Source organism: Aeromonas sp. 159 (assembly GCF_963862045.1).
Classification (GTDB): domain Bacteria; phylum Pseudomonadota; class Gammaproteobacteria; order Enterobacterales; family Aeromonadaceae; genus Aeromonas; species Aeromonas veronii.
In genome coordinates this window covers 57,672-112,503 of the sequence record NZ_CAWLMI010000006.1, presented here as the reverse complement: position 1 = coordinate 112,503, position 54,832 = coordinate 57,672, and the positions used below count along the sequence as shown (strand labels likewise).

Below are 54,832 nucleotides of genomic sequence, written 5' to 3'. Positions count from 1 at the left end.
TGGAGCTGGATCTGGTGACACAGGATGTGCGCAGCAACCGGGAAGTGAACATTCTGGGTCGGGATTTCCAGACCCAAGGGGTTGGCCTCAAGGGCCATCTGGACCGCAAATATTTTGAGTTACTGGATCAAGGCCATGCCATCTATTTCAATGAAAAACGCTAATCTGGCCCTCGCAACCCTGTTGTTGTGTGGTGCGGTGACCGCCAAAGAGTCCGACTTTGCCGAGAAGGTCTACGTCGATGCCGTCAAACAGGTGGCCGAGATGCAGGACAACCGCATCACCTTCGAAGAGGATGTGACCATCAATCAGGGCACCATCCGGATCAAGGCTGACAAGGTGGTTGTGACCCGTTCCGGCGAGAAAGGGGCCGAGGTGATGACTGCCTACGGCAAGCCCGCCACCTTCTTCCAGATCCTGGATAACGGCAAGCCGGTCAATGCCCACGGCAACACTATCCGCTACGAGCTGAAGAACCGGCTGGTGACCATCACCGGCAACGGTCAGCTCAAGCAGGAAGATAGCCAGGTCAATGGCGATCTGATCCGCTACGACATCGTCAAACAGAAGATGATCGCCGAGAGCAAGAGCCCGAGCCAGCGGGTCAAAACCGTGTTCCTGCCGGATCAGGTAGAGAATTTCGACAAGCCCGCCGACCAGAAGAAGCAGGGAAAATAAGCCATGGCAGTGTTAAAAGCAGTGGGCCTGCAGAAGAGCTACAAGCGCCGCATGGTGGTGAGTGACGTCAGCCTTGAAGTGGGCGCTGGCCAGATTGTCGGCCTGCTCGGTCCCAACGGGGCGGGCAAGACCACCTCCTTCTACATGATCGTGGGGCTGGTGCAGCGCGATGACGGTCTCATCACCATCGACGATCAGGACATCAGCCTGCAGCCCATGCATGTGCGGGCGCGCAACGGCATCGGTTACCTGCCGCAGGAGGCCTCCATCTTCCGTCGCCTGTCGGTGTTCGACAACCTGATGGGAGTGATGCAGACCCGCAAGGGGTTGAGCCGTGAGGAGCGTGAGGACAAGGTTCAGCAACTGCTGGAAGAGTTCAATATCACCCACATTCGCGACAACCTGGGTCAGAGCCTCTCCGGCGGTGAGCGCCGTCGGGTCGAGATCGCCCGTGCGCTGGCGGCCGAGCCGCGTTTTATTCTGCTGGATGAACCCTTTGCAGGGGTTGACCCGATTTCTGTGATAGACATCAAGAAGATCATTCAGCATCTGAAAGATAGAGGTCTTGGCGTCTTGATTACCGACCACAACGTCAGAGAGACTCTGGACGTATGTGAGAAGGCCTATATCGTCAGCCACGGCAAGATGATTGCCGAAGGTGCACCGGCTGACATCCTTGCCGATGAGCAGGTCAAGCGCGTCTATTTGGGCGATCAATTCAGTCTATAGTAAGGGGGCATGCCTTCATTTCCTTTGACGAGTGCCTCGCTGAACATAAGGATATCCCGACGTAGATGAAGCCGACATTACAGTTGCGTCTCGGTCAGTCCCTGACCATGACGCCGCAATTACAACAAGCGATTCGTCTGCTCCAGCTCTCCACTCTGGAACTTCAGCAGGAAATTCAGCAAGCGCTCGAAAACAACCCTCTGCTGGAGCAGGAAGAGAGCGAGGCGCAAGAGACCAGTCCGGAAGCGCCGGTCGATGCCAGCCAGCTGGATTCCAGCGATGCCATGGCTCAGGAGCAGATGCCGGACGAGTTACCGGTGGATACCACCTGGGACGAGGTTTACTCTGCCGGCACCGCCCAGAGCGCGGGCCCCATCCACGATGGGGAAGATAGCGTCTATCAGGGAGAGACCACCGAAAACCTGCAGGATTATCTGCTGTGGCAGATGCGGCTCACACCGTTCAGCGATGTGGATGCCGCCATCGCGCTCGCCATCATCGATGCCATCGACGAATCTGGTTATCTGACCGTTGCGCTGGAGGATATCCAGGCTGCCGTTACCAGCGATGACGTAGAGGTGGAGCTCGATGAGGTCGAGGCGGTACTCAAGCGGGTTCAGCACTTCGATCCGGTCGGCATTGCTGCCCGTTCTGTGCAGGAGTGTTTGCTCATCCAGCTGGATCAGTATGACCCGCAGACCCCCTGGCTCAACGAGGCCAAAGAGGTGATCCTCGAGCACATGGAGCTGCTCGGCAACCGGGATTACCGCACCCTCGCCCGCAAGACAAAACTCAAGGAGAGCGACCTCAAGGAGGTGCTGGATTTGATCCAGCTGCTGGAGCCGCGTCCCGGCAATGGCATCATCCAGAGCGACTCCCAGTACGTGATTCCCGACGTCTCCGTGGTCAAGAAGGGCAGCAAGTGGGTGGTCGAGCTCAATCCCGACTCCGCCCCCCGCATCCGGGTCAACGAGACCTATGCCGCCATGGCCCGCAACGCCCGCAGCAGCACCGACACCCAGTTTATCCGCTCCCATTTGCAGGAAGCCAAGTGGTTCATCAAGAGCCTGGAAAGTCGCAATGACACCCTGCTGAAAGTGGCCAGTTGCATTGTCGAGCAGCAACAGGGCTTTTTCGAGTATGGTGAAGAGGCGATGAAGCCGATGGTGCTCAATGACATCGCCGAAGCGGTAGAGATGCATGAGTCGACCATCTCCCGGGTGACGACCCAGAAGTACATGCATACCCCCCGTGGTATCTTCGAATTGAAGTTTTTTTTCTCCAGCCATGTGAACACCGAAGGAGGAGGAGAGTGCTCATCGACCGCAATTCGCGCGCTCATCAAGAAGCTGGTCACGGCAGAGAATCCTGCCAAGCCGTTAAGTGATAGCAAGATCGCGGATTTGCTGGCCGAACAGGGTATTATGGTGGCGAGACGCACGATCGCTAAGTATCGCGAATCCTTGTTTATCCCACCTTCCAATCAGCGCAAACGCCTGGTTTAGGCAAACAAAAGGATGATGTTATGCAAATTAACCTGACCGGACACCATGTCGAGATCACCGAAGCTCTGCGTGATTATGTGAATAACAAATTTGCCAAACTCGAGCGTCACTTCGACCACATCAACAATGTTCATGTGGTGCTTAGCGTGGAAAAACTGAACCAGATAGCGGAAGCCAAATTGCATGTCAGCGGTGGCGAAGTGTTTGCCAACTCTGAACATGCCGATATGTATGCTGCGATAGACACCTTGCTCGACAAGCTGGACAGGCAGATCATCAAGCACAAAGATAAGTTAAATAAAAAATAACCATGCAACTTGAACACATACTGAGTCGGGACTGCACCAAGAGTGCAGTCCCTTGTACCAGCAAGAAACGCGCCCTCGAGATCATCAGCGAGCTGGCCGCCGAACGCCTTGGCACCTCCCGTCAGGCGCTGTTTGAATGCTTGCTGGCCCGCGAAAAAATGGGTAGTACCGGGATCGGTGCCGGTATTGCGATCCCCCACGGTCGCATTGACGATGAGTTCCCGCCAACCGCGATCCTGATGACCTTTGCCGACCCTATTCCTTTCGACTCCATCGACAATCAACCGGTTGACCTGCTGTTTGCCTTGCTGGTGCCGGAAAGCGAGTGCAAGCAGCATCTCAAGACCCTTTCTCTGATGGCTTCCAAGCTGGGTGACAAGGCGGTTTGCCGCCAGTTGCGTCAGGCAACCAGCGACGAAGAGCTCTATCAGATCATGACCTCGGCCTGACAGCAGGCCAAGGATGAGACACCCGTTTTGGCGTGAGGGAACAAGATGCAGTTAATCGTGGTAAGTGGACGTTCGGGCTCCGGTAAAACGGTAGCCCTGCGAGTGCTGGAAGATCTGGGTTACTACTGTGTGGACAACCTGCCGGTCAATCTGCTGCCCCAGCTGATTGTCTCGGTGGAGAGCCAGTATGACAAGCTGGCGGTCAGCATCGATGTGCGCAACCTGCCGAGCGATCCGGAGAAACTGGAAAATCTGCTGGCACAGGTGCGCAATGAGGGGCGGGTAGAGTTCTCCAGCTTCTTCTTCGATGCCGACAACGGCACCCTGCTCAAGCGCTATGGCGAGAGCCGCCGTTTGCACCCCCTCTCACGCAACAAGCTGTCGCTGGATGAGGCGATTCGGGAGGAGACCCACCTGCTGGCGCCCATCTCCTCGACCGCTGACCTGCGCATCGACACCACTACCCTCAGCATTCACGACCTGAGCGAGCTCATCAAGACCAGGGTGCTTGGGAAGAAAGAGAACGAGCTGGTGCTGGTGTTCGAGTCGTTCGGCTTCAAGTACGGCATTCCCAAGGATGCCGACTTCGTGTTCGATGCCCGCTTCCTGCCTAACCCGCACTGGATCCCCGAGCTCAAGCCGTTCACCGGCAAGGATGAGCCGGTCGCCAACTACCTCTCGGCGCAGGCTGACGTGATGCTGTTTACCCAGCAGATCGAAAATATGCTGGCGACCTGGTTGCCCCATCTGGAGCGCAACAATCGCAGCTACCTCACGGTCGGCATCGGTTGCACCGGCGGTCAGCACCGCTCGGTCTTTATTGCAGAACGGCTGGCCAGTGCATTTCGTTTGCTCGGCAAGAACGTGCAGATCCGCCACCGCACTCTCGACAAGAGTGCTCCCCAATCCTGACGGACCAATAGGACGACCCGATGACTGTTTCCGCCTCGGTTGAAGTGAAAAACAAGCTGGGTATTCATGCCAGACCAGCCATGATGCTGTTCGAGCTGGTGCAGGGTTTCGATGCCCACGTGCTGCTGCGCAATGAAGATGGTGTGGAGGCTGATGCTGACAGCATCATCGGCCTGCTGATGCTGGATTCCGCGCAAGGGCGGCAGGTGGAAGTACAGGTTGAGGGCCCCGAAGAGGTCGAGGCCCTGGCCGCCGTGGTGGAGCTGTTCACCTCCGGCTTTAACGAGGAGTAGTCACTCCTCGTTTTATGTTATGAACCGGTGCGCGCCAGCGCTTTGAAGCTGGCAAAATCGCGACAAGCCAGCAGATTCCTGCTGGCTTTTTCGTTCATCAGTGCCAGAAACAGGTCGTAGAGACCCATCGCCTCCTCGTAATCGGCCTTGCTGATCGCCAGCACGAAGATGAGCGTCGCGATTTCCCCGTTGCCCCAGTCGATCCCCTGCGGTGCCAGCACGGTGTAAACCAGAGTGCGGCGCGCCAGCAGACCGAGGGAGTGGGGCAGGGCGATCCCTTCTCCCAACATGGTGGAGACGATCCGCTCCCGCTCCTGCAGTGAGGCTCTGAAGCCGCTCTCCACCAGGTCTTCCGCCTCCAGCTGATCACAGATACGGGCAAACAGTTCGGCCTGGGTAAGGGGTTCTTTGACCACCATGAAGTGGTCGGCATCGAAATATTTGTCGAGCATGTAGGGGCGGGTGCGGTCGATCAGCACCAGCTTGCCAAGCTGCTCCAGTTGGTATTGGGTCGGGAAGGGGGCAACGAGTACCACGGGGGCGTTTTTTTCGTTCACCTTGACGGTACTGATGACAAAGTCCTGCGCGATCTGCGCCAGTCCTTCGTAATCCCGCACCGATTCAAGCGTGGTCAGCTGCAACTGGGGATACTCCCGCTTGATACGTGCTTCCAGCACCCGGAAGGTGGCGTTGCCCGCATCGCAAAGCAATAGCGCCTGCGGGCGGCGGGTATAGCCGATATCGTAATGGCGCTCCAGACCGACCCCGATATGGATCACCAGATAGCCGATCTCGTGGTGGGTCAGTCGGTAGGGGGTCTGCTTGATCCACTCCGAGATGGCTGCCAACGTGATGTCGTAGGCGAGGGGGTAGTACTGCTTGATGTGATCGGCCAGCGGGTTGTGGTTGCCAATCTGGTATTTAACCCGTAGCAGCATGGCGCTGATATGGGTTTGCAGGTCGGCTCGCAGCTGTTGGTCGCCTCGCAGGTCGTAAGGGTAGTGTTGATGAATGTAGGTCAGCAGATGCTCCACCAACTGCTCGCTCTCGGCGGCCATTGCCGGGCTGAGCTGGGGAGTATCGGCCATCAGGCGCGCCTGGATCTGGATAGCGAGACCGGCGATCTCGTCCTCTACGGGGGGCATCAAGGTTGGCAATACCGCATAAATATCGCGAGATACTGCAAGCAGCGGCAGAGTCAGATCCTCGCTGGCGAAGTGGCGCAACTCGTGACCGGATGCCTGACGCAGCAGGGCAACGGCGCAGTAGATGGTGAGCTGCTGCAAGCTCTCGTCAGCGAGACGCAGCTGATGTCGGGCAAGCTGGGCATGGATGTGATTGCCCACTACCTCCATCGTCTTGCTGGGGCAAAGGTTGGGCAACAGGGTTTGCAACTGGTTGTTGTGCAGCAACTCCTGATAGAGCAGTTGGGTCAAACAGGCACGGATCGCCGTCTCCTCCCCCTGAATGCGCATCCCCAGGCGGGGTTTGCTCTCGACGCTGAGCCTGAAGTGGCTGAGTTGCTCACGGACTTCCGCCATATCCCCCTGCAGTGCCGCCCGGCTCAGATACCAGGTATCAGCCAGCTCATCGAGCTTGATCCCCTGCTCTGCCGTCAATAGCAGGATCTGCAGGTGCAGCACCCGCTCCCGGCTGGTGCGTGGCAGGCCGCTATCCTGACCCTGGGCCGCCAGCAGAGCCTCGAACAGTCCCTGATTGTAGATCTTGAGCTGGTAGCCACTGCCACGCTGGTGGATCAGGTGAGCGCCGTGCGTGGCAATCAGTTCGTTGAGGGTCGCCACATCGGTGCGCACCGTGCGGGTGGAGACATTGAGGCGACGAGCCAGCTCCTCCTGTGGCAGTGGTTCGGCATGGAGCTGGATCAGCAGTTGATGGAGCCTGGGGTGTGGCAGCTTGATCATAGGGGGTATGCAAGACTCCTGTTGCGAGATAAAGGGCCGATGTTAACAAGTGGGTCATCAACAAGCCAGGCACCGGTCAGTGATTGAACCGACGCCCGTGACTGCCATCAGGCCAACAGTCGTTTCACTATGGTCAGCAGAGTGCGAACATCCTCGGGGCGAGTGTGCCCGCTCGCGCTGTCGATGATGGAGCTGTAGACGTGAGGGATCACCTTCTCGACCCCGGCGTCCAGCGCAATCCGCACAATCTCTTCAAAGTTGTCCAGATCGATGCCGCCGGTGGGCTCCAGCCAGAAGTTGTTGCGGGCACAGGCCTCGGCCACTGCCTGATACTCGTCGCGACAGGCCAGCCCCCCCATGGGGAAGAATTTGACCGAGCTGCCGCCCATGTCCTTGAGCAAGGCAATGGCGGTATCGATGGGGACGATGCCATCCGGCTGTCCGGCGCTGAGTGGACCGGTGGAGATCTTCACCATGCCCGGCATGCCGGTAGGGGAGATCAGGCCGTTGACCAGTGTCTCTGACTGACCGAGCAGCGCCCTGCTGGCGCCAACACCGGTGAACACCTGATTGACGTGCTGGGGCTGCAGCTGGCAGGCCAGCTCGGCCACCATGGCGGATTGGCGTGGATCGCCGGCGCCCAGCCCGATGGAGAGGGCGTTGTCGATAAGCTTGGCGTACTCCTTCATATCGGCAACTGCGGAGGGAATATCCGGGTAGTTTTTGGAGAGCACACCGACCAGCACGTGGCCTTCGGCTGCGTCGTATACCTCGACGGCATTCTCTTTGGAACCGGCCAGCACGTTGAGGCAGACCCGATCGCGGTAGTAATTGGGAGTCAAAGACATCAGTTGTTCTCCTGAACGAGGTGGGCAATGGCGGCATGGATCTGGTCGAGCTGGGGCACGGTGACGCTGCGCACGTCTATCTCGATATGCCCCTCGTTGGCCTTGTAGCCACGACAGTAGATGGCAGGTGTGCCCTGTTGCAGACGGGTGACGACCTGCACTGTGGTCATGCCGATCTGCTGGTGGTCGAAGGCGATATCGGTGCGGGCAATGTCGCGTCCTGCGCTGTCCCACACCACCTTGGCGGTGACGCCGGGCAGCAGGTTGAGGCGCTCTATGAAGGGGCTCATTTTGGCGACCATGGCGGCGCCGCTCTCTTTCTCTTTGGCCAGATAGCGCTCGATAGCGTGGGTCAGGCCGAGGATCCCCTCCTTGCCCACCTTCATGGCGCGACCGATGCCGTTGGCCTGTTGTTTGACCCACTCCACATACTGGCGCTTGCCAACTACCAGCCCGCTGGTGGGCCCTTCGATGGCTTTGGCTCCGCTGTAGATGACCAGATCCGCCCCTTGGTTGTAGTAGAGGCGCAAATCCTCTTCGGCAGCCGCATCGACGATGAGCGGGAGCCCGTGGTTCTTGGCGACCTCGGCGGCCTCTGCCACCGACAGAATGCTCTTCTGCACGCAGTGGTGGGATTTGATGTAGAGGATGGCTGCTGTGTTGGCATTGATGGCAGCGGCCAGCTGGGAAGGGGAGCACTCGTTGGCGTACCCGGCTTCCACTACTTTGCCGCCACCCAGATTGACCATGGTACCGACCGGGGCGCCGAAGTTGACGTTATGCCCCTTGGGCAGCACGATTTCACTCGGCACGTCATGGGGATGGGCGAGCAGGTGCTCGAGGCGGTAGGGATCGCCGCGTACTATCATGGCGGCGACTGACTGGGCGATGCCGGCGCTGGCACAGGAGACCACCACCGCATCTTCCACATCCAGTAAACCAGCCAGATAGGCGCCGGTCTTGTTGACCAGATCCTTGACCTCGAAGTAGTGGCCCAGGCCAAAATTGACCGCATCGACCACCTCCTGCTCGGGGGTGGAGACGCCGAGTATGGTCATGCGCCCGGAGGCGTTGATCACCGGTTTGAGCTGATATTTCTCATAAACAGAAGGCATGGTGTGATTTCCCATAGTGAGTCAGAACCAGTTCGCCACCGACCAGGGCGGCGAGAGGCTGCAGTTGTTGGTCACCGCTGCGGGACTGGGCTTCGGTATCCATAAACAGGGTCGGGCCGCTGGCGACCTCGAACAGGGTCAGATCGGCATCGGCGTCTACCTCGAGCCGCCCCTTGCCGGACAGGCGCAGGGCATCGGCCGCTTGATGGGTGACACAGGCGAGCACCTGCTCCAGCGTCATGCCGATGGCGAGAAACTTCGACATCACGTGAGCCAGACTGTAGACCGGCCCCTTGATGCGGTTCTTGCAGTAGATGTCGGAGCTGATGGTGCGGGGCAGGATCCCCTGTCGGATAGCCAGCTCCGCCACCTCGAAGCTGAAGCTGGCGCCGCCGTGGCCGATGTCGAGCAACAGGCCCCGTTTCATCGCCTCGCGCACCGCGACCCGCAGCTCGCCAGCCGGAGTCAGGATGCGGTTCGGTTTGCCGTTGAAGCAGTGGGTCAGCAGGTCGCCATCCCCCAGCAGGGTCACGATCTCGTCCAGATCCGGCGGCGTGTTGCCCACGTGTACCATCAGCGGCAGCTGGCCGTGGGCCTGTTGCAACGCCTTGGCCATGCGCAGCGGTTGCAGGCCGTTCTCGCCTACCACGCTACCGCTCATCCGCGCCTTGATGCCGACAATAAAGTCGGGGTGGCGGCGAATGGCTGCCGAGGCGAGATCCATATCCAGATCCCGGCTATCAGCCAGTTCGTTCTGGCGTAGCAGACCGATGCGGGAGATGTTGAGCAGGGCATGCACCCGGGTCTTGCAGCCCGCAGCGATCTGCTGGAAGTCATCCACATTGTCGGCTCCGGTGCTGCCGGCGTCGATGACGGTGGTGACGCCGGACTCTACGCCTACCTTGTCCGGCTCATCGTGATAGATGGGGGAGGCGGGGTAGCAGTGGGTGTGGCCGTCGATCCAGCCTGCGCTCACATGCACCCGGCCGCCGAGATCCAGGATCTGCCGCGCCGTTGCCGTCCCCGGCAGGGAGCCGATGGCGGCGATTTTGCCCTCCCTGATGGCGATATCGACGAGCTGGCCATCTCCCTGGCGCCCCGCTTTGATGATGATGTCGTACATGCTGAGAACCTCTGGCGAGCCGCCCCGCAGGGCGGCTGTTACTTACACAAGGGCGACCGGGAAGAAGGTGCCCAGCAGCATGGCTCCCAGGATGGCACCTCCGGTGATGGGCTTGCCCCACACGTAGAACAGCAGGGCACCCAGCAGGGAACCGATACCGATGGGGATCGAGGCGCCCATGGCGGAGAGGATGATGAGGGGGCCGAGGAAGCGGCCAGAGCTGTTGCCTGCGCCCATCATCACGTCAGCACCGTAGGTGGAGTTGCTCTGGTTGATGGTGAACTTGCGCGCCAGAATGATGACGTAGCCGATGGCCAGACCAATCCCCATGCCGGTTGCCAGCGAGGCGCCGAAGTTCTCCACCGGATAGACGATGCCGGCCCCCAGCAGAAGTGCTGGCACACCGAGGCCAACCCCGGTCTGGATGGCGCCGCCGATATCCAGGATCCCCACCAGGGATCCCTCTATGATGCGGGCGAACAGGAAGCTGGCACCGAACGCGGCTACCGCGCCGTAGGCACCCGTATCCATTCCCGCTTTCAGCATGGCGACGAAGGCTACCTCGTTGAAGGCACCGACCCCGTACAGATAGAACATGTGGGTTCCGGCAAAGACCCCGGCCGAGAGCAGGCCAACGAAGATGGGGAATGACCAGTCGGCATACCAGAAGTTGTTTTTCAGTTTCTCATCCATGGTGTGACCCCTTATTTGCCGCTCAGCAGGTTATGGGCGTTTTCCAGCCACAGGGGGACACCCATATGGAAGGATTCAATCAGTTTCATATCGAAGCCGCGGAAGAAGCCGCTCAGCACGAACAGCAGGACGATGGCCGTCATCATCACCTTGGTGACGTGGTTCCAGCCGCTCTCTTCCACGCCCTTGCCGATCAGGATGCCGAGTACCAGACCCGGTACCGCGTTGCCCATGATGAGTTGGGCCAGACCGCCGAAGATGGTGGCCCAGAAACCGGATTTCTTGCCCGCTTCGATGGCGGCCAGCCAGAAGATCACCGGCATGACGGTATTGACCAGCAGGTTGGCAGCCGGTACCAGCACCTTGACCGCAGTGACCTGCAGGGCGGCCGGGACGGCTGCGGCCGTGCTGTTGAGGAAGGCAACCACGATGGCACCTATGATGCCGCCGGCGATGGCCATCTTTTTCGGGTCGTGCAGAGTGGTGGCGAGATCCCGATTTTTGAACAGCAGTGCCGCCGTGGCCCAGTGCGGGATGATGCGGTGATCCACATCCTGGGTGAAGGCGCCTGCCGCCACGGTCGAGGCCCAGGCGTTGAAGAAGAAGCCGAGGCCAAACGAGAAGTGGGAAGCGGGATCCCCTTCGCAGGAGTTAAGTTCGCCCAGGGTGCGGAAGGCACCCATGCCCTGTACGGTCGGGGCGTGGAACATCCGCGCCGCGCCGGCCCCCACCCCGACGCCAACCAGGCCGCCAATGATGAGTGACTTGATAAAAATGATTAGAAACATCCAACGTATCCTTCTTGTGGGGTTGTGCCTGCACAGGCATCACACCTGGGTGAACGTCACCTTGGCGACGTCGAGACTGGTGACCTGAACCTTGATCTCCAGCTGGACGCGGTATTCGCGGCGCTGGCGCGGCAGGAAGAAGAACAGGAACTTCTCCACCCGGACCGACTCCTCGGCTTTGAGCACCTGTACATCGACCGGCTCAATGCGCAGCAGTACCTGCTGGTTGTCCTTGAGCAGTGTGGGTTGCACCTGGCTGAGGGCGGAGGCAAACGCCTGCTGGCGCGTCGTCCCCTTGCCGTTGACGATGACCTGGGTGGTGAAGTTCTCTTTCATCAGGCGCGTCCGTGCTTCTTGGCGAAGGCTTCGACCAGCTTCTGGCCCAGCTCTTCCTTGTCCATGAAACCGAAGCCCAGCACCACGCACCCTTCGTTGATGGCGGTGACGCCCTCTTCAACAGAGCGCATGCCGTAGCGGCACTTGTAGCCGTATTTGGTCTGGGCGGTGATCGCCCCGGCACCGCCGCTGCCGCAGAAGGAGATGCCGAGATCCGCCTGCTCCTTGTTCATCACGTCGCCGAGCTTCATGTCAGCGGCCATGCCGGGGATGATGGTCACGTTGGCCCCGGCAGCTTCCGCGCCTGCGCCCACTTTCTGACCCTTGCCGAGACGGTCTCCAATCACGAGTTTGATGGCTGTCATATCGATTTCTCCTTGAGTTACGGGTTCTGCACCGAGCTGAGTTCGTTTTCTTTGGCGACTTCAAAATGGACGGACAAGAGGTGTGCCTCCTCATAAGCAAGCTGATCCAGCCAGCTGACGACCTGTTCGGCGAGACGCAGTGAGAGGGGGGAGATCTCTTCAAACAGGCTGAGGTCAACCTCCGGCAGGGGCTCGCCGCTGTGGGAGCGCCACACCATGGCTTTGACATGGGAGGCCAGCATTTGCCGTTGCACCTCGTTGGGGATGATGCCCTGTTCGGCCAGCAGGGGATAAATGCGCGCGAGGATATGATCGGTCTGGCGCAGCAACTCCGGGCTGTTCGGGGTCAGGGTCTGGTCGTGAGTCTCTGTTTGCAATGTCTGCTCTCCAAGGCTGGCAGAAGGTATGTCGTTACCCTAAGCCTGCGCGTCGATGTGGAGGAGGCAGTGTTTTTCCGATTCGAAGCGGAAATTCCTGAGGAAATGGCCCCGAAGTGATCGTTTGGATACTGAAAAGGTAAAAGGAGTGCTTATTGAAGCTGGTTTTGTGTGATCGGTAGCGCACAAATCGGGGGGCGGGGGCAGGGCAAGCGTTGCGGGAAACTGTGAGTCATCTCACGGTAAGAGACGTTGCCGAGAGGGCAGATATGGAAAAGGGCGGTTTCCCGCCCTTCTCATTAAAAGGAGTGACGCTAGCTGGCCGATGCGGCGCTCGAGCTGGCGGTTCTCTGCTGATAGCGCAGGTCTTCCTCTATGGTGACCACCACTTCCAGCGGCTTGCCGGAGCGGAATACCGAGATGGTCAGCTTGGTGCCGGGGCGGCTCTCGACAATCTTGTCCATGGCGCTGCGTACGCCACTGATGGCCTCTCCGTTGATCTTGAGTAGCACATCCCCTCGCTGCAGGCCGCCTTTGGCCGCCGGGCCGTTGGGATCCAGGCTCTCCACCACCAGACCACGCAGGTCGCCGAGGTTCATCATCCGCGCGACTATGGGGTTGATCTCGACGCTGGAGATCCCGAGGTAGCCGCGGATCACCCGGCCGTTGGCGATCAGCTCATCCATGATCCGTTTTGCCAGCCGGTAGGGGATGGCGAAGCTGATGCCGTAGCTCTCCTGATTGCCGTTGAGGTGATAGGTGGCGGTGTTGATCCCCACCAGATCGCCACGGCCGTTGACCAGTGCTCCGCCCGAGTTGCCCTCGTTGATGGCGGCATCGGTCTGCAGCAGATCCTGACGGCCATTGCTGTCGGGCCCCATGCTGGAGAGGCCGGTACGGCCGGTGGCACTGATGATGCCCTGGGTGATGGTCTGGCCGACGTTGTAGGGGTTGCCGATGGCGAGCACCACATCCCCCACTTCTGGCAGTCGCTCGGGATCCTGCGGGATCACCGGCAGGTTGTCTGACTCGATATAGAGCACGGCGAGGTCGGTGAGCTGATCGGTACCGACCAGCTCGGCACTGAAGACCCGGCCATCCTGCAACGCGACGATGATCTGGTCGGCATCGGCGATGACGTGGTAGTTGGTCAGTACATAGCCGCGCTGATTCATGATGACGCCAGAACCCAGCCCTTGCGGGCGCAGTTCCCCCTGATTGCCCTGATTGGGGGCAAAGCTGCGGGTGTAGATGTTGACGACGGCAGGGCCTGCCCGATGGGCGGCATAGGAGAAACTCAGTTCACGGGCATTGGTGATGATGCCGGGCAGTTGGGCACCACCGCGAAAATGGGGAAACAGCAGCAACAGCAGCGCTGCGACGGTCAATCCAAAACCGACAGACTTGCCCAAGTAACTGACTAAAGGGGGGATTTTCATGTCATTCTCATCCGTACAGGCTGCGCGCAGAGAATAACACTATCGATGGATAAAAATCACCCGCGGTGAAGGCCGCGGGTGATAGAGAGAGTAGCGAACAACTTGAGCGTTAGCGGATCACCAGATAGAGCGAGGAGTCGCCGCGCTGGATGTTGAGCGCCAGCACGTCAGGCTTGTTCTTGAGCGCCTTGGTCAGCTCGCCCAGGGTGTTGATGCGCAGGCGGTTGACCCCGATGATGATATCACCCTTCTGCAGGCCGGAAGCGGCTGCCGGAGAGCGCGGATCAATATCGGCCACCGCGACGCCGGAGACCGGGTCGGTAGTGGTGCTCAGCTTGGCCCCTTCCAGTGCCGGATGCAGCGCGCTGGCGCGTACTTCGCTGTCATCAGCCTGCTTCAGGGTCACCTTGGCCGTTTGTGACTTGCCATCGCGGATCAGTCCCAGCTCGACCTGCTTGCCAGCGCCCATGGTAGCGATCTTGGCACGCAGCTCGCCAAAGGAGCGAACCGGTTTGCCATCGATGCTGACGATGATATCGCCAGCCTTGATGCCCGCCTTGTCGGCCGCCGAATCAGGCATGACCTGATTGACGAAGGCACCATCCTTCTTGTTGTAGCCGAAGGTTTTAGCGATGTCGGAGGTGAGCTCGGTGCCGGTAATCCCCAGCTGGCCACGACGCACTTCACCGTACTTGACGATCTGCTCGGTCAGATCCCGCACCATGTTGGAGGGGATGGCAAAGCCGATGCCAATGTTGCCGCCGTTCGGGCCCAGAATCGCGGTGTTGATACCGATCAGCTCGCCACGCAGGTTGAGCAGAGCGCCGCCGGAGTTACCGGAGTTGATGGCCGCATCGGTCTGGATGAAGTTCTCCAGATTCTCGATGTTGAGGCCGCTGCGACCCAGCGCACTGACAATACCGGAGGTGACGGTCTGACCCAGACCAAACGGGTTGCCGATGGCCAGCGCATAGTCACCCACCCGCAGCTCGTCGGAGTCGGCAAACTTGATCTGCACCAGATCCTCGGCCTTGATTTGCAGCAGGGCGATGTCGGACTGCTTGTCTTCACCGATCTTCTTGGCCGCGTACTCACGACCATCCTTCAGGTTGACCTTGATCTCGTCCGCCTCGTGAACCACATGGGCGTTGGTGATCACGTAACCCTTCTTGGCATCGACTATGACACCGGAGCCGAGCGCCTGGAACGGCTGCTCGCTCACCTGTTCATCGGGCATGTTGGGGCCGAAGAAGAACTTGAACTGTTCCGGCAGACGCTGACGGGTAATTTTTTTGCCAGAAACCGAGATATTGACCACCGCCGGGGTGACCTGTTCGAGAACAGGCGCCAGGCTTGGCATCTCCTGATTTGAACCTAACAGGGAAGGCAGTGCAGCCTGAGCAGGGGCCGCAGACATGGCGATACCGACACTGAGGGCTAGCACACTGAGCATGGAAAGAGGTTTACGCATATGAAAAACAGCTCCCAGAAAAAGTTGCATTGCAATCGTCAAGGTCAGACCACGGGACTGGCCAATTAGTTCCGCGAGGAACTAGTTTGGTTGCTTGAGCAGTCCGGAAGAGGCGCCAGCATAGTCGCGAGGCGGAACGCCCGGTTCTTCTGCCACATTGGCAGGGGCTTCTTCTACCAATGACTCGCGGAACAGCGGTTCCTGCGCCTTGGCCAGGAATTTGCTCTGCTCGGCCATGTGGCGATAGAGGGTCTGATACTGCTCGGCCAGTTGCTCCATCAGGGCAGCGCTGTCGGCGAAGTGGGTGTTGATCTGGCCCTGATAACTCTCGAGCTCCTTGTGGGCCTTCTTCAGTTCCTGTTCCAGACGGCCAGCATCGCGGCTACGCACCGAAAAACGGCCGAGAACGATACCGATAATCAAGGCCGCGACAGCCAGCAGGATCCCAGTTAACAGACTCATAGATGCTCCTTGTTACAGCTAAAACAGAGTGGGTTTATGCGGTCGTCATAACCGCCATGCCTTGATGGCACTATACCGTGCGTCCTGAGGCCGTGATACCATTTTGTCCTCGATTCAGGGACTTGGAGAGGCGCTCAAGGATGACACCGCAGCAAAAATACCAGCAGGATCTGCTGCGCCCCGGCTTTGTGGCCGACCCCGCGCAGGGGATGGCCATTAGCAGGCTGGAGCGACTGTATCAGGATTTGCTACGGCGCCCGACTCCGACCAGATCTCGAGGGCTGCTGGGTTGGCTGCAAAAGCCCAAGCCGCCGGAGCCCGTCCTCGGTATCTATATGTGGGGCGGAGTGGGCCGAGGCAAGACCTGGCTGATGGATACTTTTTTCGACAGCCTGCCTGGGACGCGCAAGATGCGCAGCCATTTCCACCGTTTCATGCACCGCATTCACGATGAACTGCAGGAGCTGAGCGGGCAGTCCGATCCCCTCAAGCTGGTGGCCAGCAAGCTTGCCAGTGAAACAGACATCATCTGTTTCGACGAATTTTTTGTCTCCGACATCACCGATGCCATGTTGCTGGGTACGCTGTTCCAGGAGCTGTTTGGTCACGGTGTTGTGCTGGTCGCCACTTCAAATATTCCGCCGCAGGATCTTTATCGCAACGGGCTGCAGCGAGCCCGTTTTCTGCCAGCTATCGAGCTTATCGAGCGTCATTGCGAGGTACTTAACGTGGATGGCGGTATCGACTATCGCCTGCGTACGCTGGAACAAGCCGAGATTTATCACTGCCCGCTGGACTTGCAGGCAAAAGCCAATCTTGACCACTATTTTCAGCAATTAACCGGTGGGCACACGGCTTGCGAGGGGACGTTCGAGGTCAATCATCGTCAGCTGGCGTCGCTCGGGATGGGGGAAGGGGTGCTCTACATGGAATTTGAGCAACTTTGCTGTACTCCCCGCTCCCAGAACGACTATATCGAGCTGGCCAGGCTGTTCCATACTGTTCTGCTGGCCAATGTGCAACCAATGGGCACAGGCACGGATGACGCGGCTCGCCGCTTCATTGCCATGGTCGATGAGTTCTACGAACGGCACGTCAAACTCATCATGTCGGCGGCGGTTCCCATGACAGAACTCTACGGCGAAGGGCTGCTGAATTTCGAATTCAAACGCTGTCTTTCGCGGCTTCAGGAAATGCAATCGCACGAATACCTTGCCAGAGTGCACCTTCCTTAGTCACAATACCGCGCCTGCCAGTCGGATGGGCATCTGCGGCAGGTAGGGCCGGGCGACATTTGCTGGTTTCATGGCAGTGAAATTAGCAGGTGATATTTAAGGCAACTTCACTTATAATCGCCCGGCCCACGTTACAGCTGTCGATAAGACAGCAACACTTTAAGCTTTACTTGTATTCGAAGGGGTACAGGTAGGCCATCGTTTGTTGTTTGTGGGAGAGCCCCCATAAGCAATTGGGTCTGTAACAGGTAATTGGGTTTAACTTAATGAAAACTTTCGTTGCCAAGCCAGAAACCGTAAAACGTGACTGGTACATTGTGGACGCAGAAGGTAAAACTCTGGGTCGTATCGCAACCGAGATCGCTGCTCGTCTGCGTGGTAAGCACAAAGCTGAGTACACTCCGCACGTTGACACCGGTGATTACATCATCGTTGTAAACGCTGAGAAGGTACACGTAACCGGTAAGAAATTTACCGACAAAATGTACCACGCTCACTCCGGTTTCCCGGGTGGTATCAAGTCAATCAGCTTCGACAAGCTGATTCAGCGTAAACCGGAAATGGTAATCGAAGCAGCCGTCAAAGGCATGCTGCCGAAAGGTCCTCTGGGCCGTGCCATGTTCCGTAAACTGAAAGTTTACGCAGGCGCCGAGCATGCTCATGCTGCTCAGCAACCTCAAGTACTGGATATCTAATCGGGAACTGGCAACATGGCAGAAAATCAATACTACGGTACCGGCCGTCGCAAAAGCTCCACTGCTCGCGTATTTATCAAAGCGGGTAGCGGCAAGATCGTAATCAACCAGCGCTCCCTGGAGCAGTACTTCGGCCGTCCGACTGCCCGCATGGTAGTTCGTCAGCCGCTGGAACTGGTTGAGATGACCGAGAAACTGGACCTGTACATCACCGTTAACGGTGGTGGCATCTCCGGTCAAGCTGGTGCGATCCGCCACGGTATCACTCGTGCTCTGATGCAGTACGACGAAACCCTGCGTTCCGAACTGCGTAAAGCTGGCTTTGTTACTCGTGATGCCCGTAAGGTTGAGCGTAAGAAAGTTGGTCTGCACAAAGCTCGTAAGCGTCCGCAGTACTCCAAGCGTTAATTCGCTTTTGGTACTCACTCTTTCGAGTGTCAAAAAAGCCTGGCAACCGCCAGGCTTTTTTTATTGGTAATATTACCGACATCAATGCTAACCACGCGTCACAAAAGACAAAAAATTGTTTCTTTATTGTTTTCATTGCTCACCGCTCTTTCTTGTCAAGTTGTTATCTTTTCTTTAAAATTTCCCCTGTTTTCTGTGGCAATTGTAAATCCAGCTTCCGCCGCTGTTGTCACGGGAAAAATGGGGAACAGGGACACTATAAGAATGTGCGGAGTCCACATGGGAGAGTTTTTGGATGAGCAATGCGCCAGTTGATACCGGTCGCCGCAGATTTCTTACCTGGTCAACGGTTGCCGTTGGTGGGGTAGGAGCTGCGTTTACCGCAGTGCCGTTTATAAAGTCATGGAATCCGAGCGCCAAGGCCAAAGCAGCCGGTGCGCCGGTTGAAGTCGATATCAGCAAGTTGGAACCGGGTCAGCTCATCCGTGTCGAGTGGCGAGGCAAGCCTGTCTGGGTGGTGAAACGCACCAAACAGACGCTGGATGCCTTGGCCGCGCATGATGACAAGCTGCGGGATCCCTCATCTGAAGAGCCGCAGCAGCCTGACTATGCCCATAACGGGTACAGATCGATTAAGCCCGAAATTTTTGTCGCGGTCGGTATTTGCACCCACTTGGGGTGTTCACCTTCCTATCTGCCTGACAGCTTTGGCGAGCAGGTGCAGGGCGTTACGTCCGGCTTCTTCTGCCCGTGCCATGGCTCCAAGTTCGACATGGCCGGCCGTGTGTTCCAGGGGGTGCCTGCACCACTGAACCTGGTCATTCCGCCCTATCAATTCATTAATGACACCACCATCCAGGTCGGTGCCGATGGCAAGGAGGCCTGACCATGTTGAGTAAACTGATGGGCTGGATCGATTATCGATTCCCGCTCACGGCCATGTACAACGACCACATGGCCAAGTATCCGGCACCGAAGAACCTGAACTTCTGGTACTTCTTCGGCTCGCTGGCCATGCTGGTGCTGGTCAATCAGATCATCACCGGTATCTGGCTGACCATGAACTACAACCCCTCCGCGGAAGGTGCGTTTGCCTCCGTGGAGTACATCATGCGCGATGTGGAGTACGGCTGGTTGCTGCGTTACATGCACTCAACCGGTGCGTCTGCATTCTTCATCGTGGTCTACATGCACATGTTCCGCGGCATGATCTATGGCTCTTATCAGAAGCCTCGTGAACTGTTGTGGATCTTCGGCATGCTGATCTTCCTGGTGCTGATGGCAGAGGCCTTTATGGGCTACTTGCTGCCCTGGGGCCAGATGTCATTCTGGGGGGCCCAGGTCATCATCTCGCTGTTTGGCGCCATTCCGGTCATCGGTGACGATTTGACCCTGTGGATCCGCGGTGACTACGTGATCTCCGGTGCGACCCTGAACCGCTTCTTCGCGCTGCACGTCATCGCGTTGCCGCTGGTGCTGGTGATGCTGGTTGCGATGCACATTCTGGCGTTGCACGAAGTGGGCTCCAACAACCCGGATGGTATCGACATCAAGAAGCACAAGGACGAAAACGGCTGGCCGCTGGATGCGGTGGCGTTCCACCCTTATTTCACCGTCAAGGACATGATCGGTGTGGCGGGCTTCCTGTTCTTCTTCTGCGCCATCATCTTCTTCAAGCCGGATATGTGGGGTTACTTCCTCGAGAAGCCGAACTTTGAAGTGGCCAACGGCCTGAAAACCCCGGCGCATATCGCGCCTGTGTGGTACTTCACGCCGTTCTACGCCATTTTGCGGGCGGTGCCGGACAAGCTGCTTGGCGTCATCATGATGGGTCTCTCCATCGTGGTGCTGTTCCTGCTGCCGTGGCTGGATCGTTGCAAGGTGCGCTCGGTGCGCTATCGTAGCAAGCTGCACAAGCTGAACATTGCCCAGTTTGTGGTGTGCTTTGTTATTCTGGGGATCCTCGGGGTGCTGCCGTCGACGCCGACTCTGACGCTGATTGCCCAAATTTGTACCTTGGGTTATTTCGGGTTCTTCGTCCTGCTGTTCTTCTATAGCAAGAATGAAAGCACCAAGCCGCTGCCGGAGAGGGTGACATTTAAATGAAAAGAATAATATTTGCAGTGCTGACCCTGCTGCCGTCACTGGTGTTTGCCAATGCCGGAGCCGTGCATCTGGACAAGGCCAACTATGACCTGAGCGACAAGGCTTCTCTGCAGCGTGGCGCAGCCACCTTCATGAACTACTGCTTTGGTTGCCACAGCACCCAGTACCAGCGTTACAACCGGGTGGCAGAGGATCTGGGGATCCCGGCCGATCTGATGGCTGACAATCTGATCGTCAACGGTGCCAAGATTGGTGACCTGATGGAAAACTCGGTCTCGGAGAAGGATGCCGCCAAGTGGTTTGGTGCGCCGCCCCCCGATCTTACTCTGGTTGCCCGGGTGCGCGGTGCAGACTGGATCTACACCTATCTGCGCTCCTTCTACGTGGATGAGACCCGTCCGTTCGGGGTGAACAACGCCGTGTTCCCGTCCGTGGGCATGCCCCATGTGCTGGAGCCGTTGCAGGGAACCCCCCGTGCCGAGTTCGCTACTCACACGGTTGACGGAGTGGAAACCCAGCAGGTTGTCAGCATCAAATCTGACGGTAATGGTGAAATGGATGACGAAGAGTATGATCAGACGGTACTGGATCTGGTAAACTTCTTGGTCTACTCGGCTGAACCGGTACAACAGGAGCGTGAACGCATGGGCTTCTGGGTGCTTGGTTTCATCGTGATCTTCTTCATCTTCACTGTGCTGTTGAAGAAGGAATTCTGGCGCGACGTTCACTAAGCGACCAGATCCGGGTAATATAATGCACGGCAATGAAGACCAAGATGCTTCATTGCCGTTTCTGCTTTTTAATGACGGGAGGGTTCAATGGCTGTAGCTGCCAATAAGCGTTCGGTAATGACGCTGTTTTCCGGTGCCAACGATATGTTCAGCCATCAGGTGCGTATTGTCCTGGCGGAGAAGGGTGTTAGCGTGGATATCTGCCAGGTTGATCCAGCCAATCTGCCGGATGAGCTGGCCGAGCTGAACCCGTACAACTCTGTACCGACCTTGGTTGATCGTGAGCTGGCACTCTACACCTCGCGCATCATCATGGAGTATCTGGACGAGCGCTTCCCGCATCCGCCCCTGATGCCTGTTTACCCGGTTGCCCGTGGTAACAGCCGTCTGATGATGCACCGCATTGAGCTGGACTGGTACTCCCTGGCCGACAAGATCATGGCCGGTACCGATGCTGAAGCTGCACGCAACGAACTGCGTGACAACCTGCTGGCCATCGCGCCGATCTTCGGTGAAATGCCCTATTTCATGAGCGAAGAGTTCGGTCTGGTGGATTGCTACATGGCACCGCTGTTGTGGCGTCTGCCGAGCCTTGGCATCGACCTGACCGGTCGTGGCGCCAAAGAGCTGAAGGCCTACATGGTTCGTCTGTTCGAGCGTGAGTCCTTCCAGGCTTCCCTGACCGAAGCCGAACGCGAGATCCGTGCTGGCGTATGAGCATGGAACCGACAATGACACCGAGCCGCCCGTACTTGTTACGGGCATTCTTTGACTGGTTGCTGGACAACGATCTGACCCCTCATCTGGTGGTCAACGTCAACATTCCCCATGTGATGGTGCCGATGCAGTTTGCTCAGGACGGGCAAATTGTACTGAACATCGCGCCCCGAGCCGTGATGCAATTTCACATGGATAACGAGGCTATCAGCTTCAGTGCCCGTTTTGGCGGGGTCTCCCAGCAGGTTTACATCCCGATGGCGGCAGTGTTGGCTATCCATGCCCGGGAGAACGGTGTGGGCACCATGTTCCCGCCCGAGCCGGGTTACGATATCTGGCTTGAGCAGGCTGAAGCGCCGGTGGAGCCTGAGCCGGAACCGCCGCGTCCAAGCGGTCGTCCGACCCTGAAGGTAATCAAATAAAAAACGCAGCCGATTGGCTGCGTTTTTTTTATGTGCGGTCGGGCTTAGTTCTGGGCGAACTCGAAGGCTTTGATCACGCGCTTCACGCCGGTTACATGGCGGGCGATGTTGACTGCCTGCTCTCCCTCCTGGCGAGTCACCAGACCAATCAGGAACACCTCGCCGTTCTCGGTAACCACCTTGACCTTGGTGCTGTCGAAGTTCTTGGTGCCGAACATATCGGCTTTCACCTTGGAGGTGATCCAGGAGTCATTGCTGCGAGTGGTGAAACTGGCAGGTTGGCCGATGCGCAATTCGTTGTAGACGTGGCGCACCCCTTCGATGCGACTGACAATTTTGCCCGCCTCAATCTTGTAAACGTCAGAAGGTGTCTGGCCGACCAGCAGGACGCGGCCATTGTTGCTGTAGACGCTGATCTTGCTGGCTGCGCTGAGCGGCTTGTTGTCGGCCAGCAGATTGGCCGCTTTCAACTCGATGGTCTGGTCATCCCATTGCGCGCCGAGCGTTCGGCGATCGCCAGAGGCCTTGGCAGTCCCTGCGGCGCCGCCAACAACCAGGGCTGCGCAGCCTTGCAGCAGCAGGGTGCTAACCAGCAGACCGAGCAGGATAGTGTGCTTTTTCATGGTTTCAATCTTCCTGTTGCGGGAAAAGTGTCTGGTCGATGAGATCACACAGGCAGTGCAGGGTCAACAGGTTCACTTCCAGAATGCGAGGGCGACGGGCGGAGGGAACACGGATCTCCACATCGTTCGGGCCGAGCAGACCTGCCATTTCGCCACCGTCACCCCCGCTCAGCACCACTATGGTCATGTCGCGGGAGAGGGCGGCCTCGGCGGCCTTGATCAGGCTGCGGCTGTGGCCGGAGGTGGTGATGACCACCAGAATGTCGCCAGGCTGGCCCAGCGCGCGGATCTGCTTGGCGTAGACCTCTTCAAAACCGTGGTCGGTGGCGATCGCGCTGATGGTCGCCATGTCCGAGGTCAGGGCCATACCGGGCAGGGAGGGGCGCTGGGTCTCGTAGCAGTTGACCAGCTCGGAGATGAACAGTTGCGCCAGTGCGGCAGAAGGACCGTTACCGCATGCCAGCACCTTGTGGCCATTGAGCAGGCAGATGGTGATCATCTGGGCTGCAGTATGGATGGCATCCGGCAGCGCCTCGGCGGCGGCTATCTTGGTCTGGATGCTTTCGGTGTAGTTCTCTTTGATGCGGTCAGTCATAGGGTCCTCTTAAAATGCGTTCTGGATCCAGGCTGGCTGGTCGCCCTCGAACGCAATCACATCGAATCGGCAGGCCTGATTGGCCTCGTTGATGGCATGTTGCTTCAAATAGTGGCGCGCTGCCAGCATGATCTTGTGCTGTTTGCTGCGGGTGACCGAGTTGGCGGCCCCGCCATGGCTGCCGGTGGCCCGGTAGCGCACCTCAACAAACACCAGGGTCTGGCCCTGGTGCATGATGAGATCTATTTCACCGCCACGACAGCGGTAGTTGCGAGCTACCGGTTGCAGGCCCCGAGCCTGCAACCAGCGTTCAGCGACTTGTTCAAAGTGCTGTCCCTTGCTCGTTGGTGAGGGGAACAGGCTCGGCAACTGCTGGCGCATCCGTTTCCATAGTTCCTTCATTGGAGGGCTCCTCCAGCTGCTGAACGGCGTTCTCGTCGACCAGTTTGCCGTTCTGGTAAGTACCCCAGCTCAGCATCCGCACGATATTACCCTGGGCATCCACGCTCAGCTGACCGCTCATGCCGGCCTGCTGCATGCCACCCACCTTGCGCATCTGCTGCAGGTTCTCTGCCAGACTGACGGCATCGTAGCCCATGGCAAACAGACGCAGCAGGTCACCCTGGGTCTGCGGCCAGAGCAGGGCGATCTGCTCGCGTTGTTTCTCATAGCCGCCCAGCAGCAGCGGCATATCGGCGATATGCATGCCGTTGAGCTCGGAGGCGACCTCGGTGGCGGCGCTGTCGTAGCCACGGGAGCTGGTGTAGATGGGCAGGCTGCCCATCGGATTGACCGAGACATCCACGTAGGGCTTGATCATCCGGGTTTCCAGGCTGTTGGCCACAACATAAACGGCATCGATGCTGCGTGGTGCGGCATCAGAGAGTTGCACTACCTCGCCAGCTCGGGCGGTAGAGCGGCCGCTCAGGGCATTCTTGACCATCCCCTGCACTTCGTTGCGGGCACCGAAGGTGGCAACGACCGGCTTATCCTGGCTCAGGGTGGCCCAGCTCTGCTCGAACGCTTTGATACTGCTGTAACCGATCCGCCCCTGGGCGGCGATCAGCAGCGGTTTGCGGTAGCCCTGGGTGTAAAGGTACTGGGCTGCCTGCGCGGCATCTGCGGCGGCAGAGAGGGAGAAGTAGTAGGTGGTGTCGTTGACGACCGGCTTGTCCAGCTCGTTGAGCGCCAGTACCGGCACGGTCGGATTGGCCTTGAGCAGCTCCTCGACCCTGTCTTTCAGCAGCGGGCCGATGATCATGTCTGCCCCTTCCTGAATCGCCTGCTTATAAAGGTCGCCGGTCGACTTGCTCTGGGTGTCGTAGAAGTTCAGGGTGAATTGCCCCTGATTTTCCTTATAAGACATCAGCATACCGTTACGGATGGCGGCGCCCTGCGGTTCCAGATTGCCTGAGAGGGGCAGCAGCACAGCGATCTGTTGCACCGAGGTGCTGGCAGTGGCCGCCAGATCGCCCAATCCTGCCGGCATATCTTTCTGGGCCGGATGGTTGGGGAAGTCACGCTTCCAGCCTGCCAGCTGGCGGGCCAGCAGGTTCGGCTGGGCGCCAAACTCGTTGACCAGTGCCGCCAGTCGCAACCAGCCGGTGGTCACATCAGGGGCCGGAGCCTCTTCCAGTGCTTGCAGGGTGGAGGGGGTCATGCTTTTGAGCAACGACCAGATTTGCTGATGGTTGGTCGCCTGCTCGCTCTGATTGAGGTAGGGCTCCAGTGCAATCAACGACTTGGCTGCGCCAAATTTGTTGTTGATGTCGAGCTGTAGCACCACGCGCTGGCGATACCAATCCTTCTGGGTATCGGCATCCAGCACCACCTCGGGTTTGCCTTCCAGCAGGATCAGCGCCTGATTGGCGTGGCCTTGTGCCAGCAACAGATGGGCTTGCAACAGTTGCAACTGTGCCTTCTGGGCGGGGTCCTTGGCCTGCTTCTGCAATTGCTGGAACAGTGCCGAGGCCGGTTTGGCCTGGCCCAGCGCCAGATAGCTGCGTGCCGCCAGCATCTGCCAGGTAAAGGCCTCGGCCGGCTTGGCCGGGTCCACCTGCTCAAGATACCACTGGGCATTCTTGGTCAGATTGGAGAACGCAGAGGGCATGCCTGACTGCCCTGACGGTTGATTGGGCTCCGACGCACAGGCGGCGAGCAGTACTGCCGCGAGTATGATGCCGAAGAGTCGTGATACACTTAGCTGCTTTGTAACCCGGTTCAAGTTCATTCCCCGACCAGTGTTGAAGTTCCCCATAGTGTAAACGGGCCAATATGGCGACACAATTGTCGGGGCACTCGGAGATCCCATGAGTGACATCCCAACCCTGTATATAGTCCCCACTCCGATCGGCAATCTGGCGGACATCACCCAGCGTGCATTGGACATTTTACGCAGTGTCGATCTGGTGGCAGCTGAAGATACCCGTCATACCGGTATCCTGCTCAGCCACTACCAAATCTCGGTGCCGACCTTCGCCCTGCACGATCACAACGAGCAGCAGAAGGCCGATGTACTGATCGGCCGGATCAAAGAGGGCAAGAGTGTTGCGCTGGTCTCCGATGCCGGCACTCCGCTCATCAGCGACCCCGGTTATCACTTGGTCACCCGCTGTCGTGAAGCCGGGGTCAAAGTGGTGCCGTTGCCCGGCCCCTGTGCCGCCATTACCGCCCTGAGCGCTGCCGGTCTGCCCACTGATCGATTTGCCTTTGAAGGCTTCCTGCCCGCCAAGAGCAAGGGTCGCGATGATCGTCTGCAAGCCGTTATCGAAGACACCCGCTCGCTGGTGTTCTACGAATCCCCGCGCCGTGTGCAGGATACAGTGGAAGCGATTGCTCGCATTCTCGGCGAGCGTCAGGTGGTGGTGTGCCGCGAGCTGACCAAGACCTTCGAGTCGATCCACGGTCTGCCAGCCTCTGAAATGCTGACCTGGCTCGGTGAGGATGACAACCGTTGCCGCGGCGAGATCGTGCTGGTCGTGGCGGGCGCCTCCAAAGATGAAGAGGATCTGCCTGCCGAGGCGATCCGCACTCTGGGACTGCTGGTGACCGAACTGCCACTGAAAAAAGCGGCCGCCCTGACTGCCGAGATCCACGGCGTGAAGAAGAATGCCCTCTACAAATATGGTCTCGAGCACTATTGAGCCGATGAAATAGGCCAGCAGACTGTTTTCTGACCTGTGCAATCCCCCATATCGATAAGCAGTCAGCCTGTAAACGGGGGCCAAAGCGCGATAAATGGCTGTAAACGGGAATTGCCGGTTTACCCCGTGCATATCGCAAGGCTATAATCCGCGCCTCGGAGTTGGCTGGGCAATCGCTGCTTCGTCGTTGTGTCCCTCGGGACAGACGGGCGGAGGGGAGGAAAGTCCGGGCTTCACAGGGCAGGGTGCCAGGTAACGCCTGGGGGGCGCGAGCCTACGACCAGTGCAACAGAGAGCAGACCGCCGATGGCCCGCAAGGGATCAGGTAAGGGTGAAAGGGTGCGGTAAGAGCGCACCGCGCGACTGGCAACAGTTCGTGGCACGGTAAACTCCACCCGAAGCAAGACCAAATAGGCCCCTATTGGCGCGGCCCGCGTTGGGGGCGGGTAGGTTGCTTGAGCCAGCGAGCGATTGCTGGCCTAGAGGAATGATTGCTACCCGGGGCAACCCGGTACAGAACCCGGCTTACAGGCCGACTCCGACCTCATTCCGCGTGAACCGTCACGCTAAAATCCCGGTGCCTAACGGCACCGGGATTTTTATTATTCACGCCGAGATGCACCGCATGGCGGCTTTCTGAAATTTGTAATAAAGTTCTCACCCTTTTTGGTCGATATACGTCGGCTGGACTGTCTGTATCTATCACACTGCTGGCCTGATGAGCGACCCTGTGGCAGTAAGGCGAGATGAAATGGTTAAGGTGGATTATTAATGTCATCAAGCAGCGCAATGCTCACACCTTCCCGGCTGCTTAGCGCAGAACGGGGCAGAACCCTGCCTCATTATGATCTGTTGGGTGTCGAGCGGTTAAACCACGCCCGTTTAAAGCAGGTCAATGGCCAGTTGAGCACATTTTCCCTGCAAGCTGCGAGTTGTATGGCCCAGCTGTTCAATAGTGCGGAGTGCGAACTGAATTATGGCGAGTTCGCCTTTTCCGGTCCGGCAGAGATAGATGACGCTCATATCTGGGTCGAAGCGAGAAGTCCGCTTGAACCACAGCGCGCCGTCTATTTCTCGATCGCACCTCTGGTCATCTATCGTCTTGCGGTCCTCTTTTTCGGCGGCACCTTGCAGCAAAAAGAGGAGCATGTTCAGTCTGGCAAAGGGCTGACCGATACCGAACAGCGGCTGTTATTGCGGCTTTGCCAGTATCAGGTTGATATCTGGTGTGCTTGTCTGGGGTTGGGGGATCTGAAGTGGCAGTTGCATGTCGTGCCACGGGATTCCATCGCCCACTGTCAGCTCTGGACCACGCAGGCAACCCTGCAGGCAGGTAATTGCACTCATCACTGGCAGATGTGGTTGCTTCCCCCCGAGGAGTCCATTTCTCCGGTCAGTCATTCATTGCCGGCAGGTCAGCTGGAACAGGCTCTGACTCATGTCCCGGTACGTCTGCGGGTGGTGATGGGCCAATTGTCCATGACGCTGGCGGATCTTGAGTGTCTCCAGGTGGGTGATGTGCTGTCACTGGACTTGCCTGAGGTGGTGCCAGCACTGATTGGCAGCCGTCCCTGCTTCAGTGGACGAATCGCAGAACACAAAGGCAGCCTGGTCTATCAGGTTGCGACGGTTGTAGAGGAGTAAATTGAATCATGAGCGAGCACAATATGAATGATCCGCTGGATCTGGATGGACTGGATCAATTGTTTGGTGACGACATCAGCATGCCTAGCGCCGCAGACTACTTGGCCCCCACCAGTAGCAGCAAACAACGGGATCTCTCCTTCTTTCGCCAGATCCCGGTCAAGGTGACGCTGGAAGTGGCCAGTACCGAAGTGCCGCTCGGCGATTTGATGCGCGTCGAGGAGGGGGCTGTCATTGAACTGGACAAGCTGGCGGGTGAACCGCTGGATGTGCGGGTGAATGGCCGTCTGCTTGCCAAGGGCGAAGTCGTCGTCGTGAATGGCAAATATGGTCTGCGCCTGGTTGATGTCATCGATACCAACCTGCTGGGCGGCATGGACGACTGATGCGCTATCTGCTGCTGACGCTGCTGTTATTTTCGCTGCCCGGCTGGGGGGCGGACATGACCCTGTTCTCGGTATCACCAGGCGCTTCAGGGGGGGAGGACTACAACATCAAGTTGCAGATCCTCTTCTTCATGACCCTGCTGGGTCTGCTCCCGACCTTGTTACTGATGATGACCAGTTTTACCCGGATCATCATCGTGCTGGCCATATTGAGACAGGCACTTGGCCTGCAGCAGAGTCCTCCCAACCGGGTGCTGATCGGCATCAGTCTGATCCTGACTGTGGTGATTATGCGACCGGTCTGGACGGACATGTATCAGAATGCGTTTGTTCCTTATGACCAGAATGAAATAACCCTGTCAGAGGGGATCGCCAAGGCAGAAAAGCCCCTGCGCAAATTCATGCTGGCCCAGACCCGTGAACCGGATCTGGAGCAGATGCTGCGTATTTCTGGCGAACCAACTACGGTCGCCAAAGAGGATGTGCCTTTCGGGGTGCTGTTGCCCGCGTTTGTATTGAGTGAGTTGAATACCGCATTTCAGATTGGCTTTATGCTATTTATCCCCTTTCTGGTGATCGATTTGGTGGTCGCCAGCGTCTTGATGGCGATGGGGATGATGATGCTCTCACCGCTGATCATCTCGTTACCCTTCAAACTGATGGTGTTTGTGCTGGTCGATGGCTGGTCGATGACCGTCGGCACCTTGGCTGCCAGCTTTGGTGGGGGAGGCTGATATGACCCCTGAGCAGAGCGTTGCCCTGGTTGGTGGCGCGGTCAATCTGGTGGTGACCATGGTCTCGGTGCTGATTGTACCGGGCCTGATCGTAGGTTTGGTGGTCAGTATTTTTCAGGCGGCCACCCAGATCCAGGAGCAGACGCTCAGTTTTCTTCCCCGTTTTATCGTGACTCTGATGACCCTTATCTTTACGGGTAACTGGCTGTTGTCGCAGATCACCACTTTGTTTCAGGATCTTTTTCTTAAAATCCCCGGGTTTATCGGATGAATTCGCTGCTGTCACTCAGTGCTGCTGACCTGACCGCATGGTTGGGACAGTGGTGGTGGCCGTTTATCCGGATCGGCATGGCATTCTGGGTGATGCCGGTCTTTGGGGATACCCGGGTGCCTGCGCAAGTTCGCCTGATGCTGGCGTTCATCATCAGCCTGCTGCTCGCCCCCATGATGAAGGATATGCCGGTTGTCGATCCTTTCAGTGCCGGTGCGCTTGTCCTAGCGGTGGAGCAGCTGCTGTTTGGTTTGCTGTTTGGTCTGTGTGTCCAGCTGCTCTATATGGTGATGACCACAGCGGGGCAGATCCTCTCCATGCAGATGGGGCTCGCGATGGCGGTGATGAATGATCCGGTCAACGGGGATTCTGCCCCCATCATCAGTCAGGTCATGATGGTGTTTTGCGCCTTGCTCTTTCTGGGGCTGAATGGCCATCTGGTGGTACTGGATATTCTGGTGCAGAGCCTGCGTAGCTGGCCGCCGGGTTCATCTCTGGATCTGATCGATATGAAAGGTGTGATCGGGTTGTTTGGTTGGTCTATCGGTGCAGCCCTGTTGCTGACGTTGCCTGCCGTTGTCGCCATGTTGATGGTTAACCTGACCTTCGGGGTGATGAACCGGACCGCCCCTTCGCTCAATATCTTCTCTCTCGGTTTTCCCATGACCCTGTTGCTCGGATTGCTCACCATGGCGCTCTCCATCAGTGGTGTGCCCTCCCGTTATCTGGATTTGGTTACCCATGTGCTTGAACAGCTGCGAGGCTTGACCCCGGCATGAGTCAGAACAGCGCACAGGACAAAACCGAAGAGGCCTCCAGCCAGAAACGCCAGAAAGCGAGAGATGAGGGGCAGATCGCCCGCTCAAAAGAGCTCAGTTCTGCCGGTTTGCTGCTGCTTGGCGGGTTGGTGATGCAGTGGATGGTGCCGGGGTTTGGCCAGTTCTTTGCCGAGTTGATGAAGCGTCCGCAGCGTTTTGACTGGCAAGGTGCCCGTGACCCGCAGATGATGATCCATTGGTTGGGTGAAGCGCTCATAAACATGCTGTGGGTGCTGCTGCCCCTGTTTGGTTTTCTGGCTCTGATGCTGGTGTTGCTCAGCATAGTGCCGGGCGGTATGGCGCTGACTTGGAAAAAGCTGCTACCCAGTGGCGAGAAGATGAACCCTTTGAAGGGGCTGGGGCGCATGTTCTCCAAGAACAGCCTGATGGAGTTGCTGAAGTCACTGCTCAAGGTGACGCTGATCGGCGGCACGCTGGCGTTGATGTTAAATCATCAATGGCCTTCCTTGTTGATGATGAACCGGATGCCCCCTCAGGCGGCCCTCGAGCAGGCGCTACGGATCCTCTCCCAGGCATTTATTTTGCTGGGGAGCGTTCAGATGCTGATTGCCGTGCTGGATGTGCCCTATCAGCGTTGGTCGCTTAACAAGCAGCTCAGGATGACCAAACAAGAGGTCAAGGATGAGCACAAGAACAGCGAAGGGCGTCCCGAGATCAAGGCCAAAATCCGCCAGGTACAGGGAATGCTTGCTCGTGCGCGTATCGAGCAGCGGGTACCGCAGGCAGATGTGATTATCGTTAACCCGACCCATTATGCGGTGGCCATAAAATATGATGCGACTCGTGCCAATGCCCCTTTCGTGATTGCCAAAGGGGTCGACAGCATGGCCGAGCGGATCCGTCAGGTCGCCAAACAGCATGACAAGATGGTGATGAGCTTGCCCGAGTTGACGCGAGCCATCTATCACTCGACCAGGGTGGATCAGGAAGTCCCCGCAGGGCTGTACACGGCAGTTGCCTATGTATTGAACCATGTATTGCAGTTAAGGGCGTATGAGGCAGGCAAGGGGAGGAAACCGACCCCTCTTGCCCCGTTATATGTACCGCCCGAGTTACGTCAACCTGAGAGGTAAGTTGTGAACTGGCGTGTATTCACCCAATCCTATACCGCAATTCCGCTGATGTTATTGGCCATTCTGGCCATGATGATCCTGCCTCTGCCCGGTTGGCTGCTGGATGCGCTCTTTACCTTCAACATCGTGTTGGCGGTACTGGTGTTGCTGGTATCCGTCTCGGCCCGCAGACCACTCGATTTCTCGGTATTCCCAACTGTGTTGCTGGTTGCCACCCTGATGCGGCTGTCGCTGAACGTGGCCTCTACCCGTGTGGTGTTGCTGCACGGTCATGAAGGGCATGAAGCGGCCGGTAAGGTCATTCAGGCGTTCGGTGAAGTGGTGATCGGTGGCAACTATGTCGTCGGTCTGGTGGTCTTCGTGATCTTGATGATCATCAACTTTGTGGTGATCACCAAGGGTGGTGAGCGGATTTCGGAAGTATCCGCCCGCTTCACTCTGGATGCTATGCCCGGCAAGCAGATGGCCATCGATGCCGACTTGAATGCCGGCACCATGGATCAGCATCAGGCCAGGGCTCGCCGTGAGGAGATCGCACGAGAAGCAGACTTCTATGGTGCAATGGATGGTGCTTCCAAGTTCGTTCGTGGTGACGCGATAGCTGGCATGTTGGTGCTGATCATCAACCTGGTGGGTGGGTTGGCCATCGGTATCTTCCAGCATGCCTTGCCCGTCGCGGAGGCCTTCCAGCGCTATGCACTGCTGACCATTGGTGATGGTCTGGTTGCCCAGATCCCGTCCCTGCTGATGTCGACTGCTGCGGCTATTATCGTGACTCGGGTCAGCGATGAGGGTGAGATGGCTGATCAGGTAGGTCAGCAGATCCTGGCATCGCCTCGCGTTATCTATACCTCTGCAACCATCATGCTGATCCTGGGTCTGGTGCCCGGGATGCCGATGCTCGCATTCCTCAGTTTCGCAGCTGTACTGGCCTGGACTGGCTGGAGTGTCAGCAAACGAGCCGTCAATGTGCCGGATCTGGATGCTGCGCAAGAGCTGACTCGTCAAATGATTCAGCCTGAACAGCAGGCACTGGAGTGGCAGGATTTGCCGCCAGTCGATACGGTCGCCATCGAGCTTGGTTATCGTCTGGTGCCATTGGCGGAAACGGATAAAGGGGCTGAACTGCTTGCACGAGTGCGCGGGATCCGCAAAACCCTCTCCGAGCAGTACGGTTTTCTGCTCCCCGAGATACGGGTGCGCGACAATCTGCAGTTGCAGCCGGATCAGTACCGGATCAAGTTGTCCGGTGTCGCGTTGGCGATGGGGAATGTGGATTGCCAGCGCTTGATGGCCATCAGCAGTGGTGAGACTTATGGTGCGCTCGATGGCGAGCTGACCCAGGACCCGGCCTACGGCATGAGTGCGGTCTGGATCTCCCCTGAGCAAAAGGCCAAGGCCCTTAATCTTGGTTACTCGGTGGTGGATTCGGCCACCGTGATTGCCACTCACGCCAGCAAGCTGTTGCGTGAACAACTTGATGCGTTGTTTGGTCACGATGAAGTGGGCAAGCTGGGCCAATACCTCGCCAGTCAGTCCCCCCGGTTGGCTGAAGAGCTCAATCTGGCGCTGACCCAGATGCAGCAATTGAGAGTTTTTCGTCAATTGCTAAAGGAACAGGTCAGTCTTACCGATATACGAACCGTTGCCACGACGCTGCTAGATGCGAGCGAGCTGACCAAAGACCCTGTCTTGCTGGCATCTGATGTGCGCTGTGCCTTGAAGCGCCAGATTGTGCGGCAGGCCATTGGTAATCGCGATGTGCTGGCTACGTTTACGCTGGATGATCGCCTTGAGCAGACCTTGCTGGCTGCAATGAATCAGTCACAACAGCAGGGCAAAATCCAGCTGGACAGCTTCCCGGTTGATCCACAACTGCTGGCCCAATTGCAGCAAAATATGCCGTTGGTGAAGGAGCAGTTGCAGCAGTTGGGACATGCCCCTGTGTTGGTTGTTATGCCGCAACTGAGACCGTTGATGGCTCGTTATGCTCGGTCATTTGCAAAAGGCCTCAAAGTGCTTTCTTATAACGAAATACCGGAAGAGTTACGTGTGGAAGTAATTGGTTCGCTGGGTTGATATGTGCTTAATTAATGCCCTGAGGGGAAGTGGTTTTTCCGCATTTGGCTTGAATTGCCGTATGAATACTATATTATGTGGCGAAATTTGACGCAGCAATGTGTGCAGTATAAATAACAAAAAAGACAATACAATGTGTTACTTCACGGTCAATTGAACATTCTGGCCGTTTCGTCCGGTTTCGGACTATCACATGATAAGGGCAAACTGAACTGAAAAGTCAGGACGCAAAGCCTCCGGTCTAACAGCAGGAAAGCTAATGACAGCGGGGTTACCAAGGTGTATCTGGACATATCCTTGATACCATATCTAAACAAAATCACGCCCTTTTTGGTGTGATTTTGTACAGCGCCTTTGTGTCTGACTCTCCATTTTTATTGATTGTTCTATCCACTGTAACAGGTGTCAGACTTCTATGTTTTCGGGATTATCCATAAATACAACAGTCGGGGTGTGTAGTCGCAGTTCCACACCACATATATTATTGATACAGCCAGTATTAACGGTTGAAAATGATGTCAAACAGGCCTTGTCCATAGAGGGATTCAGGGTATCAAGTGTAAATTCTGTTAAACAATCAAAGGGCATTATCGCTGATGATAATGTCAATTTGATCCTGCTCGACATGGATGCCATGACCGAGCTCGGGCCGCGTATTCTGCGTGAATTCAATGGTCTCGATTGTGTCATTATTGTCAATGAACATCAGGCAGCCATTGCTGCTGAGGCCATGTGTGCCGGAGCTATCGACTATATAGTCAAACCCTTCTGCCCCCAGCAATTGCTCGATGCTGTCCGTGGTGCTTTACGCCTTCGTCAGGCAATCCCTAATCTTATCGCCGTTTCTCCCATGAGCCTGCAGGTGTTGCAACTGGCCCGACGAGCAGCCAAAACCTCTGCCACCATTCTGATTGGTGGTGAGTCAGGAACAGGTAAAGAGCGGTTAGCCCGTTATATTCACGAAATGTCTGCCAGAGCGGAAAAACCTTTTTTGGCGATTAATTGTGCAGCCATTCCTGAGGCAATGCTTGAGTCAATTCTTTTTGGCCACAATAAAGGTGCATTTACCGGTGCTGTTTCTGCCCAGCCCGGCAAATTTGAGTTGGCACAGGGGGGAACCTTGTTGCTGGATGAAATATCAGAGCTTCCTTTGAACCTGCAGGCAAAATTATTACGGGTGCTGCAAGAAAAAGAAGTTGAGCGACTTGGCAGCAATCAAACGATTGCTCTTGATGTTCGAATCATTGCCGCCAGCAATAAAGATCTGCGTAAACTGGTTGCCGATGGATTGTTTCGTGAAGACCTTTTCTATCGTCTGGATGTATTGCCGATGAATTGGCCCGCATTGCGGGAGCGCCCTGACGATATTATTCCGCTGGCCAACTACTTTATTGAACGTTATGCATCCCAGCGGGGCTATCGCCTGAGTGAACGTGCCTGTCAGCTATTGCTGTCATATGAATGGCCAGGAAATGTACGAGAGCTGGATAATGTCATTCAACGGTCATTAATTATGGCGCGTGGTTTGCATATTCAAGCGGTCGATCTGATGCTGCCACACTGTGTGGCAGAGCCAGAAATGGTTGAATCAGAGGCGTGGCATGTTCCGGAGGGGTTGAGTGAAACCCGGCGGCATGCCGAGTTCCAATTTGTATTAGAGACCTTGCGCCGCTTTCGTGGCCATCGTACCCGCACAGCCGATGCACTGGGCATGACAACCCGGGCATTGCGCTACAAGCTTGCGGCGATGCGTGAGCAAGGCATTGATATTGAACAGCAGATTCAAGCAGAGGGATAAAGAGTGAAGATTCAGATGATGTCATCACAGGTGACGCTACTGCAGCAGATGCAGGAGATGCAGCGTGTCGCAAGTCAGACCCCTTCTATCGAATCCAATGATCTGTCGGGAGCATCATTTACCGATGCCATGCGGGATGTGGTCGGGCGTGTCAATGAACAGCAGAATGTCGCGTCAAAATTAATGGCATCGGTTGATGCTGGGCAGAGCGATGATCTGGTGGGCGCCATGGTGGCGAGTCAAAAAGCCGGCTTGAGTTTTTCAGCCTTGATGCAGGTTCGCAACAAGCTGATGACCGGTTTTGACGACATTATGCGCATGCCGCTCTGAGGTAACAGATGACTGAACTGGTAACGTCTCCTCAGGGGGCAGCCCCTGATTCGCTCAAAATCAGGCTACAAGAGGGATTACGCAACTGGCGTACCCTCTCCCGTGACAACAAATCGATCCTGACCATTGCTCTGCTGGCTGCCATTGTGGCAGGCACCATAGTCGTTATCCTGTGGACCTCCAGCAAAAACTATGTACCCCTGTATGGCAAACAGGAGCTATACGATACCGCCAACATCATGGAGATGCTGGAGAAAGAGCAGGTGCCTTTCCGTCTGGAAAAGAGTACTGGTCAGGTACTGGTTCCTGAAAACCAGCTTGCTCATGTCCGGATGGCGCTTGCTGCACGAGGGGTGCGTGCAGCCATGCCGTCTGGTCTGGAAGGGCTGGACAACGTAACCGGACTGGGTACCAGCGAATTTATGGAAGGGGCGCGTTATCGTCATGCCCTGGAAGGGGAGCTGGCCCGTACCATCATAGCCCTCGATGCCGTGCGCAGTGCCCGCGTTCATCTGGCTATTCCGAAACGCACGTTGTTCGTGGGGCGCGATGAGGAGAAACCCAGCGCATCGGTAATGCTCGATATGCAACCGGGCCAATCCATCGAAGCGGGTCAGGTCGAGGCGATTGCCAACCTGGTAGCAGGTAGTATCTCCGGAATGAAGCCCGGTGCCGTCACTGTGGTTGATCAATCCGGCCAGTTGCTCAGCGCAGAGCTGGGGGACAAGGTCGGTTTTGGCAAGCAGAGCGTTCAACAGATGGAGTATGTCCGCAAGCTGGAACAATACATTCGTCAGCGTGCCAATGACATGCTCTATCCCATGCTGGGCAGCACCAATTTCAAGGTGCAGATTGCGGCAGACGTTAACTTCAACGCTGTCGAAGAGACCCAGCAGCAGCTCGATCCGCAAGGTGTGGTGACTCGCGAGTCCAACAAGTCAGACAAGACCATCGATGCGTTGGCGATGGGGATCCCGGGGGCGTTATCCAACCGCCCGCCTGAAACGGCGGCAAAAGATGAAAAGGCTGGTGCTGACAAAGGCAATGCCAATACCGCGACACAACAGAATGACACTCGTACCGAGCGTCAGGAAGTCAGCAAGCAGTACGAAAACAGTCGCACCATAGTGCACACCCGTTACCAGCAGGGACGTCTGGAACGAATTAACGTATCCATTCTGCTTAACCAGCAGATTGCTCCGAAAGGTGGCTGGAGTGCCGAGCAATTGGAACAGATCCGTCAGATGGTAGAGCGTGCAGTCGGTTTCGATGAGTCACGTGGCGATCAAATTAGTCTGCAGGCCTTCGATTTCAATGGTGCAGTACAAGTAGCCGCTCCCGAATCCAGTTGGTGGGAGACCCCTTACTGGCAAGACTCCCTGCGTTATCTGGTCGGCGGTTTGCTTGGCCTGACACTGGTCTTCTTCGGTATTCGTCCGTTGGTGAAACATCTGGTTCGTACCCAACAGCAGCCGGATATGGAAATGGGTGAGACGGAAGAAGAGCTGGAGCCCACAGTCGGATTGTCCATGCGCAGGGATGACGATGATCCCCAGCTGACGTCTGCTCTTTCAAATAGTCTGATCCGTACTGACAACAAGATGGAGCCCCAGTTCTCGTCACTCGATATGGAGTCGTTGCCGGAACCTGGATCCGAGCTGGAGGTTCAGCTCAAGCATTTGCAGTTGCTGGTTGAAAAAGATACCGCCCGGGTGGCGGAGGTTGTCAGAGCATGGGTGAGTGGCAATGAACAGCGTTAACTTGAATCAGAGTGCCGTCGATATCGATATCGACAACCTTGAGAAGGCCGCCATCTTGTTGCTGAGCATGGGGACCGAATCTGCGGCCAAGGTGATGCAAAAGCTCTCCCGCGACGAGGTGCAGCGTTTGATTTCCAAGATGGCCTCTCTCTCTGGCGTCAGTTCGATGGAGGCAAAGTGGACGTTGCAGCAGTTCTTCAATCACTACCGTGAGCAGAGCGGAATTGGCAGCGCTTCACGGGAGTATCTGGAACAGACGCTCGATCTTGCTCTGGGGCAACGACTCTCCCGTAGTCTGCTCGACAGTCTGTACGGCGATGTGATGAGCCAGGATATCCAGCGTCTGCAGTGGGTACCTGCCGATGTGCTTGCCCGTTTCTTCCGCAACGAGCATCCCCAGATGCAGGCTGTGCTGCTGGCCTTCCTGCCGCCCCAGACTGCGTCCGCCGTGCTTGATGCCTTGCCCGGCTCGGTGCATGACGATTTGCTGGTGCGCGTCGCCAGTCTCAGCAGTGTCAGTGAACATGTGCTGGGCGAACTCAGGCTGACACTGGATCGCTGTCTCACCTACGTGGCGGATCAATCCGGTGCCAAGGTAAACGGGGTGCGGCAGGTAGCCGATATTCTCAACCGTTATCAGGGTGACAAGGAGCAGATGCTCTCCCTGTTGCGGGAACACGATGGTGACATGGCGCTTGAAATTGAGAAGAACATGTTCGATTTCATGGCGTTGCGCCGTCAGAGCGACGACACCTTGCAACGGTTGGTGCAGGAGCTGCCCAGCGAATTGCTGGCATTGGCTCTCAAGAACACCGAAACCAGCTTCCGCAAGGTGGTGTTGGGTGCCATGCCGAAGCGGATGGCTCAGGCGTTGGACGATCAGATCCAGAACCAGGGCAGTGTCTCTTTGCGCAAGGTCGAGCAGGCAAGGGAAGAGGTCATGCAACTGGTCCGCGAGTTGGTGGAGCAGGGCGAGATCGAGTTCCAGCTGTTCGAAGAGCCCACCGTCAGTTAACAGGAGGCATTCATGAGTCACAATGTGCGCAAATTGATGCCTGGGGCGACCCGTCTGTATCGTTTCCCTGCGCTCGGTCAGAGTGGGGAAGAGGCCCGGAGTCAGCAAGAACAGTTTGAATTCGGCTATCAGCAGGGGCTGGAGCAAGGTCATGACGAAGGTTATCAGGCCGGCTATCAGCAAGGGCTGACCAGCGGCCTGCAGGAAGGCGAGAGTACCGGTTTGCAACAAGGGCAAACCCGCGGGTTTGCTCAGGGCCTTTCGGAGGGGCGAGCCGCCTTCGAACAGGCAATGGTGCCGTTTGCCAAGCTGCAAGAGCAGTGGGAGTCACTGAGCCGGGCCCGGATGGCCGCGCAGAAAGAGCTGATTGCCCAGCTGGTGGCGCAGGTGGCCAAGCGGGTCATCATGGCCGAGTTCACCCTCAATCCGCAGCAGGTGATGAATCAGGTCGAGCAGGCGCTGGCTACCTTGCCGAGTGAGTCGGAAGAGCTGGTGATCTATCTCAATGAGGGAGATCGACAGCGACTCGCCGAGCAGGGGGTGACTCGCTGCGAAGGGTGGCCATTGCAAGTGGATGCAGCACTTGGGGTAGGCGATGCCCGAATCGAAACGCGCGCTGCCGTCGTCGAGGTAAGCACCAGCTCCCGTCTGGCAACCTGCATCGAACAGCTCAACAGCTCGCTGGACGTACCGCAAGATGCATGAAGCCTTGCAGCAGGCACTGACCAGTGCGCTGGATAATCTGGATGAACTGCCCGCGTTTCGTCGTTTTGGACGGTTGGTGCGAGTGACCGGCTTGACTCTCGAGGTAGTCGGTTGCCAACTGGTGATGGGGCAGCGTTGTCGTGTCAGCACGGCAAGTGGCGCCCCCTTGCTGGCCGAGGTGGTCGGTTTTAACCGGGAGATCTCTTACCTGATGCCGCTGCAGCCGATGAGTGGCCTCTTCGCGGGAGCTCAGGTCGAACCGATCGATGGAGAGGAAACCGTTCGGCTTGGTCGTCATCTGCTGGGGCGGGTACTCGATGGCCTGCTGCAGCCCCTCGACGGGCAGCCGTTACCCGATGTTGGTGACAGTGTCCCCCTGTTTGCTCTTCCCCCCAATCCGCTATTGCGAACTCCGGTACGCGAACCGCTGGATGTCGGTATCCGCGCCATCAATGGCCTGCTGACGGTTGGCAAGGGCCAGCGTTTGGGGCTGTTCGCCGGCTCGGGGGTCGGCAAGAGTATGTTGCTGGGCATGATGACCCGCAATACCGCAGCCCAGATTGTGGTGGTGGGACTGATTGGTGAGCGGGGCCGTGAAGTGCGCGAATTCATCGAACACAGTCTGGGGGCCGATGGTCTGGCTCGCGCCGTGGTCATTGCGGCGCCAGCGGATCAATCTCCCCTGATGCGGCTGCGAGCGGCCCAGCTATGCCACCGGATTGCCGAGTATTTCCGTGAGCAGGGGCAGGATGTGCTGCTGCTGATGGATTCACTGACTCGCTATGCCCAGGCGCAGCGGGAAATTGCGTTGGCTATCGGTGAACCCCCCGCGACCCGGGGCTATCCGCCCTCGGTATTCAGCATGCTGACCCAGCTGGTGGAGCGAGCCGGTAACGGCACACATCCGGATGGCAGTCTGAGTGCGTTCTACACAGTGCTGGCGGAAGGAGATGACCAACAGGAGCCGGTGGTCGATGCGGCGCGCGCCATTCTCGATGGCCATATCGTGCTGACCCGCCGTCTTGCGGAAGAGGGCCACTATCCCGCCATCGATATCGGTGCCTCGGTCAGTCGGGTTATGCCGCAAGTCGTACCTGCCGAATGGCAAAAGCTGGCGGTCACCTTGCGCCAGCTATGGGGACGCTATCAGCAGGTGCGTGAGCTACTGCCACTGGGCGGTTATCAACCCGGGGCCGATCCGCAGATGGATGAAGCTGTTCAACGTTATCCGGGGATTGCCGCATTCCTGCAGCAAGGCCTGCATGAAGAGATGGCCTTTGAACAGGTGATGGTTGGTCTCAATCAGGTGCTGGGGCAGGGATAAGGATTCGTTATGCTGAAGTCTTATCTGGGGTTGCAACAGGAAGAGCTGGAAAATCTTGGCGCCGAGCGTCAGCGTTTGCGGGAGCTGGCGTTGCGGGAAGAGCAGCGAGCACACAAATTGCAGGAAGTGATCTCCTCGCTGCGACCCGGTTCCGACAAGTTTCACCCTTTGCTATGGCAAAACAAGCAACAGATGGATGGCCAGTTGCGCCGTTTGCTCTCCCATCAGGTGCAGCAATCTGCGCTGGCCAGACTGGATCTGGAGCGCCACGAAGGGGAACTTGTCCGGCAGTTCGGGCGGGTCAAGGGGCTGGAGCTATTGCTGGCACGGCGTGATGATGTTGCTCGCCAGCAGCAGGAGAGGCGGGATCAACTGCAGTTGGATGAGCTGGCGAGTTTGCGTCACCTGACCCGCAAAGAGTAAGACGGAAGGTTAATCCGTAATGCTGTCCGGGTCGCGATAACCTGACTCTTGTCCCAACAGTGAATGAATCGTCTCCATCTGGCCTGCCAGCAGGCGGCCATTGAGATCATTCTGGCGCAGACACTGGTGCAGCAGCTGTTCAAGCTGTTGCCATTGATTGGCTACCGTGGTGCGCAGGGGAAGTGGCAGCTTGGCTATCAGGGTGGCCATTCCCTTCTCATCGGGTTTGAGGCCCAATGTCTGCAGCTGCTGGCAGCGTAACTTTGCCTGTTGTGTCACCTTGGCCATCAGCGCTGTCTGCTGCTCGTTATGGACTTGCAGGCCATCGACATCATGGCTTGCCAGCAGTGCATGCTGGCGCAGCAACAGGGCGGTGAGTTCGGTATAGTGGCCGTAATCCTGCTGGATCCCGAGGATCAATGCCTTGACGGTGGCCTTGGTATCCACGCTCATCGGCGATGCATATCCAGAATGGCCTGACCCAGCGCATCCAGATCGATCTCCAGCTTGCCTTCACTGATGGCTTTGCGGATCTCGTTGACCTTGTCCATGTCGACGTCGGATGTGGTGGCAAGCTGGCTGCGGGCGCTGGCTACTGACTGTGCTGTGCTGCTGATCCGTGCTTCGGATGACTGTGCAGGTCTGGTTTCCGGCTTGGTCGTGACATCCGGTTTGCGGCCAGGCTGATTTTGAATATAGAGCGAGTCAGTACGGGTAATTTTCATAACATAAATTCCTGATGGTCTGTTTATGACAAGCGACCCAAGGCTTGTCGAACTTGAATCAAATTGCGATCTTGGTTCAAAAACGGGTTTCAACTTCCCCTATATCAGTCACCCATGCCTGTATCTGCTTGCCAGAGCTAAGATTTTTCACTCTGATCCCGTCGCCTATTGCGCCATTATCGAGGGCCTCCCCTCTGGTTGTGGCGGAGAACTCACCTTTCCCTGCACGAATTAGTACCCCTTCCCCCTGTTTGACCGCCCAACTTTTTTGTAAGTCCAGCTCACCGATGAGTTGCCCGCTTCTCAGATGCCGGTTGCTTTTATGGCCCAGCAGGGAGTGATTGCTCGGGGTGAACCCGCGCTGTATGCGGCTGACATCCAACTCTTTCTCCACCAGATCGCTGGCGCTGATGGCCTGACCTTTTGCGATATCCCGTGCAGCAACCCAGACCGGCAACAGTAGCGAGACCTCTACCCGCCCGCGCACTTGCCAGGCGGGATCTGTGCATTCGATGAGATAGGGGCGTCGTCCCCAGGGTTGCCGATACTGGCCACCTGCTTGTAACGAGAGGGAATGTGAGGGACAGCGAGGAAGGTGCTCGGCGGAAGGAGCAAGCCAGACTCGAAACTCTCCTGAAGTTGCAGGCCATCCCTGCTGGGTGATGTAGTCATCAAGACTCTGGCGGGCATCTTGTTCAAGCAACTGTTCAAGCATGGCGCTTTGCGCCTGTGGGGCACCGTGCACGAATGCGCTCAGCAGTAGCCAGAGGATGCCGCTCCATTTCCACACGGGAAGTCGCACTTCCTCATTTCTCATCTGCTTGCGGCGGATGGTGCATGGTAACCGCTTGAAACTAGGTATCTTCATGGTTGGCATGAGTCTTGATAAGGGTAACCCCGGTCTGAGTGAACGATAAAGGATGAAGCATGAGTATCTCATTTGACAGCGCCCTCGGCGTACACCCTTATGCCCTCGATGTCAGGGCGGAGCGGGCGCGTATTCTGGCGGGAAATCTGGCCAACGTGGATACACCGGGCTATCTGGCTCGGGATGTCGATTATAAGACGATTCTGGGCCGTGTCGCGCAGCAAGTTGCTGCGGGCGAGGAGAGTCAGGCCATCAGCCAGGGCGCCATGCGTGACGATATGCGTCACCCCCTCTATCGCATTCCTTATCAGGTCTCCATGGATGGCAATACCGCCGAATTGGGGGTTGAGCAGGGCAAATTTGCCAACAACGCCACCGATTTTCAGACCAGTCTCACTTTCCTCAATATGAAGATTACCGGGATCGCCAAGGCGATCGAGGGCCGTTAACCATGTCGTTCAACAAGATTTATGACATCGCCGGCAGTGCCATGCGCGCCCAGACCGTGCGGCTGGATACCGTTGCCTCCAACCTGGCCAACGTGGATAGCGCGGCCGCCAGTGAAGACGCCGCGTTTCGTGCCATCAAGCCGGTTTTTTCCACTCTCTATCAGAAGATTCAGGATGCCGATGGCCTCGGAGCTGCGTCGGTGCAAGTGGCGGGTATCGTACAGTCCGACCGTCAGGTCGAGAAACGGCTGGAGCCGACCAACCCGATGGCCGATCAGGATGGCTTTGTTTACTACTCCAACGTCAACGTGGTGGAAGAGATGGCCGACATGATGAGCGCCTCTCGCGGTTTTGAAACCTCGGTAGAGGTGATCAACCGGATCAACAGTATGCAGCAAGGTTTGCTGCGTCTTGGTCAGGGAGCCTAAGCCATGAGTCTGCCACAGATAAGCAGTCTGGATACGGCGCGTGGTACGGGTCAGGCTGTTGCTGACCCCAAGATCGCCACCAATGGCGCCGGTGCTGCTCAGGAAACGCAAGCCAACCAGAATAGCGGGATGCAGCTACGTAACGAATTCCTGCAGATGATGGTGGCACAGATCCAGAACCAGGATCCCACCAACCCGCTTGATGGGGCCCAATATGTCACCCAGCTGGCCCAGTTCAGCATGGTGGAAGGGGTCGAGAGCCTGAAGCTTCTGCAGCAGAAGTCCATCAACATGATGGATACCCAGCAGGTACTGCAGAGCACGGATCTGATCGACAAAGAGGTGATGGTACCCAGTAAGACCCTCACCAAGAGTGATGACAAAGCTATTCGCGGGCAGGTCGAGCTGGCGGGGGCCGCCGATCAGGTCGAGCTTAAGGTGTATGACGAACACGGCACTTTGGTGGCGACCAAGAGCTGGGGTGAAAGCAAGGCTGGTGGTCTGGATTATGAACTGCCGGAGCTGCCTGCCGGGGAGTACAGCTTCGAGGTCAAGGCGTCACTCAACGGGGTTGCCATCACATCCAAAAATTATGTTGCCAGCAAGGTGGAACGCGTCACTTTGCCCGGTACGGGTGAAATCATGCTGCAGGTTGCCGGTGTGGGCGATGTCCCGTTGTTCAGTGCAATCCAGTTCGGTAAATCGGCGTAATCAGAGAGGAGCGACACTGTGTCTTTCAGTATCGGATTGAGCGGCCTGCGCGCCGTGAACCAGGAATTAAGTGTAATCAGTAACAACGTGGCCAATGCCAGTACCGCAGGCTTCAAATCCAGCCGTGCCGAGTTTGCCGCCATTTATGGTGGTGGTCAGGCTGGCGGTGTCGAGATGAACAACGTCTCTCAGAACTTTGATCGCAACGGCGATGTGATGCGGACCGGGCGTGGGCTCGATCTGGCGATTTCTGGCAGTGGCTTTTTTGTGCTGAAAGATGGCAGCGGACAGACCTCTTATACCAGAGCCGGTATGTTCCAGCGGGATCCGAATAATTATCTGACAACAGCCAATGGCAACCGACTGCAGGGTTATACCACCAATGACGCTGGTGAGCTGCAATCCGGCGTGATCGGTGACATTCAGGTAAAAGCTGGCAGCCTGCCTGCCAAGGCATCCGACAAGCTGGAGTTCGTTGCCAACCTGAAGGCGGATGCCAGTGTGATTGATACCAAACCTCCTTACAATTTTGATCCTAAGAAATCGGAAACTTTTAGTTATTCACAGTCTAGTAAGGTCTATGACTCGCTCGGGGTTGAGCACACCGTCACCCAGTATTTTGTCAAAACGGCACCCAATGAGTGGGCCGTGCATTACACATTCAATGGCACTGATATCAGCCCTGCTGGCGGGGCCAAGATGAAATTCACCGCTGATGGCAAGCTGGATACGGGGGCTTCGACCATTCCAGCCAATTTGGCGCTGGCACCCGCGGGTGCCTCTCCAATTGCCCTGCAACTGGATATGAGCCGAGTCAGTCAGTACGCCTCCGATTTCAATGCCACTCGCAACCAGTCCAACGGTTACACCGCTGGCGATTTGACCGGTATACGGGTTGATGCCGATGGTGGTGTCTATGCCACCTTTACCAACGGTCAGAGCCTGAAGCAGGGTCAGGTGGTCATGGCAAACTTCGCCAACCCCAATGGTCTGCTGCAGACCAACAACACCACCTGGCAGCAATCTTTCAGTTCTGGTCAGCCTGTACTCGGGGCGCCGGGAACCGGCACCATGGGTCAGTTGACTGCCGGGGCCTACGAGAGCTCCAACGTGGATCTGACCGGTGAACTGGTTAGCCTGATGACTTCCCAGCGTAACTATCAGGCCAACGCCAAGACCATCAGTTCCGCTGACAAGATGACCCAGGTTCTGTTCAACTCCTTCTAAGGGTAACCCGTGGAAAAGCTTATCTACACCGCCATGTCCGGGGCACAACATACCCTGATGGCCCAGCAAATCCGGGCCAATAACCTGGCTAACGTCAACACCGCCGGTTTTCGGGCTGACTTTGAGCGGGTTTCGGCTTATGCCCTGACGGGCGATGGTTACCAGAGCCGAGTGATGGCCAGAGAAGAGATGGCCGGGACCAACTTCAAAGCTGGCCCCCTGATGCAGACCGGTCGCAAGCTGGATGTAGCGATTCGTGGCGAGGGTTTTCTGGCGGTGCAGACGCCTGATGGCAAAGAGGCTTATACCCGCGCTGGTAATCTGGAGGCCGATGCCGACGGGCTGTTGACCCTCAATGGTCGGCCGGTGCTGGGGGAGGGGGGCGAGCTGGTGCTGCCCGCTTATCGTGACATCAGTTTCGGCAAGGATGGCACCCTGAGCATCACTCCTCCGGGTGGTGGCTCCCGGCTCGATGTTGGCCGCCTGAAGCTGGTCAATCCTGATCCGGCTGAGCTGGTAAAAGGCCACGATGGCCTGTTCCGGATGCGCCAGGGGGGGGATGCCGAAAGTAGCGAGCAGGTGGTAATGGCATCCGGCTTTTTGGAAGGGGCCAACGTCAATGCCGTGGATGAATTGGTGAGCAGCATGTCATTGACCCGCAATTTCGAACTGCAGGTCAAGTTGATGAAAGCGGCGGATGATCAGGCTCGTCAAGGGGCCAAATTGATTTCCGGTCAGGGTTGATATTGACGATATCGGGCTGATGTCCGGTATCCGGCCACTCCTTTATGGATTGGGCTTGATGAACAAGGTGGAATAACAATGCACGCAGCATTATGGGTCAGTAAAACAGGTCTGTCGGCACAAGATGCCAAGATGTCCAGTATCTCCAACAACCTGGCTAACGTGAACACGGTCGGCTTCAAGCGTGATCGGGTAGCGTTTGAAGATCTCTTTTATCAGGTGCAGCGCCAGCCTGGTGCCCAGCAGGATCAGCAGAATCTGGCGCCTATCGGTATTCAGATGGGTAATGGTGTGCGGGTGGTGGGTACCCAAAAGGTCTTCACCTCCGGCCAATTCCAGAATACCAATCAGGAGCTGGATATGGCGGTGGTTGGTGCCGGTTTCTTCGGCGTCGAGCGCCCGGATGGCGAGACGGCCTATACCCGTAATGGTCAATGGCATCGCAATGCCGAGGGGCAGCTGGTTAACGCGGATGGTTTGCCCATGGTGCCGCAGATCCAGATCCCCGATAACGCCACCAAGATCTCCATTGGTACGGATGGTACCGTCAGTGCATCTTTGCCCGGTCAGCAAGAGAACGTCGAGCTGGGCCGTATCACCCTGACCAATTTCGCCAACCCGGCCGGTCTGGAAGCCCTCGGTGGCAACCTCTACCGTGCAACCGGCGCGTCCGGTGAGCCCATTGAAGGTGTACCGGGTGAAGAGGCGATGGGGGCCGTCAAGCAATTCACGCTGGAGAGCTCCAACGTGAACGTGGTCGAGGAGATGGTTGACATGATCACAACCCAGCGGGCTTACGAGATGAATGCCAAGGTGGTCTCTTCCGCCGACCAGATGCTCAAGTTTGTCACTCAGGCTCTGTAATGATGAAGTCGATGCTGCGTTATATCTGGTTGGTATTGCTGTTGGGCGGCTGTGCCACCTATGAGCTGCAGGCGCCCGAGCCAGGTGACGAGAAATGGGCGCCATCCCGTCCCAAGGTGACCGCGGCTGCGCAGAGCGAAGATGGTGGCCTCTATCGTGGCAACTACATGATGACCCTGTTTCAGGATCGGCGAGCTTACCGTGTTGGTGACATTCTCACCGTGGTGCTGGAAGAGCGTACCCAGTCGAGCAAGAAAGCCAATACCAGCATGAGCAAAAACAGCAGCATGAATGTGCCGGCCCCCTCTATTGGCGGTAAACTGCGCCCCGACTGGGGGGCAACCCTCAGTGCTGATCGGGATTTTGATGGCGGTGCGACCTCCAGCCAGCAAAATACCCTGGCAGGTTCCATAACCGTGACGGTCGCGGAAGTGATGCCCAACGGTGTGCTGGGGATCCGCGGTGAAAAGTGGATCCGCCTCAATCAGGGGGATGAATATATCCGCTTGGGCGGCATGGTTCGGGTTGAAGATATTGACCAGAGCAACCGTATCTCGTCCCAGCGCATTGCTGATGCCCGCATCACCTATGCCGGTCGTGGTGCCCTCGCCGACAGTAACCAGATGGGGTGGCTGGGCCGCTTCTTTAGCTCGGCGTTTGCGCCATTTTGAGGAATCACATGAACAGATGGTTTATCGCCCTGCTGTGTCTCTGCTTGCCCTTGTTTAGTCAGGCTGCCGCACCGGCCAAACGAGCCTTGCTGGATATTGCCGATGTACAGGGGCTGAGAACCAACCAGCTGGTGGGTTATGGTCTGGTGGTTGGTCTCTCCGGGACCGGTGACAAAAGCCAGGTCAAATTTACCGGCCAATCCATGGCCAACATGCTCAAGCAGTTTGGCGTGCAGTTACCGGACGATATCGATCCCAAGCTCAAGAACGTGGCAGCCGTTTCGGTTCAGGCCACGCTACCCGCCTTGGCTGGCAAGGGGCAGTTGCTCGATGTGACCGTGACTTCCATTGGTGATGCCAAGAGTCTGCGCGGTGGTTCTCTGCTGCTGACCCCCCTGCGTGGTATCGACGGTGAAGTCTATGCCGTGGCGCAGGGCAATCTGGTTGTCGCCGGTGTGAAAGCGGAAGGGCAATCGGGTTCATCGGTCACGATTAACGTGCCGACGGCCGGGATTATCCCTAACGGTGCCACCATCGAGCGAGAGGTGGTAAGCAATTTTGCCGAGAAGCCGGAAGTGACCCTCAATTTGCACCAACCCAACTTCAAGACAGCCCGCAATGTGGAGCGCGCCATCAACCATCAGCTGGGGCCGGTTGCCCGAGCGGTGAGTGCCGGGCGGGTTCAGGTTGCAGCCCCCAGGGACGAGAGCCAGCGCATCGCGTTTATGGCTTTGTTGGAAGATATCAAGGTGGATCCGGGTCAGGAACGGCCGAAAGTGGTCTTCAACAGCCGAACCGGTACTGTGGTGATGGGGCAGGGGGTCAAGGTTCACAAGGCTGCCGTCAGTCATGGCAGTCTGACGGTGACGATTGGCGAGAGTCAGACGGTCAGTCAGCCCAACGCCTTCTCCAACGGGCAGACCACGACGACCCCCAATTCCAAGATCCAGGTCGATCGGGAACGTAACAACATGTTTGTCTGGCCGGATGGCACTTCCTTGGAAGTGATCGTCAAGGCTGTCAACTCACTCGGTGCAACCCCTGATGATGTTATGGCCATCTTGCAAGCGCTTGATGAGGCTGGCGCCCTCGAAGGTGAGTTGGTGGTTATCTAAGGATTATCATGACCAGAATTAGCTCGGATCCCGGTTTTTATCAGGATCTCAATGAATTGCAGCAAATCAAAAGCAACCCGGATCAGCGTGCCGCGCTGGATGCTGCAGCCGGTCAGTTTGAAGTCAGTTTTTTGCAAACCGTGCTCAAACATATGCGCTCGGCGACGGATGCCCTGCAGGATGAGGACGACAAGATCATCAAGGGGCAATCCCTTTATCGTGATATGTATGACAGCCAGTTGGCGATGAGCATGGTCAAGCGAGGTGGCATCGGTCTGCGGGAGCAGATGGTCAACCAGCTGGCTCCGTCATTAAAGAATCCGGACGGGGTGGTCGCTTCAGAGCAGCAGACCCTGGCTGCGTTCAGCCAGCCTCTCAACTCGGTAAAAATGAAGAAGGTTGATTGATGTCGCTGCTCAATATCGGTTTTAGCGGACTTAACGCGGCCCAAATCGCGTTGAATGTCACCGCCCAGAATATCGCCAACGTCAACACCATCGGCTACAGTCGCCAGGAGGCCATGATGGGCAGCCTGTCCGGTTTTGGTCGGTTGGATAATGGCCAGGGGGTAGAGGTAACCGGTGTTCGCAGGATCACGGATGATTATCTGGTTTCCCAGCATTGGCGTAGCCGCTCGGCGACAGGCTCCTCCTACTCGTTTTACCAGTACATCAACACTACAGAGCAGCTGCTGGGTAGTGAATCGATGAATATCACCAAGGGGCTCGACAGCTTCTTTGCCTCCCTCAGCGCTGCGCTCGACAGCCCGGAAACCCCGGCACAACGCAGCCAGATCGTCAGCTCGGCCGGTGCGCTAGCGAACCGTTTTGGTCAGCTCAACGAGAGTATGTTGACCCAGGAGAAACAGATCGACGATCAGCTGAACAGCACGGTTTCTCAGGTCAACAGTTATCTGAAGCAGGTTGCCGAACTGAATACCCAGATCAGCGAGCAGGCTTCCAAAGGGGTCAATACATCCACACTGGAAGACAGCCGTGAACAGGTCGTGCGCGAGCTTTCAACCTATATGGAGGTGAGGGTTAACCGGCAGAGCGATGGTTCGTTCTCGATCAGTCTGCCTCAGGGGCAGCCGTTGGTACTATCCGGCAGCAGCAGTACCCTTTCGCTGGCCGGTGACAAACTTAGCCTGAGTTTTGGTCCGCAAACCTTTGAGGTCCCAGCGCTGCATGGCGGGTCTCTGGCCGGGGTGATGGATTATCGCGCCAATGTACTGCGTCCGCTTCGCGACGAGCTCAATCAGATGGCGAAGAAGCTGGCTGATGACTTCAATGCCAAACAGGCCGGTGGTGTCGATTTGAATGGTGATCCGGGTAAACCCCTGTTTAGCTACGATCCGCTCAACCCTTCCGGAACCTTGAAGGTTGCCGATGGTTTTACCGGCGATCATCTTGCCTTTGCAAAGGCCGGCGGTGGTAAAGGTGACAATCGCAATTTGCAGGAGATCATCACCATCAAGGAAGGCCAGTACGACGCGTACAGTGCTCTGCTTGGCCGGATTGCGGTCCAGAGTGGACAGGCTAAGGCGACCATGCAGGCTGATGCCAATATGGAGAAGCAGATGGCCACCAAGCTGAGCAGCGTGAGTGGGGTCAACACCGATGAAGAGGGGGTCAAAATCATGGCATACACCAAGGTTTATCAGGCCAATGCCAAGGTGATCAGCACCTCTGATCAGCTCTTCAATTCCATCCTGAACATGTTCTGACGGAGTGACCATGCGCATCAGTACCAACCAGATCCAGCTCAGCATGCTTGATAATCTGCAGCACGGTTTCGGCGAGTATGCCCGCCTCGATCGCCAGATCTCCTCAAACAAACGGATCCTTCAGCCTTCCGATGATCCTGTGGGAAGTGTGCGGCTGCTCGGCCTCAAGAAGGAGCAGGTGGCGATGGAGCAGTATCAGAAGAATATTGCCAATGCCAAAAGCCAGCTTTCTCAGGGCGAAATCCAGCTGGAGTCGATGACCAACATGCTGATGCGGTTGCGTGAGTTGACCCAGACTGCTGCAAACGGCTCGCTTTCTGAAGATGATCGCCGTGCCGTGGCGACCGAGGCGGCGATTATCAAAGATGGCTTGTTCGATCTTGCCAATGCGCGCAATGAGAGTGGTTCCAGCCTGTTTACCGGTAGCAAGGTCGATCAGCCTGCCTTGGTCAAGGTCACAGATCCGGCAGATCCTGACTTCGGCAGTTACAAGTACCATGGCGATAGTCTGGTTCGCGAAGTCAGCATTGCCAATGGTGTGACGGTGGGTCTCAACCAGACTGCGGACAAGCTGTTTATCGACAATGGCGACTTCTTCAAACAGCTGGATTCCATGGTCGCCGCGATGGAGAGCGGAGCCCCCGATGCTGCTGATCAGGCTCGCGGCATGCTGGATCGCAGCAAGGTGTTGCAGGACGATATCAGCCAGATGGTGAGCACCATCGGTGCACGTATGAACCTGCTTGATCAGGTCGATGAGGGGCATGCCGAGAAAGGGGTCTATAGCAAGGAAGTGAGCAATCAGATAGAGTCCCTCGACTATGCCAGTGCTGTTACCCAGCAGGCCCATGTGTTGATGGCTTTGCAAGTTCAGCAGCAGGCATTTGCCAAGGTTAACGGACTCAGCCTCTTCAACTACATGCCATAAATTCAGGTTCAGGGAGCCATGATGCAGATTCAGCAAACCCGTTTGGGTGGAGTGGTCGAAACACCTGCCCAGCCCAGATTGCACGGGCGCCTAACTGCTCAGAGTGCGTCCCGGCCAACCGGCGAAACTGAGCGTCACCCCAATATCGTCCGGCTGGATCGGTGGGCTTTGATCGGGACTGCGCAGCAGCGGATCGCTCAGGCTCAAGGGGGAGAGCAGGCTTTGAGCCAGATTTGGGGTGAATTGAAGCGCCTCGAACAGCAACTTGGCCAGAATCGGGCGGCGAGCGGCGATCTGGTGTCACGCCTGAAAGTGTTGGAAGAGAAGTTGACCCAACCCCAAGCTCCCCTTAATACCGAATTAAAGCCACGTTTGCTGGCATCTGCAGGGGACAGTCGGGTGAGTTACGGGTCAGAGCGGCTTGACCTGCTCACCCCCAAGTCGGGCGCCGAGCGCCTGGTGTTCTCTTTCCCACAGAGCAGCAGTGCAGTTGAAGTGATGCTGCCTGCTGGAGCCAATGAATCGGAAGTGGTCACCCGGCTGGATCGTGCACTACGCAAAGAGCACATTCAGGCGCGTCTCAACGAGTTGGGCAAGCTGGAGTTAAGCGTGCCGGAGTTGCATCGACGTAAACTGGACGAGCCGGTTCTGCTTAGTGGGGAAGGCATTCGTATTCCGGCCGGAAACCCTGTTCCGGTGCAATTTAAGGCAAAGCCGGGGCAATTGACCCTGCTGGGCGAAGGTATCGACAAAGGTGAGCTGCGACAGGAGCAACAGCGCCTGAGAAGATTGCTTGGGGAGATTGAGCAGTCGGTGCGGGAGCTGAAGCAGTTCCGCCAGCGAATGGTCAAGCAGCTCGATCGGGTCAAGGCGCGTAGCCAGAATATGAAACAGCAGGAGCTTGAGCAGCTTCAGGGCAAGCTGGGTGAGCAGCTCAGGGAGGGTGGTTTTATGGGAACCATGTCAGGTCTGCTGGCTCAGGCCAACGTATCGCGCCAGAATGTGGTGGCACTGCTCACATAAAGGATGACGTGCTACATCACCGCCAAGATGGAAAAAGAGACCGCCAGCAACATGCTGGCGGTCTTTTTTCAGGGTTTCAGCAAGGCGTATAGAGTGAGGTCGGATGAAAAACCTGAGGTACTTAGTCCCTCTTCTATGGTCTTGAGAAAGTTCCGGTTGTGCTGGCGTATGGTGTGATAACTGTAGAAAAGATCGATGACATCCTGTTCTTCCAGCTCCTTGTCCATGGCCAGCAGACACAGGTAGTTGCGCAGCAGGAAGTAATCGATCACCAGGAGCTGATAGCCCTGGAAGGGCGTAGTCTGCTGTAGTGGAAAGTTGTTGTTGTAGACGTAATAGAGCAGGTAGTTGTTGAGAATGTGAGGCCTTGTGGCCAGAAAGGGAGTTACCTTGTTGAGCCAGGCTTGTTGCAGCAATGCAAGCTTGCTTTCGTCATAAACGCCCTCTAGTACCTGATTTATTTTGTCGAGGCAGAACTGCATGGTCTGCCGGCCACGCCTTCCCTGCGAATATGCAACCAGCTGATGGGTGATCGTTCTCAGTCCCCACCACTGCAATGTGGGCATGGAGGGCAACTGTTCGAACATGGCGTGAAGTTCCCCTTGGTCGGCCATTACCGCGACCTGCTCGAGAAATGCTTCGTGCGACAAGGAGGTTGCATTCCTATGAAGCAGCAGTCCGATAAGCCATAGGCGCTGTTCGACCGGGAGATCGGTGGTTGTCAGCACGTGGATGCTCAGACTATGCAGGGTTGCCATGGCTGTGGATGGCGGCGTGGTAAAGGGGAGAGGCTGCCTGAGCTGGGCCTCCTCAGTCTGCATTGCCATTGGGTCTAGCAACAGGTGCCGGCAGACCTCGGGACAGGAGAGAACCAGAGATTTCTTGAGCTGGTTGGCGAGCTGGGTTTGGGTTCTGGGGTAGGTCTTGCAAGTCTGGCTGAGTGCATCTGGCCCTGCCTTGCCGTGGATCTGACACAATCGTTTCTCGTCAAGAAAAGGGCAGGCTCCCTGCTCGTCAAGGGTTATGACTCCCCACTGTTCATTGCTTTTCTTTACTTTGCGGATGTGTTGTTTGCTCAGCGATTGTATTACGGGATCTGGGTGTTTTTCGTAACTGCGGAACGTCGCTTTATCGATACTGATGGTCCAGCTATGACAGCAGTTGTCTTTGCAGCCATCTCCAATGCATTGAAATTGCGTGACAAACCGAGGGGTATATAGAAATGCTGCCATGTCGCTTTCCGATAGTGAAGGATTGCAATTTAAAGCAATAAACATGCCTATAAATTAATCCGGCGAGTTTAGCACGGCCATTCCTATCCATTGATCAACCTGAAAAAAATATAAGAACAGAGCTCTAAATTTCCGGCAAAAAGTTGTCGTCTATATCTGATGTCAACCTAACATGCTGCGCCGCAGCGTCATATCGAGGATTACATCATGGGCTTGTCTATTCATACCAACTTTGCTTCTCTGACTACTCAAAGTCAGCTCAATACCACCAACAAGATGCTGGGTACCGCCATGCAGCGTCTGGGCACCGGTCTGCGCATCAACTCTGCAGCTGACGACGCTGCCGGTCTGCAAATGGCTACCCGCCTGCAGTCCCAGTCCAGCGGTCAGAAGGTTGGTATGCGTAACTCTCAGGATGCCATCTCCATGATGCAGACTGCTGAAGGTGCTATGGATGAGATGAGCAATATCGTTCAGCGCATGAAGGATCTGGCTACCCAGTCTGCTAACGGCACCAGTACCGCAGAAGACCGTAAAGCCATGGATGCCGAGTTTACCGAATTGCGCTCTGAGCTTGACAACATCACCAACAACACCACTTTCGGCGGGCAAGAACTGCTCAAGACTGGCAAGGGCTTCCAGGAAGATGTGACATTCCAGATAGGCGGTACTTCCGCTGAGAAGCTTGAGTTGAAAAAAACAGGAACCCTAGCCAAGGCTCTGGCGGAGGTCGTTGGCACTGGTAAGGGTACCTTGGACACTGATATTGCTGCAGGGATCGGGGATCAAAAGAAAGCTACCGATGCTATGGCTAAGCTGGATACTTTCTCCCAGAAAATCGGTGAGTCTCGTTCTGCATTTGGTGCCAACATCAACCGTCTGGAGCACACCGTCAACAACCTCTCCAACATGAAGGAGAACACTGACATGGCGAATGGCCGCATTATGGATGCTGATTTCGCTCAGGAGAGCACCAACATGACCAAGAACCAGATGCTGATGCAGGCTGGCATGTCCGTGCTTTCCAACTCCAACCAGATGACCGGCATGGTAACTTCCCTGCTGCGTTAATTCTGTGCGGCACTCATCCTGATTTTTGGTGTGGGTGCCTTTTTTATTTTCTCTCTTCAGCCCGCTCTTATTTTCTTCTGTTTTGCCTCTATTCCTCTAATTTCTATTTCCTGATTCAAGTCTTTGCTCACAGCTGTCGCTTCTTACTTTTGTACAGTTATTTGCTGCGAACGCAGCTTTA

64 protein-coding genes, 1 other RNA gene and 1 riboswitch (1 of these 66 running past the window's edge) are annotated in these 54,832 nt (G+C 56.8%); of the genes, 45 read left to right on the top strand and 20 right to left on the bottom strand.

All coding sequences use genetic code 11. The features are described 5' to 3' along the window. The 8 genes from lptC to npr all read left to right on the top strand — a co-directional run. Positions 1-164 carry the end of an LPS export ABC transporter periplasmic protein LptC gene (gene lptC, locus AACR14_RS01375; protein WP_019444847.1) on the top strand. 397 nt of this gene lie to the left of the window's left edge, so only the last 164 of its 561 coding nucleotides appear in the window; the start codon falls outside the window, past its left edge; it ends in the stop codon at positions 162-164. Next, the gene (gene lptA / locus AACR14_RS01370; protein ID WP_026034862.1) at positions 151-678 is read left to right on the top strand and encodes a lipopolysaccharide transport periplasmic protein LptA; all 528 of its coding nucleotides are present in this window, start codon (positions 151-153) and stop codon (positions 676-678) included. Before lptC ends, lptA begins: the two co-directional genes overlap by 14 nt. A gap of 3 nt (positions 679-681) precedes the next feature. Next, positions 682-1,407 carry an LPS export ABC transporter ATP-binding protein gene (lptB, locus tag AACR14_RS01365; protein ID WP_019444845.1) on the top strand — a complete coding sequence of 242 codons (726 nt, stop codon included), beginning with the start codon at positions 682-684 and terminating at the stop codon, positions 1,405-1,407. Positions 1,408-1,472: 65 nt separating this feature from the next. Then, positions 1,473-2,912 (top strand): RNA polymerase factor sigma-54, encoded by a 1,440-nt coding sequence (locus AACR14_RS01360; RefSeq protein WP_005336331.1) that lies wholly within the window; start codon positions 1,473-1,475, stop codon positions 2,910-2,912. Positions 2,913-2,932: 20 nt separating this feature from the next. Then, positions 2,933-3,220, top strand: coding sequence for a ribosome hibernation promoting factor (gene hpf, locus AACR14_RS01355; RefSeq protein ID WP_005336323.1), 288 nt, complete (start codon positions 2,933-2,935; stop codon positions 3,218-3,220). Positions 3,221-3,222: 2 nt separating this feature from the next. Beyond that, positions 3,223-3,669, top strand: a complete 447-nt coding sequence (ptsN, locus tag AACR14_RS01350) for a PTS IIA-like nitrogen regulatory protein PtsN (protein WP_005336322.1) — start codon at positions 3,223-3,225, stop codon at positions 3,667-3,669. A gap of 45 nt (positions 3,670-3,714) precedes the next feature. After that, positions 3,715-4,581, top strand: a complete 867-nt coding sequence (rapZ, locus tag AACR14_RS01345) for an RNase adapter RapZ (protein WP_005336320.1) — start codon at positions 3,715-3,717, stop codon at positions 4,579-4,581. Positions 4,582-4,601: 20 nt separating this feature from the next. Continuing rightward, a complete protein-coding gene (npr, locus tag AACR14_RS01340) occupies positions 4,602-4,874 on the top strand; it encodes a PTS phosphocarrier protein NPr (protein WP_005336318.1) in 273 nt (90 codons plus the stop codon). Between the two features lie 17 nt (positions 4,875-4,891). On the opposite strand, the gene AACR14_RS01335 is transcribed toward npr, so the two are convergent. The 12 genes from AACR14_RS01335 to AACR14_RS01280 form a co-directional block, all read right to left on the bottom strand. Beyond that, a complete protein-coding gene (locus AACR14_RS01335; protein WP_019444844.1) occupies positions 4,892-6,796 on the bottom strand; it encodes a BglG family transcription antiterminator in 1,905 nt (634 codons plus the stop codon). Between the two features lie 107 nt (positions 6,797-6,903). Beyond that, a complete protein-coding gene (gene dagF / locus AACR14_RS01330) occupies positions 6,904-7,644 on the bottom strand; it encodes a 2-dehydro-3-deoxy-phosphogluconate aldolase (protein ID WP_019444843.1) in 741 nt (246 codons plus the stop codon). Then, on the bottom strand, positions 7,644-8,759 hold the full coding sequence (locus AACR14_RS01325) for a DgaE family pyridoxal phosphate-dependent ammonia lyase (protein WP_019444842.1): 1,116 nt from the start codon (positions 8,757-8,759) through the stop codon (positions 7,644-7,646). The genes dagF and AACR14_RS01325 overlap by 1 nt, the downstream gene beginning before the upstream one ends. Then, positions 8,743-9,882, bottom strand: coding sequence for an amidohydrolase/deacetylase family metallohydrolase (locus AACR14_RS01320; RefSeq protein WP_019444841.1), 1,140 nt, complete (start codon positions 9,880-9,882; stop codon positions 8,743-8,745). Before AACR14_RS01320 ends, AACR14_RS01325 begins: the two co-directional genes overlap by 17 nt. A 42-nt stretch (positions 9,883-9,924) precedes the next feature. Continuing rightward, entirely contained in the window at positions 9,925-10,575 is a 651-nt protein-coding gene (locus tag AACR14_RS01315; protein WP_005355144.1) for a DUF4310 family protein, read from the bottom strand. 11 nt (positions 10,576-10,586) lie between these two features. Then, positions 10,587-11,363 (bottom strand): DUF4311 domain-containing protein, encoded by a 777-nt coding sequence (locus AACR14_RS01310; protein WP_019444840.1) that lies wholly within the window; start codon positions 11,361-11,363, stop codon positions 10,587-10,589. A 39-nt stretch (positions 11,364-11,402) separates the two neighbouring features. Beyond that, positions 11,403-11,699: a DUF4312 family protein gene (locus AACR14_RS01305; protein WP_019444839.1), complete on the bottom strand. Its 297-nt coding sequence runs from the start codon at positions 11,697-11,699 to the stop codon at positions 11,403-11,405. Beyond that, entirely contained in the window at positions 11,699-12,064 is a 366-nt protein-coding gene (locus AACR14_RS01300) for an SFCGS family glycine-rich protein (RefSeq protein ID WP_005355141.1), read from the bottom strand. The genes AACR14_RS01305 and AACR14_RS01300 overlap by 1 nt, the downstream gene beginning before the upstream one ends. A gap of 17 nt (positions 12,065-12,081) precedes the next feature. Then, on the bottom strand, positions 12,082-12,441 hold the full coding sequence (locus tag AACR14_RS01295; protein ID WP_005355140.1) for a transcriptional regulator: 360 nt from the start codon (positions 12,439-12,441) through the stop codon (positions 12,082-12,084). A 314-nt stretch (positions 12,442-12,755) separates the two neighbouring features. After that, on the bottom strand, positions 12,756-13,880 hold the full coding sequence (degS, locus tag AACR14_RS01290) for an outer membrane-stress sensor serine endopeptidase DegS (RefSeq protein ID WP_005336297.1): 1,125 nt from the start codon (positions 13,878-13,880) through the stop codon (positions 12,756-12,758). A 109-nt stretch (positions 13,881-13,989) separates the two neighbouring features. Beyond that, positions 13,990-15,351 carry a Do family serine endopeptidase gene (locus tag AACR14_RS01285; RefSeq protein WP_005336295.1) on the bottom strand — a complete coding sequence of 454 codons (1,362 nt, stop codon included), beginning with the start codon at positions 15,349-15,351 and terminating at the stop codon, positions 13,990-13,992. Positions 15,352-15,432: 81 nt separating this feature from the next. After that, positions 15,433-15,813, bottom strand: coding sequence for a YhcB family protein (locus AACR14_RS01280; RefSeq protein WP_005356646.1), 381 nt, complete (start codon positions 15,811-15,813; stop codon positions 15,433-15,435). A 140-nt stretch (positions 15,814-15,953) separates the two neighbouring features. Between AACR14_RS01280 and zapE the strand changes: the two genes are divergently transcribed. The 8 genes from zapE (at position 15,954) to AACR14_RS01240 (ending at position 22,127) form a co-directional block, all read left to right on the top strand. Then, the gene (gene zapE, locus AACR14_RS01275; RefSeq protein ID WP_019444836.1) at positions 15,954-17,048 is read left to right on the top strand and encodes a cell division protein ZapE; all 1,095 of its coding nucleotides are present in this window, start codon (positions 15,954-15,956) and stop codon (positions 17,046-17,048) included. A 266-nt stretch (positions 17,049-17,314) separates the two neighbouring features. After that, on the top strand, positions 17,315-17,743 hold the full coding sequence (rplM, locus tag AACR14_RS01270; RefSeq protein ID WP_005336289.1) for a 50S ribosomal protein L13: 429 nt from the start codon (positions 17,315-17,317) through the stop codon (positions 17,741-17,743). 15 nt (positions 17,744-17,758) lie between these two features. After that, positions 17,759-18,151, top strand: coding sequence for a 30S ribosomal protein S9 (rpsI, locus tag AACR14_RS01265; RefSeq protein WP_005336286.1), 393 nt, complete (start codon positions 17,759-17,761; stop codon positions 18,149-18,151). A gap of 295 nt (positions 18,152-18,446) precedes the next feature. Continuing rightward, on the top strand, positions 18,447-19,037 hold the full coding sequence (gene petA, locus AACR14_RS01260; RefSeq protein WP_005336284.1) for a ubiquinol-cytochrome c reductase iron-sulfur subunit: 591 nt from the start codon (positions 18,447-18,449) through the stop codon (positions 19,035-19,037). A 2-nt stretch (positions 19,038-19,039) separates the two neighbouring features. Then, entirely contained in the window at positions 19,040-20,257 is a 1,218-nt protein-coding gene (locus AACR14_RS01255) for a cytochrome b (protein WP_019444835.1), read from the top strand. Continuing rightward, positions 20,254-20,988 (top strand): cytochrome c1, encoded by a 735-nt coding sequence (locus AACR14_RS01250; protein WP_019444834.1) that lies wholly within the window; start codon positions 20,254-20,256, stop codon positions 20,986-20,988. Before AACR14_RS01255 ends, AACR14_RS01250 begins: the two co-directional genes overlap by 4 nt. A gap of 87 nt (positions 20,989-21,075) precedes the next feature. Then, the gene (gene sspA / locus AACR14_RS01245; protein WP_005336279.1) at positions 21,076-21,705 is read left to right on the top strand and encodes a stringent starvation protein SspA; all 630 of its coding nucleotides are present in this window, start codon (positions 21,076-21,078) and stop codon (positions 21,703-21,705) included. Beyond that, a complete protein-coding gene (locus AACR14_RS01240) occupies positions 21,702-22,127 on the top strand; it encodes a ClpXP protease specificity-enhancing factor (protein ID WP_005336278.1) in 426 nt (141 codons plus the stop codon). Before sspA ends, AACR14_RS01240 begins: the two co-directional genes overlap by 4 nt. A gap of 44 nt (positions 22,128-22,171) precedes the next feature. On the opposite strand, the gene dolP is transcribed toward AACR14_RS01240, so the two are convergent. The 4 genes from dolP to AACR14_RS01220 are packed head-to-tail and all read right to left on the bottom strand — an operon-like array spanning position 22,172 to position 25,455. Then, on the bottom strand, positions 22,172-22,750 hold the full coding sequence (gene dolP / locus AACR14_RS01235) for a division/outer membrane stress-associated lipid-binding lipoprotein (protein WP_005336277.1): 579 nt from the start codon (positions 22,748-22,750) through the stop codon (positions 22,172-22,174). A gap of 4 nt (positions 22,751-22,754) precedes the next feature. Continuing rightward, complete coding sequence (locus AACR14_RS01230) at positions 22,755-23,345, bottom strand: D-sedoheptulose-7-phosphate isomerase (protein WP_019444833.1); 591 nt, start codon at positions 23,343-23,345, stop codon at positions 22,755-22,757. A gap of 9 nt (positions 23,346-23,354) precedes the next feature. Next, positions 23,355-23,726 carry a YraN family protein gene (locus AACR14_RS01225; RefSeq protein ID WP_026034861.1) on the bottom strand — a complete coding sequence of 124 codons (372 nt, stop codon included), beginning with the start codon at positions 23,724-23,726 and terminating at the stop codon, positions 23,355-23,357. Further along, positions 23,668-25,455 carry a penicillin-binding protein activator gene (locus tag AACR14_RS01220; RefSeq protein WP_019444831.1) on the bottom strand — a complete coding sequence of 596 codons (1,788 nt, stop codon included), beginning with the start codon at positions 25,453-25,455 and terminating at the stop codon, positions 23,668-23,670. The genes AACR14_RS01225 and AACR14_RS01220 overlap by 59 nt, the downstream gene beginning before the upstream one ends. A 199-nt stretch (positions 25,456-25,654) precedes the next feature. On the opposite strand from AACR14_RS01220, the gene rsmI reads away from it, so the two are divergent. The 16 genes from rsmI (at position 25,655) to lfiJ (ending at position 40,869) form a co-directional block, all read left to right on the top strand. After that, positions 25,655-26,488: a 16S rRNA (cytidine(1402)-2'-O)-methyltransferase gene (gene rsmI, locus AACR14_RS01215; protein WP_019444830.1), complete on the top strand. Its 834-nt coding sequence runs from the start codon at positions 25,655-25,657 to the stop codon at positions 26,486-26,488. A gap of 157 nt (positions 26,489-26,645) precedes the next feature. Then, positions 26,646-27,032: RNase P RNA component class A (gene rnpB / locus AACR14_RS01210), an RNA gene on the top strand. 227 nt (positions 27,033-27,259) lie between these two features. Beyond that, the gene (gene lfiM / locus AACR14_RS01205) at positions 27,260-28,132 is read left to right on the top strand and encodes a lateral flagellar motor switch protein LfiM (RefSeq protein ID WP_192811943.1); all 873 of its coding nucleotides are present in this window, start codon (positions 27,260-27,262) and stop codon (positions 28,130-28,132) included. Positions 28,133-28,140: 8 nt separating this feature from the next. Continuing rightward, positions 28,141-28,518: a lateral flagellar motor switch protein LfiN gene (lfiN, locus tag AACR14_RS01200; protein ID WP_019444828.1), complete on the top strand. Its 378-nt coding sequence runs from the start codon at positions 28,141-28,143 to the stop codon at positions 28,516-28,518. Continuing rightward, positions 28,518-29,252 carry a flagellar type III secretion system pore protein FliP gene (gene fliP, locus AACR14_RS01195; protein ID WP_005336248.1) on the top strand — a complete coding sequence of 245 codons (735 nt, stop codon included), beginning with the start codon at positions 28,518-28,520 and terminating at the stop codon, positions 29,250-29,252. The genes lfiN and fliP overlap by 1 nt, the downstream gene beginning before the upstream one ends. 1 nt (position 29,253) lies before the next feature. Next, entirely contained in the window at positions 29,254-29,523 is a 270-nt protein-coding gene (fliQ, locus tag AACR14_RS01190) for a flagellar biosynthesis protein FliQ (RefSeq protein WP_005336246.1), read from the top strand. Beyond that, positions 29,520-30,302, top strand: a complete 783-nt coding sequence (gene lfiR / locus AACR14_RS01185; RefSeq protein WP_005336245.1) for a lateral flagellar biosynthetic protein LfiR — start codon at positions 29,520-29,522, stop codon at positions 30,300-30,302. The genes fliQ and lfiR overlap by 4 nt, the downstream gene beginning before the upstream one ends. After that, positions 30,299-31,435, top strand: coding sequence for a flagellar biosynthesis protein FlhB (flhB, locus tag AACR14_RS01180; protein ID WP_019444827.1), 1,137 nt, complete (start codon positions 30,299-30,301; stop codon positions 31,433-31,435). Before lfiR ends, flhB begins: the two co-directional genes overlap by 4 nt. Before the next feature lie 3 nt (positions 31,436-31,438). Beyond that, on the top strand, positions 31,439-33,514 hold the full coding sequence (lfhA, locus tag AACR14_RS01175) for a lateral flagellar biosynthesis protein LfhA (protein WP_019444826.1): 2,076 nt from the start codon (positions 31,439-31,441) through the stop codon (positions 33,512-33,514). Positions 33,515-33,705: 191 nt separating this feature from the next. Then, a riboswitch (cyclic di-GMP riboswitch) is annotated at positions 33,706-33,793 on the top strand. 136 nt (positions 33,794-33,929) lie between these two features. Then, complete coding sequence (gene lafK, locus AACR14_RS01170; RefSeq protein ID WP_050547816.1) at positions 33,930-35,312, top strand: lateral flagellar response regulator transcription factor LafK; 1,383 nt, start codon at positions 33,930-33,932, stop codon at positions 35,310-35,312. A 3-nt stretch (positions 35,313-35,315) separates the two neighbouring features. Continuing rightward, complete coding sequence (lfiE, locus tag AACR14_RS01165) at positions 35,316-35,642, top strand: lateral flagellar hook-basal body complex protein LfiE (RefSeq protein WP_005336241.1); 327 nt, start codon at positions 35,316-35,318, stop codon at positions 35,640-35,642. Between the two features lie 17 nt (positions 35,643-35,659). After that, positions 35,660-37,402, top strand: a complete 1,743-nt coding sequence (fliFL, locus tag AACR14_RS01160; RefSeq protein ID WP_167555782.1) for a lateral flagellar M-ring protein FliFL — start codon at positions 35,660-35,662, stop codon at positions 37,400-37,402. Continuing rightward, positions 37,389-38,417: a lateral flagellar motor switch protein FliGL gene (fliGL, locus tag AACR14_RS01155; protein WP_005336238.1), complete on the top strand. Its 1,029-nt coding sequence runs from the start codon at positions 37,389-37,391 to the stop codon at positions 38,415-38,417. The genes fliFL and fliGL overlap by 14 nt, the downstream gene beginning before the upstream one ends. Positions 38,418-38,429: 12 nt before the next feature. After that, complete coding sequence (gene lfiH / locus AACR14_RS01150) at positions 38,430-39,122, top strand: lateral flagellar assembly protein FliH (RefSeq protein ID WP_019444822.1); 693 nt, start codon at positions 38,430-38,432, stop codon at positions 39,120-39,122. Continuing rightward, a complete protein-coding gene (gene lfiI, locus AACR14_RS01145) occupies positions 39,115-40,446 on the top strand; it encodes a lateral flagellar FliI-like assembly ATPase LfiI (RefSeq protein ID WP_019444821.1) in 1,332 nt (443 codons plus the stop codon). Before lfiH ends, lfiI begins: the two co-directional genes overlap by 8 nt. Before the next feature lie 9 nt (positions 40,447-40,455). After that, positions 40,456-40,869: a lateral flagellar protein LfiJ gene (gene lfiJ, locus AACR14_RS01140; RefSeq protein WP_019444820.1), complete on the top strand. Its 414-nt coding sequence runs from the start codon at positions 40,456-40,458 to the stop codon at positions 40,867-40,869. A 9-nt stretch (positions 40,870-40,878) separates the two neighbouring features. Here lfiJ and AACR14_RS01135 read toward each other — a convergent pair whose 3' ends face one another. The 3 genes from AACR14_RS01135 to flgA form a co-directional block, all read right to left on the bottom strand. Continuing rightward, positions 40,879-41,322: a flagellar protein FlgN gene (locus AACR14_RS01135; protein ID WP_019444819.1), complete on the bottom strand. Its 444-nt coding sequence runs from the start codon at positions 41,320-41,322 to the stop codon at positions 40,879-40,881. After that, a complete protein-coding gene (gene flgM, locus AACR14_RS01130; protein ID WP_019444818.1) occupies positions 41,319-41,594 on the bottom strand; it encodes a flagellar biosynthesis anti-sigma factor FlgM in 276 nt (91 codons plus the stop codon). Before flgM ends, AACR14_RS01135 begins: the two co-directional genes overlap by 4 nt. 76 nt (positions 41,595-41,670) lie before the next feature. After that, on the bottom strand, positions 41,671-42,462 hold the full coding sequence (flgA, locus tag AACR14_RS01125; RefSeq protein ID WP_019444817.1) for a flagellar basal body P-ring formation chaperone FlgA: 792 nt from the start codon (positions 42,460-42,462) through the stop codon (positions 41,671-41,673). 59 nt (positions 42,463-42,521) lie between these two features. Between flgA and lfgB the strand changes: the two genes are divergently transcribed. From lfgB to AACR14_RS01065, 12 genes are all read left to right on the top strand, one after another. Continuing rightward, positions 42,522-42,911, top strand: coding sequence for a lateral flagellar basal body rod protein LfgB (lfgB, locus tag AACR14_RS01120; protein WP_019444816.1), 390 nt, complete (start codon positions 42,522-42,524; stop codon positions 42,909-42,911). Positions 42,912-42,913: 2 nt separating this feature from the next. Beyond that, positions 42,914-43,339 carry a lateral flagellar basal body rod protein FlgCL gene (gene flgCL, locus AACR14_RS01115; RefSeq protein ID WP_019444815.1) on the top strand — a complete coding sequence of 142 codons (426 nt, stop codon included), beginning with the start codon at positions 42,914-42,916 and terminating at the stop codon, positions 43,337-43,339. A gap of 3 nt (positions 43,340-43,342) precedes the next feature. Next, a complete protein-coding gene (locus AACR14_RS01110) occupies positions 43,343-44,050 on the top strand; it encodes a flagellar hook assembly protein FlgD (protein ID WP_019444814.1) in 708 nt (235 codons plus the stop codon). Between the two features lie 18 nt (positions 44,051-44,068). After that, on the top strand, positions 44,069-45,277 hold the full coding sequence (gene flgEL / locus AACR14_RS01105) for a lateral flagellar hook protein FlgEL (RefSeq protein ID WP_019444813.1): 1,209 nt from the start codon (positions 44,069-44,071) through the stop codon (positions 45,275-45,277). 9 nt (positions 45,278-45,286) lie between these two features. After that, positions 45,287-46,021 carry a lateral flagellar basal-body rod protein LfgF gene (lfgF, locus tag AACR14_RS01100; protein ID WP_019444812.1) on the top strand — a complete coding sequence of 245 codons (735 nt, stop codon included), beginning with the start codon at positions 45,287-45,289 and terminating at the stop codon, positions 46,019-46,021. A 78-nt stretch (positions 46,022-46,099) separates the two neighbouring features. Continuing rightward, positions 46,100-46,885, top strand: coding sequence for a lateral flagellar basal-body rod protein LfgG (gene lfgG / locus AACR14_RS01095; RefSeq protein ID WP_005336212.1), 786 nt, complete (start codon positions 46,100-46,102; stop codon positions 46,883-46,885). Next, the gene (flgH, locus tag AACR14_RS01090; RefSeq protein WP_026034860.1) at positions 46,885-47,556 is read left to right on the top strand and encodes a flagellar basal body L-ring protein FlgH; all 672 of its coding nucleotides are present in this window, start codon (positions 46,885-46,887) and stop codon (positions 47,554-47,556) included. Before lfgG ends, flgH begins: the two co-directional genes overlap by 1 nt. A gap of 8 nt (positions 47,557-47,564) precedes the next feature. After that, positions 47,565-48,671, top strand: a complete 1,107-nt coding sequence (gene fgIL, locus AACR14_RS01085; RefSeq protein WP_019444810.1) for a lateral flagellar basal body P-ring FlgIL — start codon at positions 47,565-47,567, stop codon at positions 48,669-48,671. A gap of 8 nt (positions 48,672-48,679) precedes the next feature. After that, positions 48,680-49,078, top strand: coding sequence for a rod-binding protein (locus AACR14_RS01080; RefSeq protein WP_019444809.1), 399 nt, complete (start codon positions 48,680-48,682; stop codon positions 49,076-49,078). Next, complete coding sequence (gene lfgK, locus AACR14_RS01075) at positions 49,078-50,397, top strand: lateral flagellar hook-associated protein LfgK (protein ID WP_019444808.1); 1,320 nt, start codon at positions 49,078-49,080, stop codon at positions 50,395-50,397. The genes AACR14_RS01080 and lfgK overlap by 1 nt, the downstream gene beginning before the upstream one ends. A gap of 10 nt (positions 50,398-50,407) precedes the next feature. Beyond that, entirely contained in the window at positions 50,408-51,325 is a 918-nt protein-coding gene (gene lfgL / locus AACR14_RS01070) for a lateral flagellar hook-associated protein LfgL (RefSeq protein ID WP_019444807.1), read from the top strand. A 222-nt stretch (positions 51,326-51,547) separates the two neighbouring features. Further along, positions 51,548-52,348, top strand: a complete 801-nt coding sequence (locus AACR14_RS01065; protein ID WP_230848188.1) for a hypothetical protein — start codon at positions 51,548-51,550, stop codon at positions 52,346-52,348. Between the two features lie 68 nt (positions 52,349-52,416). Here the strand turns inward: AACR14_RS01065 and fliB are convergent, their stop codons facing one another. Continuing rightward, entirely contained in the window at positions 52,417-53,580 is a 1,164-nt protein-coding gene (gene fliB, locus AACR14_RS01060; protein ID WP_019444805.1) for a flagellin lysine-N-methylase, read from the bottom strand. 207 nt (positions 53,581-53,787) lie between these two features. Here fliB and lafA point away from each other — a divergent pair, with 207 nt between their 5' ends. Further along, on the top strand, positions 53,788-54,651 hold the full coding sequence (gene lafA, locus AACR14_RS01055; protein ID WP_019444804.1) for a lateral flagellin LafA: 864 nt from the start codon (positions 53,788-53,790) through the stop codon (positions 54,649-54,651). The last annotated feature ends 181 nt before the right edge of the window (positions 54,652-54,832 follow it).

Excerpts from the sequence above, each read along its gene's own strand:
- lptA (WP_026034862.1), top strand. The coding sequence starts at position 151 with ATGAAAAACGCTAATCTGGCCCTCGCAACCCTGTTGTTGTGTGGTGCG.
- AACR14_RS01255 (WP_019444835.1), top strand. The coding sequence starts at position 19,040 with ATGTTGAGTAAACTGATGGGCTGGATCGATTATCGATTCCCGCTCACG.
- AACR14_RS01250 (WP_019444834.1), top strand. The coding sequence starts at position 20,254 with ATGAAAAGAATAATATTTGCAGTGCTGACCCTGCTGCCGTCACTGGTG.
- fliP (WP_005336248.1), top strand. The coding sequence starts at position 28,518 with ATGCGCTATCTGCTGCTGACGCTGCTGTTATTTTCGCTGCCCGGCTGG.
- flgH (WP_026034860.1), top strand. The coding sequence starts at position 46,885 with ATGATGAAGTCGATGCTGCGTTATATCTGGTTGGTATTGCTGTTGGGC.
- AACR14_RS01285 (WP_005336295.1), bottom strand. The coding sequence starts at position 15,351 with ATGCGTAAACCTCTTTCCATGCTCAGTGTGCTAGCCCTCAGTGTCGGT.
- sspA (WP_005336279.1), top strand. The coding sequence starts at position 21,076 with ATGGCTGTAGCTGCCAATAAGCGTTCGGTAATGACGCTGTTTTCCGGT.
- AACR14_RS01325 (WP_019444842.1), bottom strand. The coding sequence starts at position 8,759 with ATGCCTTCTGTTTATGAGAAATATCAGCTCAAACCGGTGATCAACGCC.
- AACR14_RS01315 (WP_005355144.1), bottom strand. The coding sequence starts at position 10,575 with ATGGATGAGAAACTGAAAAACAACTTCTGGTATGCCGACTGGTCATTC.
- lfiM (WP_192811943.1), top strand. The coding sequence starts at position 27,260 with ATGTCATCAAGCAGCGCAATGCTCACACCTTCCCGGCTGCTTAGCGCA.
- rpsI (WP_005336286.1), top strand. The coding sequence starts at position 17,759 with ATGGCAGAAAATCAATACTACGGTACCGGCCGTCGCAAAAGCTCCACT.
- fliB (WP_019444805.1), bottom strand. The coding sequence starts at position 53,580 with ATGGCAGCATTTCTATATACCCCTCGGTTTGTCACGCAATTTCAATGC.
- flhB (WP_019444827.1), top strand. The coding sequence starts at position 30,299 with ATGAGTCAGAACAGCGCACAGGACAAAACCGAAGAGGCCTCCAGCCAG.
- dagF (WP_019444843.1), bottom strand. The coding sequence starts at position 7,644 with ATGTCTTTGACTCCCAATTACTACCGCGATCGGGTCTGCCTCAACGTG.
- flgA (WP_019444817.1), bottom strand. The coding sequence starts at position 42,462 with ATGAAGATACCTAGTTTCAAGCGGTTACCATGCACCATCCGCCGCAAG.
- npr (WP_005336318.1), top strand. The coding sequence starts at position 4,602 with ATGACTGTTTCCGCCTCGGTTGAAGTGAAAAACAAGCTGGGTATTCAT.
- AACR14_RS01240 (WP_005336278.1), top strand. The coding sequence starts at position 21,702 with ATGAGCATGGAACCGACAATGACACCGAGCCGCCCGTACTTGTTACGG.
- lfgG (WP_005336212.1), top strand. The coding sequence starts at position 46,100 with ATGCACGCAGCATTATGGGTCAGTAAAACAGGTCTGTCGGCACAAGAT.
- AACR14_RS01280 (WP_005356646.1), bottom strand. The coding sequence starts at position 15,813 with ATGAGTCTGTTAACTGGGATCCTGCTGGCTGTCGCGGCCTTGATTATC.
- dolP (WP_005336277.1), bottom strand. The coding sequence starts at position 22,750 with ATGAAAAAGCACACTATCCTGCTCGGTCTGCTGGTTAGCACCCTGCTG.
- AACR14_RS01360 (WP_005336331.1), top strand. The coding sequence starts at position 1,473 with ATGAAGCCGACATTACAGTTGCGTCTCGGTCAGTCCCTGACCATGACG.
- AACR14_RS01230 (WP_019444833.1), bottom strand. The coding sequence starts at position 23,345 with ATGACTGACCGCATCAAAGAGAACTACACCGAAAGCATCCAGACCAAG.
- petA (WP_005336284.1), top strand. The coding sequence starts at position 18,447 with ATGAGCAATGCGCCAGTTGATACCGGTCGCCGCAGATTTCTTACCTGG.
- AACR14_RS01300 (WP_005355141.1), bottom strand. The coding sequence starts at position 12,064 with ATGACAGCCATCAAACTCGTGATTGGAGACCGTCTCGGCAAGGGTCAG.
- lfiI (WP_019444821.1), top strand. The coding sequence starts at position 39,115 with ATGCATGAAGCCTTGCAGCAGGCACTGACCAGTGCGCTGGATAATCTG.
- AACR14_RS01320 (WP_019444841.1), bottom strand. The coding sequence starts at position 9,882 with ATGTACGACATCATCATCAAAGCGGGGCGCCAGGGAGATGGCCAGCTC.
- lfiH (WP_019444822.1), top strand. The coding sequence starts at position 38,430 with ATGAGTCACAATGTGCGCAAATTGATGCCTGGGGCGACCCGTCTGTAT.
- lfiR (WP_005336245.1), top strand. The coding sequence starts at position 29,520 with ATGAATTCGCTGCTGTCACTCAGTGCTGCTGACCTGACCGCATGGTTG.
- AACR14_RS01110 (WP_019444814.1), top strand. The coding sequence starts at position 43,343 with ATGAGTCTGCCACAGATAAGCAGTCTGGATACGGCGCGTGGTACGGGT.
- lfiJ (WP_019444820.1), top strand. The coding sequence starts at position 40,456 with ATGCTGAAGTCTTATCTGGGGTTGCAACAGGAAGAGCTGGAAAATCTT.
- AACR14_RS01335 (WP_019444844.1), bottom strand. The coding sequence starts at position 6,796 with ATGATCAAGCTGCCACACCCCAGGCTCCATCAACTGCTGATCCAGCTC.
- fliQ (WP_005336246.1), top strand. The coding sequence starts at position 29,254 with ATGACCCCTGAGCAGAGCGTTGCCCTGGTTGGTGGCGCGGTCAATCTG.
- lfgL (WP_019444807.1), top strand. The coding sequence starts at position 50,408 with ATGCGCATCAGTACCAACCAGATCCAGCTCAGCATGCTTGATAATCTG.
- fgIL (WP_019444810.1), top strand. The coding sequence starts at position 47,565 with ATGAACAGATGGTTTATCGCCCTGCTGTGTCTCTGCTTGCCCTTGTTT.
- flgM (WP_019444818.1), bottom strand. The coding sequence starts at position 41,594 with ATGAAAATTACCCGTACTGACTCGCTCTATATTCAAAATCAGCCTGGC.
- AACR14_RS01310 (WP_019444840.1), bottom strand. The coding sequence starts at position 11,363 with ATGTTTCTAATCATTTTTATCAAGTCACTCATCATTGGCGGCCTGGTT.
- AACR14_RS01080 (WP_019444809.1), top strand. The coding sequence starts at position 48,680 with ATGACCAGAATTAGCTCGGATCCCGGTTTTTATCAGGATCTCAATGAA.
- lfgK (WP_019444808.1), top strand. The coding sequence starts at position 49,078 with ATGTCGCTGCTCAATATCGGTTTTAGCGGACTTAACGCGGCCCAAATC.
- flgCL (WP_019444815.1), top strand. The coding sequence starts at position 42,914 with ATGTCGTTCAACAAGATTTATGACATCGCCGGCAGTGCCATGCGCGCC.
- lafK (WP_050547816.1), top strand. The coding sequence starts at position 33,930 with ATGTTTTCGGGATTATCCATAAATACAACAGTCGGGGTGTGTAGTCGC.
- ptsN (WP_005336322.1), top strand. The coding sequence starts at position 3,223 with ATGCAACTTGAACACATACTGAGTCGGGACTGCACCAAGAGTGCAGTC.
- rapZ (WP_005336320.1), top strand. The coding sequence starts at position 3,715 with ATGCAGTTAATCGTGGTAAGTGGACGTTCGGGCTCCGGTAAAACGGTA.
- degS (WP_005336297.1), bottom strand. The coding sequence starts at position 13,880 with ATGAAAATCCCCCCTTTAGTCAGTTACTTGGGCAAGTCTGTCGGTTTT.
- lfiN (WP_019444828.1), top strand. The coding sequence starts at position 28,141 with ATGAGCGAGCACAATATGAATGATCCGCTGGATCTGGATGGACTGGAT.
- AACR14_RS01305 (WP_019444839.1), bottom strand. The coding sequence starts at position 11,699 with ATGAAAGAGAACTTCACCACCCAGGTCATCGTCAACGGCAAGGGGACG.
- AACR14_RS01220 (WP_019444831.1), bottom strand. The coding sequence starts at position 25,455 with ATGCCCTCTGCGTTCTCCAATCTGACCAAGAATGCCCAGTGGTATCTT.
- lfgB (WP_019444816.1), top strand. The coding sequence starts at position 42,522 with ATGAGTATCTCATTTGACAGCGCCCTCGGCGTACACCCTTATGCCCTC.
- AACR14_RS01225 (WP_026034861.1), bottom strand. The coding sequence starts at position 23,726 with ATGCGCCAGCAGTTGCCGAGCCTGTTCCCCTCACCAACGAGCAAGGGA.
- lptB (WP_019444845.1), top strand. The coding sequence starts at position 682 with ATGGCAGTGTTAAAAGCAGTGGGCCTGCAGAAGAGCTACAAGCGCCGC.
- rsmI (WP_019444830.1), top strand. The coding sequence starts at position 25,655 with ATGAGTGACATCCCAACCCTGTATATAGTCCCCACTCCGATCGGCAAT.
- fliGL (WP_005336238.1), top strand. The coding sequence starts at position 37,389 with ATGAACAGCGTTAACTTGAATCAGAGTGCCGTCGATATCGATATCGAC.
- rplM (WP_005336289.1), top strand. The coding sequence starts at position 17,315 with ATGAAAACTTTCGTTGCCAAGCCAGAAACCGTAAAACGTGACTGGTAC.
- zapE (WP_019444836.1), top strand. The coding sequence starts at position 15,954 with ATGACACCGCAGCAAAAATACCAGCAGGATCTGCTGCGCCCCGGCTTT.
- hpf (WP_005336323.1), top strand. The coding sequence starts at position 2,933 with ATGCAAATTAACCTGACCGGACACCATGTCGAGATCACCGAAGCTCTG.
- lafA (WP_019444804.1), top strand. The coding sequence starts at position 53,788 with ATGGGCTTGTCTATTCATACCAACTTTGCTTCTCTGACTACTCAAAGT.
- AACR14_RS01135 (WP_019444819.1), bottom strand. The coding sequence starts at position 41,322 with ATGAGCGTGGATACCAAGGCCACCGTCAAGGCATTGATCCTCGGGATC.